The sequence below is a fragment of the Citrobacter freundii complex sp. CFNIH9 genome (assembly GCF_002903305.1).
GTDB classification, from domain to species: domain Bacteria; phylum Pseudomonadota; class Gammaproteobacteria; order Enterobacterales; family Enterobacteriaceae; genus Citrobacter; species Citrobacter portucalensis.
Map to the genome: position 1 here is coordinate 3,668,076 of NZ_CP026238.1, position 57,671 is coordinate 3,725,746.

The window sequence follows — 57,671 nt, forward strand, 5'->3', positions numbered from 1 at the left end:
AACATTAGTTCGTTATCATCGCAAAGCGATTAAGCTCGACGACTTGCCCCGCTTTACGCTGTTTAAGAAGAAACAGTTTCTGCCGTTAATTCAGCTGCTGCGCCTGGGCGTGCTGTTGAATAATCAGCGTCAGGCGACCACCACACCGCCGACTTTGACCCTGATAACCGACGACAGCCACTGGACCTTACGCTTCCCGCATGACTGGTTTAGCCAAAATGCGCTGGTGCTGCTCGATCTGGAGAAAGAGCAGCAATACTGGGAAGCCGTAACCGGCTGGCGACTCAAAATTGAAGAAGAGAGCTCACCCGATATCGCCGCATAAGATCTCAGCAGGTGTCAGTTCATCTGGCACCTGCTTTTCCAGAGTTTCACTCAACGGCAGTGGCTCACCAATCAGATACCCCTGCATGTAATCAATCCCCAGTGAAATCACCGCACTGCGTATTTCTTCGCTTTCGACGTACTCCGCAACCACCAGCATTCTTTTCATCCGCGCCAGATGGCAAATAGAGGCCACGATTTGGTAGTCGAGGCTGTTCGAAACAATATTGCGAATAAAGCTACCGTCAATTTTCAGGATATCGGCATTCACATTTTTCAGCCGCGCATAGCTGGCATACCCAGTACCAAAATCATCAATCGCAATCTGACAGCCCAGTGATTGCAGTTGCAGCAACGTTGCCTGTGCCTGTTCCGCATTGGTCAAGGCATTGCTTTCCGTCACTTCAAAGATAAGTTGCCATGCTTCAACCTTGTACTTATTCAGTAACTGATTGATGTCATTAGGAAGTCGCGCGCGACATACTGAGGTGGGTGATAAGTTGATAGCAAACCGGTGGGCGGGCATTTTTTCCCGATTCTGCGCCATAAATTTCAACGTATTTTCAATCACCCACAGATCGATACGGGATGACAAACCAAACTCATGGGCTACCGGCAAGAAGTTATCAGGGGCAATAGTTTCACCGTCATCCCCCTCAAGCCGCAGGAGGATTTCGTGATAAACGTCGCCACGCACGCCAAAAATCGGCTGCGCCTTCAGGAAAAAGCGATTGTTCTCCAGTGCCTGCTGAATACGGTTCATCATCGCAACTTTATCTTTCAGGTCGCGTTGCAGGTGCATCACACCACGCCGCTGCAAATTCTCTGGTGAATTGGTTGCCAGCGATAATTCGGCAATGGTACTTAACTCTCCCAGCAACAAATAGATATGGTTAACAGGAGAACGGACATAGCAAAAGCTGATCCCTACCTGCGGTTGCAAAGGCATTCCGTCCCAGACAAAACGAAACTGCTTGATATGCCTGTCCAGTGCTTCAATGCGTTCCTGGTGTAGCTCAGTGTTAAAACGCAGGATTAAATCATTACCTGACAATTGATAGACATGCTCATCCTGTTCAAGCAACGGTGTTATCCACTGAGCCAGTTTTTGCTTGTACTGGATACGCAGCATAATGCCGTAATTTTTCACCAGCAGCTCCATGCCCGGAACACCCAAAAAGCAAAGCACTGACCATGGCGCGTTTTTCAAATCCCGGTTCAAAGCGCGCAAATTCGGAATATGCACCATAGGGTCAAAGAAGGCCAGGCGATGGTTGCGCCGGGTAACAAAACGTTGACGCGTTGCCAGGACAGCAATGAAATTCACGATGAAGGAAAAAACCAGATAACTTGATGAGGTAATGGCAAGCTGCGTATCGTAACCCGAATACCAGGGCATATAGCGCTGATAATAATGAATTGCGGTAATAAGTACAACCGCCCATATCACCGAAATAAATCTATAACCGTAACGCATTGCCCCCCACAGCATGACGGGAAGTAACAGTGACAAGGTATAATTCGTGCTAAATATTGAGCTTTGTTCATTGAGCGGCATACACAACATTGCCATTAGCACAGTCAATATAATCAACCAGACCGCAAACTCTGTTTTAGTCACTTTAGTATCAAACTGCTGCTTTAACTGAGAAAAATAGCCTCTCAGATGCAAGGGGTTGCGAATTGTTCGAATGATGAAATAACACAGCGGCACACCTACAAGATTCCCCGCGAGTATGGACTGATAGTTGATCAATGTGCTTGTATTGAAGGGCATAACGCCCACCATGCCGGATTTGCTTTCATAAACACCCACAAATGCAGCAAACTGGAAGAGTATCAGAAACAGCGTTGCCGGGCAGAAGACCTGCCAGAACATACGCTGAAACATCAGGTGAGAATCCCCGTGGGAAACGTTGTTTCGTCGGGGAGAAAATACTTTATATCCTCCCCAGCTAAGCACGATTGTAACTATAAAGTGCGAAATTATTGAAAGTGTTTCAAATAACCCGACCTGCGGATATTTGTACCAGATAATGGAAATGATAATACCTGGCAATGCCGCCCAGCCAAAAAAAAGCATCAGGCTAATCATCAGCGCTAACGGCAGGTAGAAAAGAATTACGGTCCCCGTACTAATATGGGCATAGGTGGTGGCAGTGCTCAATATAGGCAACAACAAAGAAGGTAAGATGAGAGGTAATGCCCACCATCTATCTCTAATACCAATATAATTTTTATTGAGTTTCATAGATGCTCAGTAGAATCCCACACATCCTGTAGGGGGTATTCAGACAGGCATCCCACCTGACCTTAAAACGATAAAGTAAAATACATCACAATGATTCATCGATTTTAGTTGTCAGCAAAGTGTGATGCTTGATACATATCAAAAAACATCCCCCTCATTCATCAATTATTACTCTTTTCATTATTTTTTATCGTTAATACATTATTCATGCAAATAATAATATTAATTTCCATAACATAAGAAGATAAAACAACTGAAGCAATTTTACATAAGGAAGAATTGACCATTCCCTCTCAGTGTGCCTTAATGTGAATATCGCCCTCAGTTGGGTACACTACAAGGAACCTTTTGTGAGCCAGGTTACCAGCCTACGCAAACGACACCGATTTAACAGTCGCATGATCCGGATCGTACTGCTTATCAGCTTTCTCTTCTTCTTCGGACGCTTCGTCTACTCCGCCATTGGTGCGTGGCATCACCACCAGGACAAAAAAGAATCTCAGCAGACCACTCAGCCGCAACAGACAGCTCCTGCACAAACCGACGAACATTGATCGCTCGCGCCTGTGATACCCCCAGCATTAAGATTCCTTACCGGATGGCTAATCGCCTGACATTTAACCATCCGGTAAGGGATTTGAGTGATGAAACTTTACACACATCCCCCCTCTCTCGCTTAATTATCAGATAATCGGCCGTATTTTTCGCACAAATGCACAATCTTTTCATCCCACTTCACCGCACCATTCGCGCTGATTTTTACGTTCCGGTTTAGCGGACATAAAAAGACAAACAGTGCTCAAATAAACGCTAATTAATATCACCAGCAAATATCACTGACGCAAGCATTTATATTTCGCATGAAAATTAAATAGTTATTTGAATTGTTATCATTTTTAAATACTACAGGGTAATACCATGAGTGGTTTTTTATTATTCCCGAAAATAAGAAGCGGCCTTGAGTGGATCGCCGGGCACAGCGATGCTGTCATTCAATTCGGCTGGAATATCGTTGCCGCCGTGATCTTATTGTTTATCGGTAAATTTATCGCTCGTCTGCTCTCTCGTGGGCTGGAAAAGTTACTGCTTAAACGTAAAGTCGACAGAACGATCATTCAGTTCTTCACCGCGCTGGTACGTTACATTACCCTCGCCTTTTCCGTCGTCGCCGCATTAGGTCGCATCGGTATTGAAACATCCTCCATTATTGCCGTCATCGGTGCCGCCGGACTGGCCATTGGCCTCGCGTTACAAAGCTCGCTTTCCAACTTTGCCGCTGGCGTGCTGTTGGTTTCCCTGCGGCCTTTTCGCGCCGGAGAAGTAGTGCAGATTGGTGCAGTCACCGGAACAGTAGAAAAGGTGCACATCTTCTCCACCACCCTGCTAACCGCGGACAGCAAAGAAGTGGTGATTCCAAACGGTAAGATCATCGCTGACAACATCATTAACTATTCCCGTCACCCTTTTCGTCGTATCGATCTGGTGATTGGTGTGGGTTATCAGAGTCGGATTGCAGAGGTTAAGCAAGTTATTAATCACATTATCGAGCAGGACAGCCGCATCGATAAGCAACGTGGGGTAACCGTTCGTCTGGGCGAACTGGGCGCTTCAGCGTTGAATTTTTACGTGCGCGTATGGGTTCCCAATATCGAATACTGGAACACCTATTACGATCTGCTGGAAAACATTAAAGAGGCGCTGGACGCCAACCACATCGACCTACCCTATCCACAGATGGATGTGCGTATTCAGAATGTCACACCTCAGCAGCAGCCCCAGCTGCAACTGGTCGATTAGCGTACTTTCCTGCAGAACATGCGCCTGAAGTATTTGCTGAAGTATTTTCTGAAATGCGTGCAATAAAAAACCCTCTATAAACAGAGGGTTTTTTGCATATTACCGGTTCAAAAAACCGCTAACGGAAAGGGATATCATTCCCACTCAATGGTAGCTGGCGGCTTACCGCTGATGTCGTACACCACGCGGGAAATACCGTTCACTTCGTTGATAATGCGGTTAGAGACGCGGCCTAAGAAGTCATACGGCAGGTGTGCCCAGTGCGCGGTCATAAAGTCGATGGTTTCGACCGCACGCAGGGAAACAACCCAGTCGTACTTGCGGCCATCGCCCATCACACCAACGGAACGAACCGGCAGGAACACAGTGAACGCCTGGCTTACCTTGTTGTACAGGTCAGCTTTGTGCAGCTCTTCAATGAAGATAGCATCCGCGCGACGCAGCAGGTCGCAGTACTCTTTCTTCACTTCGCCAAGCACACGCACGCCCAGACCCGGTCCCGGGAACGGGTGACGGTACAGCATGTCGTACGGCAGGCCCAGCTCCAGACCAATCTTACGCACTTCGTCTTTGAACAGCTCACGCAGCGGTTCAACCAGACCCATCTTCATCTCTTTCGGCAAACCGCCCACGTTGTGGTGAGATTTGATAACGTGCGCTTTGCCGGTGGCAGATGCCGCGGATTCGATCACGTCCGGGTAGATGGTGCCCTGCGCCAGCCACTTAACGTCTTCCAGCTTCAGCGCTTCTTCATCGAATACTTCCACGAATACGCGGCCAATGATTTTACGTTTAGCTTCTGGGTCGTTCTCGCCTTTCAGCGCGTCCAGGAAACGCTTTTCGCCTTCCACGTGAACGATGTTCAGGCCAAAGTGGTCGCCGAACATATCCATCACCTGCTGAGCTTCGTTGAGACGCAGCAGACCGTTGTCGACGAACACGCAGGTCAGGTTTTTACCGATTGCACGGTGCAGCAGCATCGCGGTCACGGAGGAGTCAACGCCGCCGGACAGACCGAGGATAACTTTATCATTGCCAACCTGCTCACGAATGCGGGCAACGGCGTCATCGATAATTTTTGCCGGCGTCCACAGCGCTTCACACTGGCAGATGTCGCGCACAAAACGCTCCAGCATGCGCATGCCCTGACGGGTGTGGGTAACTTCCGGGTGGAACTGCACGCCGTAGAAGCGTTTTTCTTCGTGCGCCATGATAGCGAACGGGCAGCTGTCGGTGCTGGCAACGGTCACGAAACCTTCCGGAATGGCGGTCACTTTGTCGCCGTGGCTCATCCACACGTCCAGCAGCGGTTTGCCGTCTGCGGTCAGGGAGTCTTCAATACCACGGACAAGCGCGCTGTCGGTCTGAACTTCAACCTGCGCATAGCCGAATTCACGTTCGTTAGAACCTTCAACATGACCACCGAGCTGCATTGCCATGGTCTGCATGCCGTAGCACACGCCGAACACCGGCACGCCCGCATTGAAAACGTATTCCGGCGCACGCGGACTGTTTTCTTCGGTGGTACTTTCCGGACCACCGGAAAGAATGATACCGCTTGGGTTGAATTCGCGAATTTGTGCTTCCGTAACATCCCATGCCCACAGTTCACAGTAGACGCCCAGTTCACGTACGCGACGTGCAACCAGCTGAGTGTACTGCGAGCCGAAATCGAGGATGAGAATGCGATGTTTATGAATATTGTCTGTCATTGACGCTAATTCCGAGGCAAGTGAAACAAATTCGCCCGGCATATAGCCGGGCGCGGAAACTTATCAGGAGCCCATGCGGTAGTTAGGGGACTCTTTGGTGATGGTCACATCGTGAACGTGACTTTCCTGAATACCCGCACCGCTGATGCGTACAAACTCTGCTTTCGTTCGCAGCGCGTCGATAGTACCACAGCCGGTCAGACCCATACAGGAGCGCAGGCCGCCCATCTGCTGGTGAATGATCTCTTTCAGGCGACCTTTATAGGCAACGCGACCTTCGATACCTTCCGGGACCAGTTTGTCAGCAGCGTTATCGCTCTGGAAGTAACGGTCAGAAGACCCTTTGGACATCGCGCCCAGAGAACCCATACCGCGGTAAGATTTGTAAGAACGGCCCTGGTACAGTTCGATTTCGCCCGGGGATTCTTCAGTACCCGCCAGCATGGAGCCAACCATCACTGCGGCAGCACCAGCAGCAATCGCTTTAGCGATGTCGCCGGAGAAACGAATACCGCCGTCGGCGATAACCGGAATACCGGTGCCTTCCAGCGCTTCAACGGCATCAGAAACGGCAGTGATCTGCGGAACACCGACGCCGGTCACGATACGGGTAGTACAGATGGAGCCAGGGCCGATACCCACTTTAACTGCGCTGCAGCCAGCTTCAGCAAGCGCGCGAGCACCTGCGCCCGTAGCAACGTTACCGCCGATGATCTGCAGGTCAGGATATTTAGCGCGAGTTTCACGGATACGCTGCAGAACGCCTTCAGAGTGGCCGTGAGAGGAGTCAATCAGCAGAACGTCTACGCCAGCGGCAACCAGCGCGTCTACACGCTCTTCGTTACCTGCGCCAGCACCTACCGCTGCACCAACGCGCAGACGACCATGCTCGTCTTTACAGGCGTTAGGTTTACGTTCTGCTTTCTGGAAATCTTTTACGGTGATCATGCCGAGCAGGTGGAAGCTGTCATCAACAACCAGCGCTTTCTCAACGCGTTTTTCGTGCATTTTGGCAAAAACGACATCGCGCGCTTCGCCTTCACGAACGGTCACCAGACGCTCTTTTGGCGTCATATATACGCTAACCGGCTGGTTCAGGTCAGTCACAAAACGCACGTCACGGCCGGTGATGATGCCGACCAGTTCGTTATCTTCAGTCACTACCGGGTAGCCAGCAAAGCCGTTACGCTCGGTCAGTTCTTTCACTTCGCGCAGAGTAGTGGTTGGCAGTACGGTCTGTGGGTCAGTTACCACGCCAGATTCGTGTTTCTTCACGCGGCGAACTTCTTCAGCCTGGCGCTCGATGGACATGTTTTTGTGGATAAAACCGATGCCGCCTTCCTGGGCCAGGGCAATTGCCAGGCGCGCTTCCGTCACGGTGTCCATTGCTGCGGAGAGCATAGGAATGTTCAGGCGAATGGTTTTCGTCAACTGGGTGCTGAGGTCAGCAGTATTCGGCAGAACGGTAGAATGAGCGGGAACGAGGAGGACGTCGTCAAACGTCAGGGCTTCTTTTGCGATACGTAGCATGGGCAATATCTCACCTGGGAGGTTATTAAATATTGCCGCGGCATTATACAGAGCGTAACCGATTGCATCCACACTTTTTTGCAAAAAAACCTTGCGCTCCTCTGTGAGCATGTTACTTTCGACTGAATAACTTGCTGATTTAGAATTTGATCCCGCTCACATGTTATCCTCTCAGACCACCTCAATTTTTACCGTAAGCCGCCTAAATCAGACGGTTCGTTTGCTGCTTGAGCAGGAAATGGGACAAGTTTGGATCAGCGGTGAAATCTCGAATTTCACTCAGCCGTCCTCCGGTCACTGGTATTTCACGCTCAAAGATGACACCGCCCAGGTACGCTGCGCGATGTTTCGCAACAGCAATCGACGGGTAACGTTCCGCCCGCAGCACGGTCAGCAGGTCCTGGTACGCGCCAACATTACGTTGTACGAACCGCGTGGCGACTATCAGATAATTGTTGAGAGCATGCAGCCAGCTGGTGAAGGCTTGTTGCAGCAAAAATATGAGCAACTCAAAGCCAAACTGCAGGCTGAAGGGCTATTCGATCAGCAGTTCAAAAAATCACTACCCTCTCCGGCTCACTGCGTTGGGGTCATTACCTCGAAAACCGGGGCTGCGCTGCACGACATTCTCCACGTGCTGAAGCGCCGTGACCCATCCCTGCCCGTTATTATCTACCCGACCGCTGTCCAGGGCGACGATGCGCCAGGACAGATCGTTCGCGCCATTGAGCTGGCGAACGCGCGGGGCGAGTGCGATGTGCTTATCGTCGGGCGCGGCGGCGGTTCTCTGGAAGATTTGTGGAGTTTTAACGACGAACGCGTAGCACGGGCAATCTTTGCCAGCCGCATTCCGGTAGTAAGCGCCGTCGGCCACGAAACAGATGTCACTATTGCCGATTTTATTGCAGATTTACGGGCGCCTACGCCATCAGCAGCGGCGGAAATTGTTAGCCGCAATCAACTGGAACTGCTGCGTCAAATTCAGCATGGCCAGCAGCGTCTGGAGATGGCGATGGACTACTACATCGCCAACCGTACTCGTCGCTTTACCCAGCTTCATCACCGTTTGCAACAGCAACATCCGCAACTGCGTCTGGCCCGTCAGCAGACCGTGCTGGAGCGGCTGCGTCAGAGGATGAATTTCGCCCTTGAGAATAAGATTAAGCAGGCCAATCAGCGCCAACAGCGCGTAAGTCAACGCCTGAGCCAGCAAAACCCACAGCCGCGAATTTATCGGGCGCAAACCCGTATTCAGCAACTGGAGTACCGTCTGGCAGAGAATATCCGCGCGCGTTTAAGTGCACAGCGAGAACGCTTCGGTAATGTGGTGACGCATCTTGAAGCGGTGAGTCCTCTCTCGACGCTCGCTCGCGGCTATAGCGTCACTACCGCGACCGACGGCAAAGTGCTGAAGCAGACCAAACAGGTAAAAACCGGTGATGTGCTCACTACCCGCCTGTCAGACGGCTGGGTAGAGAGCGAAGTGAAAGGCGTAACGACGGCAAAGAAAACGCGTAAGAAAAAGCCAGATTAGACCGGCACAAACTCCACACGTTTCTTCGAGATCAGACCATGGCCATTCTGACAGAAGTAGTCCACCGCCCCGCAGGCTTTTAACACCTGGAGTGGCTGATGGCACTCCGGGCAGCGCGCTTCTAACGGAATATCTTTTTTACAGTTTTCACAGTGTGCCACACCGTTTTGTGGTTCCAGTTCTGCATGACAATCCGGGCAGGTCATCGACATGGTGACTCCTTTAAATGGCGTTCAATTCTGCGCTAATTTTACCATGATACGCTTAGTGTGAACCACGCAACTGTTGCTGTAGGATCAGTAATCGTTCTACCTCATCCAGCCTGCGCTGCGTCGTGCGGCTCACCTCCTGCGGGCTGCGTTCAAACAGACTTTGCGTCCCCAGAATATGTTCCGCCAGACAATGGGCATAAATCGTACCAGGCAGACACCAGCGTTGCACAACATCACCGTCAATCAATTCGAGCACATCGTCGGCACCCCGTCGGTCGTAGCTGATGATACGCCCATCACGCAGATAAAGGCGCAGACCTTTTTGTCCGCCAGCAGGCCCCGCGTATTTATTCAGCCAGATATCCAACGGTACACCGCTAATCAGTCCTTGCAGATGCGCCTCTCCTTCAGCCGTGGTCAGGTCACCCTGGATGATGTTACGTCCCAGACGGTCTTTAGCGCTCTTCACCTGCAGGGTCATGCTGTCATTACCGCCCAGGTAACGCACTGTTTCACGCAGCATGGCCAGTACGTGTGTGCCAATGTCCAGAATCACACCGTCCGGGTGGCGAAGCTCACGCGTATCTGGCTCACCAGTGGCAAAGTTGAGCGCGATCGGCTCTCCTGTAGCGTTATATCCGCTCGGCTCCTGCAAAAAACCGTCGATTTTAACAACGTCTGAAAAGTGAGAGACAAGTGCCTGTTGTGGGTTATCGCCCTGCCACTGCGCACCGAGTTTTCCCAATGCCAGCTGCATTGCGCCATTGCGCGCCATCCAGTGGTCGAGCGCCAGCACACGGTCGGCAGCGTCGGGTTGCTCCAGCAGCTTTTTCAGTTTTTCAATTTGGGAAAGCGTGGCAACAATCGGTTTTTCAACCACGATTCGTGCGATGGGAGCGGCCAGCGCCTGTTCAAGCACATCGAGATGATGCAGGGATGCGGTGGTGATAAACAGGGTATCAAGCGGTGTTGCAAGAAGTTTAGCGAGCGATGCACAGCGTGTCACACCAGCGGGCTGTTTTGCGGGTTGCACGTCAAATCCCACACAGCACAGGGAATCACCGTAAAGTTTACGCAATGCGGGCAAGTATGCCGTTTCAACGACTGCGCCAAGCCCAACAAACCCTAACAGCATGTTCTCACCTCGTAAATGAATTGGCCGGGACATCACGTCTGCCCCGGCACAATCGAGGTGTTATCAGGCGCTAGTAGCCGGTTTAGTTTGCGTATTCTCCAGCATGCGACGGATCGGCACAATGAGGACGATCAGTACCGCGGCGCAGATAAGCAACGCAATCGAGCAGCGAGCGAAGAGATCCGGCAGCATATCCAGTTGGTCGGCCTTCACATGACCACCAATCAGACCTGCGGCCAGGTTACCCAGCGCACTGGCGCAGAACCACAGGCCCATCATCTGCCCGCGCATTCTTTCCGGAGCCAGCAGCGTCATGGTCGCCAGACCGATCGGGCTCAGGCACAACTCACCAAGCGTCAGCATCAGGATACTGCCCACCAGCCAGAATGGGGAGACGCCTGCGCCACCGTTACTGAGAACGTTTTGCGCTGCCAGCATCATCAGACCAAAGCCTGCAGCGGCACAGAGAATACCGATAACGAACTTGGTGATGCTGCTCGGGCGAATATTCATGCTCGCCAGTTTCGGCCACGCCCAGCTGAATACCGGTGCCAACAGAATGATAAACAGTGCGTTTATCGATTGGAACCAGACCGCCGGGATTTCAAAATCGCCGATCATACGGTTAGTGTAGTCGTTAGCGAACAGGTTGAACGAGGTTGGCTTCTGCTCAAATGCAGACCAGAAGAACGCGGCGGAAACCAGCAGGATAAAGCAGACCAGCAGTCTGGCGCGCTCTTTGCGGTTCAGACCAGCAAAGACAAACAGGTAGATAAAATAAAGCGCGACGGAGGCGGCAATCACATACACCAGCATACTGGCAACCGCGACCGGATTTATCACAATCACGCCCTGCGCAATCAGCGTAACGATAACAGCTACGCCGACGGCCAGCGCCAGCAGCCATGCGCCCACACCGTTACGTTTCACTACCGGGCTGTTCCAGGTTGAGTCCAGACCCACTTCGCTGTCATAACGTTTCATCGATGGAACGGCAAACACGCGGAAGATGATCAACGCCACCAGCATCCCGATACCACCGATGCCAAAGCCCCAGTGCCAACCGTGGGATTTAATCAGCCAGCCGGAGATCAGCGGCGCGATAAACGATCCCATATTGATGCCCATATAGAACAGCGAGAAACCGCCGTCGCGACGCGCATCGCCTTTTTTATACAGCGTGCCAACCATCACTGAGATACAGGTTTTAAACAGACCGGAACCGAGCACGATAAACATCAGGCCGATAAAGAACAGGTTGTTCCCCATAATGGCCGAGAGCGCGATCGACAAGTGACCGAGCGCAATCAAAATGGAACCGTACCACACCGCTTTCTGTTGGCCGAGCCAGTTATCCGCCAGCCAGCCACCTGGCAGCGCGGCGAGATACATCGTACCGGCAAAGATACCCACAATCGCCGAGGCATTTTCACGCGCCAGCCCCATGCCGCCGTCATAAACGGTAGCAGCCATAAACAGGATCAGTAACGGGCGAATGCCGTAAAACGAGAAGCGCTCCCACATCTCTGTGAAGAACAGCGAGCCGAGCGGGTAAGGATGACCGAAGAAAGTTCGGCTTTCTTTTTGATTAACAGAGGATTGCATAATTCTCCCGAAAGTTATGTCGTCGTGCGTGTAAACACCGCGATGTACGCCAGCCAGTTACGTATCTGACCGATTTTTTACATGCGGCGAAAAGTTATTTAACCATTTGATAACCTAAGGCTAGTTTTGTCTAGTACCAGCCCCCGGACTTTAAGATGAAAACTCGACAAATGTCTACTTTCTTAGATTTAAACTTGGCAAAAAACGAATAGTGATTGACTTTACACAGGGGGAGATCAGCAATGGGCAGACGAAAAAAAACCCGCGACAAGCGCGGGTTTTTATCTGCATCAGCAACAGTTACTTGCTTTTTTTAATGTGAATAGCAAATACATGGGTAACACTATTGATATATATAGGTTTATTCCAGAGGAAAATATATATGTGTACACTCTTGAGTACACACAAATCAACAGTGCTACTCATTTCTCGCTCGCAGCCTCTCCCAATCAGGCCGGGGAGATTTCTATATGATGCCACTTTTCATAAATCATTTTTACTTCATGTGTACTTAGAAAGCGTTAGTTCAGTTGGTTCAGTTGGTTCAATTTGTAAGGACGCTTGTTTTTAAACGTGTTATTTCAAAAAAGTGAACCAACACACCCCATTTTTGAACCAACAAAAAGAGGCCGTGAACCAACACGCCGCTCAAAATCTTCTATTTAGTGGGAAACCCACCAGCACAGGGCTTGTCTGATGCTGGTTTAGTGCTGATCACCTCGCGCGCCGTGGCGCTGGTTTGCTCCACCTATATGCAGGGCCGGTCATCATTTCTCGGTACCGCCTGGCTAATACAGGCCCCTCTGCCAGTTGGCGCTTTAATTCCCGCAGTTCTGCCGGGCTGAGCTGGTGGCCGTCATGCTCCAGCTTGGCAATGGTCAGCAACTCGATTTCGCGTGGTGTCATGGGGTCTCCCTATGGTGGTGATCGGCATTATATTGCCAGCCAGGGTGATACTTCACTGGCCTGAGCCGTTATGCGTTAACTCCAGGTGCTATGCCTTAAGTTACCGCTTAACATGCCTGTTCCGGTGGTAACTTTTTTGGTAACCACCCTTTCGCTGGAAACCTGTCTGGAAACCTCGCGCTTGGAAACCTCTTAACCTGACTGCAGATCCGGCGACCAACGTCGGGTATTCATCTCAATGCTGCCGTTCTGGTGGATACCGGAGTGGATACCTCGCGCTTGGATACCAGCTCGCCTTCACCATTTGCGAGCCAATGCCAATGGCTCACAAACGATAGCGCCACAGCAGGCCAAACCCTGCGAACCTGAGTGCGAACCTGCAGCTGCGAACCATTGAGGCGGCTTCCAATGGCTGGTGGACGTACTGGATATTTATCAGGCCCGCCGCAACCATAACAATCCATAACAGGCGCAGCGCACTAACAATTACTAATAGGTCCGCTCGCAACACTAAGTTTGACTAAGCCCTGACTGCAAAATGCCCATTTTGAATGTTAGGTTTTATAAGGTTTCTTTATGGACTCCGAAAACTCGCATACTGCTCGCGTAGTGATGTCGGAAAAATCTTCGCTGTATAGTGACGTCAGATAAATCTTTCCCACGTTCCGCTCGCGTGGTGACCGTAAGAAAACCTTTGGGGGTCTGCCTCGTACTGGTCACGAAACTCCATGCGATGGGCCTCTCCGCTATTCTGCGCCTTCAGTGATGTCCAGTTAATCTTCAATCGGCGGACTTTTCCGCCGGTCGACTTCGCGCGCGCGTACTGTTGCATAAAGTCGCCTTCCTCGCGTAGTGACCCCCATTTAATCTTCGCGCCTCATGTGGTGACCCCACAAAAATCTTCCCAGCTCGCATAGTGAGGTAATTAAAACCTTCGCGCGCGTATTGCTCGTGAAACTACCCCGCTTCGCGTAGTGATCACCGATAAATCTTCGCGTGTGCGTAATGGGCACAAAACCTCTTGTGCTCGTGTAGTGACCCCAGATAAACCTTCACACGGGCGCGTACTTGTCGCGAAATCCCATTCGGCAAGGTTTGAGCGGGCAATCACATTAGTGTGCGTTTGGAGCGTCACTGCTCACTGGTAGGGTTAGGGTAATCTTAGGGTGGTAGGGATGTAGCTCTCAGGTCCCGGGTAAAAAAAAGCCCGGCGAACCGGGCGTGTTAGTTAGTTGGGCGCTTTGGGGTCAACATTGAACCGTTTATCCCCTTCAGTATTTTGCCCCGCGTAGCTGGCAGCTATTCGCGCAAGTCCTTTGTAATCAGCGATCCCGTCAGACTGCTGCGAAACAACAGAACTGCCAACTTTCCAAAGCATGTTTGCCTGTTTGTTGTTGAGATACGCCTTTACATCAAATGACTGAAGCATCACTCCCGCACCATAAAACGTGTCTGTCACAGTCGTATTGTACGCGCCAGTGATTCCATAGGTGGGGGTATAAACCGTAGTGGCAGAGCCAGTGGTATTAGCAGTGCCGTATCCACCGCCATAGCTGTTAAATGTTGTATTGGCGCTTCCGTATGTTGTAGCTGAGCTAACACCGGTTTGCCCATACACCGGAACAGTGACATTGCGAGTATTGGATACAGCACCGCTTCTCATAAAGTTTAAGAGAATTGCCTGATCAGCCAATTTCTCATCTTTTACCTGAGTATATCCCTGGCTCGATAAGGTAGCCGCTACCACCGCTGCTATTTGAGTGTATTCAATCTGTTTAGTATTCCAGAGCTCTTGGCTTGCTGGGATGATCACGAACTTCTTACCTACCGATTGCCCGGAAGATAAAGCATTAACAGTTACCAATGGTTTCTGTGCGCACCCAGCCAATAATGACAGAGCAAATAGCACTATGAGCTTTTTAAGCATGACGATCTCACCCAAGAATTGTGTGGTTGTAAATTTATCATCACTGTAAGCAAATGTAAGCAGCGTATTTATGATGTAGCAGTTAATTATGAGAGTTAGTTCAATATCACCATCGCGCATCACAGGCCCTCCTTGGCCTTTATGATGCCGATAGCCAGCCAGGATGATTACTCGTCCTCACCAACATCTTTCATGCCGCTGAGCGTAGCGACAATCCCGGCCCTTGTCAGTTGCGTAAATCCCTCAATCCCGACAGCATCCCGGATCGCTTTCATGGCAATCTTATTGGCTGCAAATCGTTTCTCAGCTGCGGCTATCGCTGCCGGTGAGGCTCCCGCGTTTACTGCCTTTGTGGCCTCCTGAACCGCCTTCTCGATGGCATACCGGCCACTCCTCGTTGCGCCAATCTTCGCTACTGTATTCCTCAGCGCACCACCAGCAACCATGCCACTAAGCGAGCCCAGTACGCCACCGCCGAATCCGCCCGCGATTGCTCCAGACTGCTGAATGCCATTCATAATCACGCCGACAATTTTCGGAAGCCCTGTATCAAGATTTTTGAGGGCCTCGGTCGTTCTTCCTGTCTGCTCTATGTATCGCTGCGGTCTGGTGCCGGCTTTAGCGAGAACACCGAACTCCTTCATGATTTTCCCCAGATCTGGCGCATGGCCGCTGATGGCTTTTACATTCTGCGGAGTCATGATTTTGGCAAAAGACAGGAGGCCAGCACTCTCACCAACACCACCCTTTTCTCCTTGCGCCGCAGCGTGTTGAAGAATGGAGGCTATTGCTGGCTGGCGTTCTGCTTTCGGCAATGCGGCGATAAGACGGTGAAACGCCCCGGGCCCACTATCTGCAGATGCCTTAAGCGTATCCACGCCTTTTTTAACCAGGGTGTCTAATGCCAGATCCCGGCCAAAAACAGACTCAGCATTTTTTTTGGCTGTAATGTACCCCTTCGAGAGATCATTAGCTTTTTGCCACTCAGGGAGGAAATTGCCTTTTTCGGCCATGACGCGCATATCATCAGTGATAGCCCTGCGCATCTCCCCGGCAACTCGAGCGGCATTGGCCTTACCGGCACGGATGTTTGCCTGCTCAGCATCTGCAAACTTAGCGCGCCATGCCTTCATGCCGTCAAAGGTTATGCCGCCACTCTGGCCGTTGGCTGCCTGAAACTGTTTCATCTCAGGGCTCAGGGGTACATCAGCCGCTTTTTCTGACTGAACGACCGCCATTCCGTTGCTCATTTTCATTCTGTCGCGTGGCATCGTGCTGCGCAAATCATCCCATGCCGTATTCTCGGCGTTTTTCATATCGCTGAGAGTGGCGCTGATACGATCTTTAATCGCTGCGCTTTTTTCTGATGCGCTACCAGATTCAGCACCGAAATCAGACAGCTGCTTATTAAGCTTTGAGGAGATTTCATTGAAGGCCGCCAGGTGAGCATCCTGTACGCTCCCGGGCGTTGAGGCGAGAATGCCCTCAGACTGAGCAATCCCGCGACTACCTGAACGCATGCCCGGTGTCAGGGTATCTATATCAACCCCTGTGCTTTCCGCAGCTCTCGCAACATCATCACTGACGCTTGATGCCTGGGATGCGATATTTTCACGACCGGCAGCAGAACGCGCCGCTTTTGATACATCATTGGCGGTTTCCAGACCATTCACTGCTCCGCCAGCAGACCCTGCAGGGTTCACATTTCCGCGCATTACATCACGCACTGCGCCGGTGGCCGCCTGGCCGCCCTTTATCAAAGCACGGGCTCCCAACGAGCCAGCCAGACCAATACCAGTCTCTTTTGCTAAGTCCTCGGGGCTGATCTGTCCGTTCTTTTGGGCGCTCACCAGTGTGCCCGGCAGGTTTTCCGCCAGCATGCCAGCCACCTGAGTGGCCGCACGCTCAGCGCGCGGAGCATTGGCAACAGAAGCGGCGGCTGCGGCTGTCCTTTCCGCGCCCACCCCTGGAATGAGGTAAGGGGCCAGTTGTTCACCGGCCTGCGCGTACGGGTCTGTAGGGCGATCTACTGGGCGTGATACAGGTGACATTGGGTTATATGTGCCATCCCCCATGCCAAGCTGCTGGCCTGCCCATGCCCCTGCTGACTGAGCTGCGTTGACTACACCAACCCCGGCGTCCATTACATCAAACGGGATATTGGCAATCCCTCTTGCTGCCTGTTCTGGCGCGGCTTTCAGGCCAGGAGAAAGATACTCCATCTCCGGGTTAAGGTTTGACTGGGCTACCTGCTGTTGCGGTTCCCCGGCACCCTCATTGGCAAGAAACTGGGCTCGCTTCTGTTCCCACGAGCTGGCGGTTGGCTGCCCTGCCTCCTGATTCTTAAACTGCTGGCGTTTTGCATCCCATGCAGAGGTATCACCTACCTGTGAGATTGCCTTATCGAGGTCTGCGTAGTCAGGCTGCTGAGGGGTGCGACGCTGCCCAGCCTGGGCATACTGCAGGATTTCGCTGTCACCAGGGATAATTCCAGCATCGGCAAATTTACTGACGTAATCCGCTGTTTCAGCTGGCAGTGTAGCTTTGCCGTTCCTGACCGCATTAACACGCGCGTTGCCGGAATTGTACCCGGCCAGAGCCATACCGATATCACCAAAGCGCTCCACCCCTTTGTTGAGGTGGTTTGCTGCGATGTCCATTTGCTTTTCAAACGGCAGTGAGCGCGGATCCGTCCCGCGATAACCCGCATCAGTCATTGCTGACGGCATCAACTGGGCATACCCTCTGGCACCTTTCGGTGATTCTGCGCCACCGTTGCCACTGGATTCATTGCCCACTAACGTTTCCATCGTGCCGGGTGGAAAGCCGTATTTATCATCAAGGTGCCGGGAATAGGTTGCCTGTCTTTCAGTCATCTGCGCCATTATTGCCCTCCCTTAAGTTTTGCCTGGTAGTAACTTTCTGGCAGGTAGCCATGTGCGGTCACATAATCCTTAACTAGGGATGGATCCTGCAGCAGCATTTTGGTGTCTGTGTCCTCATCCTGGGATTTGGTTACAGGAATGCCGAGCCCGGCAATTTGACGTTTTTGCATCCGAACAATGGTATTTTGGGCTTTGTTCAACTCACGTAAAAACGCATCGTTGCTGGTGGCGGACTTGATACCGTTTTGAGACTGCATAAGCGCCGCCCTCTCCCCCTCAGTTGGGTTGCCGCCAAATGTGCCTTTAAGGCTCGGCAGAATAACTTTGAGGTTGTATTCTTCGGCTTTAGCATTAAGGGATCGAGTGTCATCTGCCCAGTTAGGGAGCCAGCCGACGGTACCGCCCTGATTTCGGCTCACAGCGGTAGGGTGCTGGCCGACAATACCCGCCAGCTCATGTCCTACTCCAAGCGCAGAGTTCAGGGAGTCGATATTGCCGGCGACGGTATTAATTTTGTCGTTCTGCTTCTCCATTTTCGCCTGCTGTACTGTGCCAAGTTCAGCGGTGAGTTTTTCGCGCTCGATATCATTTCGAGCCCGCCCAAGCCTCGCTTGCAGAGCCATTTCTCGGGTACGTAATTGGTTATCGGTCTGAGCCTTGTACTGATCGAGGTCAAGACGCCGATCCCCTTGGCTGGCATTAACCCGAGCGTTATAGGCTGAGGTGTTTGCGTTCTGCTGCGCGATGCCCTGCCCCTGCTGTTTATCCTGTACCGCAAAGTAACTATTCGGATCAGCATGAAGGTGAATCAGGTCCGTGGTTCTGTTGAATCCCTGCGGGTCCCGCTGCCATGACTGATAAACCTCTTCAGCGGGCAGACCAAAGCGCTGTAATACAGGATTGGCCTGCATGATGGCTTTCTGCATGACCATCGGATCCCCTGTCTGCGAGGCAAGTCGGAGGTTCATTGCGGCGTCAGCGGTCTGCCGATTTTGCTCAGCATCGATAAACCCCATCTGCTTTTGTGAGTCAGCCATAAACTGTGGGTATTGGGCCATTAACTGCTGGACGCCAGCCCGATCATTATTGGCTACCGCGCTACCCAGCTGTGCCTGGTAATCTTTAAGTTGCTGGGCGGAGTTATATTGTTTATTAGCATCAATAACACCACCTATACCTTGGAGCGCCATCAGCCCCACATTCGGCTGCTGCTGATATTGCATAGGTTGAGGAACCCCGGAATTCGGGGCATTTGTATTTTGAGGGGCTAAACTCTGTAGCCCGCCAGGTTGCCATGTAGCCATTAGAAGAGACTCCCGAGCAGGCCAACCCCGGCACCAATTGCTGTACCCCAACCAGGCATGATAGCGGTACCCATCGCCGCGCCTGACGCAGCCCCTCCAAGGCCTCTTGCAAAAGCGGATGGCTGTTGTGCCTGTCCTGCACGAATGGAACCAAGCCCCTGCAAAAGCTGCCCGGTATTGTTCGCAAAGTTCTGCCCTGATGTGGCCTGCCCCGAAGTTGCGTTCATCCCGATATTGAGCATATTTCCATAATTTTGCATCTGCCCACTAAGCCAGTCGTTATAAAGCTGCGGGCCAATTGCGCTCAGTTGGTTTGCTGTAGCAGTGGAACCTAAACCGCCCGTTGCTTCTGCCGAACGCAGGATTTGATTTCGGGCCTGATCAGCCATTCGCTTGTATACACCAGAGCCGAAGAAGTCATTTGCCGCTTTGTCCTGCCCTTCCAGGGTCATTAACCCCTGCAATCCCTGTAATGCAGGAAGACCAACCTCAGCATACGGTTTGAGGTTGTTCATCACCGTATCCCACTGCGTACGCTGCAAATCAATTGCCTGTTGCTGGGTCTTGGCCTGAGCCTTAGCGGCTCCTCCATCTCCACCACCTTTGGCATATACCGCGCGGGAAAGATGTTTGTTTGCGATCTGGAAGATTAACATTCGATGAATTCCTTATATTGCTGGCGCGTAAGCTGGTACAGAGTCACGCCGACTGGTTTTTCATTGCAGATATACGCATCATCCAGGTGACCAACACGCGTAGCGCCAAGCAGACGTATAATCGCGCGGCCGTACTTCGTTGTGTCTGGAACCATGGTGATGCTGTTCAGGAAGGGAGAATTCTGGAGAAGCCATTTGCAGAATAAGCGGTGACCGTTCAGCGCATACTCACCACGGAAGCCGGGATCGTAAATTGCGTGCGCCTCCACTATGCAGTGCCAGAAATTGCGCACCTCATGCACACCAACCAGCATTAATCCTTCGTAGATGCCGAGATAGAGGGCGTCGGCTTTGATGTGATAGCTATCGCCTGAATCAACAATATTCCCTGTATTCTGGGGATCGTTAAGAAAGGCCTGTAATCGCAGTGGGTCATCAATGATTTTCAGTTCCATGCGTTACCGTCCGTTGCTACATGCAACCCGCCAGCGCCTTTTCCATTAGGCCTCGCGCGATTTCGTGAAGAGATGGGGCAACGCCAATCCCTGAGTTTTTCCGCTGTTCGTCCTGAATCTTTTTGATGGCCTGCATCTGCTTCTCGCTGAGCAGGACCGGTTTAACTGAAACAGCCATACGACCTCCGTCACTGTATAACGATACAGCTATTATAGTTTCATAAAACGCAATGATCATTACTTATATTGCAAAATACGAAATGAAATCGGCGTAAAAAAGCCACCCTTTCAGGTGGCCTGCTATCAGGTGTTATTGCTGGCTGGCGAGCCCTTTTTTATGGACTCCGAAAACCCCGGGCGCAGTTCTTTTTTATGGACTCTAAAAACTCCGTAACGAGCTTTTATGGTGTCGCATTACTCTTCCTCCCGGTCCAGCGCTTCACTCAACTGCCCCCTGCCCGCTGACGAGGTTAATAAGGATTTCATCCAGCTCGTTCCTGCTGTCGTGCCGCTCGCTCTGTAGCAGCCATTTCAACACGTCCACCGCCTCGCGCTGGTGGCGTGGGCGAATAGTTGCCAACCTGCCATCGAGCCAATCCTCCCGATCGCTAACCTCCTGCCGTTGGTCTGCGCCATAGTAATCACCAAGCTCTTTGCTGGCAGTGTTACGCATGCGATAGAGCCAGTCCCAGTATTCAAACTCTCGCACCACGTCAGAAAGGGTATGCGGATTTGGCAGAACGTCGCTAAATCCATCCTGCGCTACCATACGGGCACTTTCGACTTCAAGATGACGATCAATGCCATAGGTAGCACCTTCGGCTGATTCCTCTTCCGTCATACCAAAGTCATCTCCCACCAGCAGCGCCGACTGGTCAATCAGCAGCTCGGCGGCCACCGGCTCCATCGCGGCATCATAGCTGCCATAATGCGCCCTCACCTGGCGGGCACTGGCAATGCCCTCCTTTGCCCGGCGGATGAAGTGTTGAGGGTCGTCCATAAACATCGTGCCAAACGCTACGTTGAGTAGATCAGTACCGTTGAGCACCAGCCAGTCACGGTAACGCTTCTCTGCGTCTTTCGGCTTGATGGTCAGCTTCTGCAGGGCTTCCTCTGCGGCTGCCAGGTGCGCCGGTTCGTTCAGCTGAATCACCTCCAGTACCCAGAGATAAGCGTCGGTCTGTTTATGCCCGGTCACCACTTTTTGAGGCGGTAGCGGCTTCACTGTCGCCAGTTCGCAGCTGTGTACTGGCTCCGGGATGGTAAACAGCGCAGCGTGAGCCGGGTTGTCATCAAACAGGCCGGTGCGCTTACAGACGGCGCGCACCGTAGTGGTTTTGATGCCCAGTTCCCCGGCAATGCGGCCATATCCAAGTCCTCGACGTTTCAGGCGGATGATCTCCGCTTTCTGTTCAGGCGTCAGGCGCATATCCACCCCTTGTTGTAATCTTGCTGTTCATGGCAGAGAGGTTTTCTCTCGCCATCTGCTGCTGCTCCGGCGTCACCTCTCCAACTGGTTCGCCCGCGAGGTTATAACGCGCTCCGCCTGCGATAAGTGCTTTCAGGTAGATTGCGCGTCGGGTGTACATCGCAACAGCGGCCCGGATCTTGCCCGCTCCGGTAATGCCCCGGGCGCATATATCGGCTGCTATCAGTTCGGCGGTGCCAATTGCCAGTGGGCGCGGTGCGTCCAGGCTGAAAGCAGCAGGCCAGTGGGTAATTAGCAGCTCAAGCTTTTTGCGGTTGTGCCGACTGCTCTTTGTGCCTGTGGCTGCGCCAGCGCCTGCGTGAGCCGTTTTCTCTGCTGTTGCCGTGCTAGCGGATGGCTTTTCCGCTGCGCCTGTTGTGGCGCGTTTCAGGCTTAATATGGGGCGTTTATGTTCTGTCATTTTTGGCATCCTTAGAAAGGCTGGTGATCGTCAGTAAGGCGGAGTCTGGTCGTAGTCTCCATAACCCTGTGCGCCAAGTGAGGCGGGACCACCAGCCCCCATAAACGGAGGGGCACCGGCTGCCTGTCCTCGCTGGGTTTTCTTCCCGCCCGGGCGCGCCGTTCTGGCGCTGATCACGCTGTCGGCAATCACCTGATACCCGGTCTGTGTGCCACCGTCGTTACCCGTCCACTGGTTCACCTGCATATTGCCCGCCACGCTCACCATATCGCCCTTCTGATGCTTCGTCAGCGCTTCGGCCTGTTTGCCGAAAGCAGTAATCGCCAGCCAGAAGGTGGCCTCTCCGTTCTCTGCTTTCTGGCATGGCAGCGTCACCGCCATGCGGGTGAATGCCATCGGTTTATCGTTGCTGGTCGTGCGGCTCTGCACATCCGCCACCAGCCGCCCGTATGCTGAAATTTGTGCTGTCATCGTCTTTTACCTGTCTTTGATGCTGAAATCCGGGGTTTGTGTTGGTTCAAAAAGGCCATTTGTTGGTTCAGTGTTGGTTCAATTTTTGAGCGCGAACCCTTAAATAACAGCAACATAAAAACACTGAACCAACTGAACCAACTGAACCAACACCTAAATTACGCACATGAGAGAGTTACTTACTCTGGCTGGCTCCCCTCCGGTTGATACTGGATCACGTAAACATTGATTTGCCTTCCATCAATGCGCGGTGACTTGCGCTGATACCCTCGCCCGGTATTAGGCGGGGTCAGCATCCCGGCGTTTTTCAGTACCTCAGCAAACATCTTCGCGTTGAATCCCTGCGCTATCTCTTTTTCGAAAGCTGCGGGGAAGGTGTAGAACACCACCGGGTCAGCTTCATGCCCTCCCTTCTGGCGATATCCTGCCAGGTTGGCAATTGGCAGGCTGCCCGGGTCATACGGGAACGGCGCAAACCGGCTGAGACCGTGAGCGTTGAGGAATGCTTCGGTCTGCTCGATGATTTGCTGATGCTCTTTGTTGCCGGTACCGAACTCCCGGATCCACGCGTTGAAGCTGTACTGAATCGCATCACGACAGGTTTGCTCATCCCACCCGGTGATCACCCGTCCGGCCATGAGCGCAGCCTCCAGAATGGCGAAACGCGCACCCACTCGATGTACCTGCTCCCCGTAGTCGGCCGGAATAATTCCACGCCAGCGCGCCTCAGCTTCACGCACCGCTTTAACAGCTTCCTGCTGATGGTCAGCCAGCCACTGAACCCATGCGCGGCCAGCAGCGCCATGGTGGCTCTGATACGCATCTTTCAGCGCATCGGCATGGTGCTTACCGCTTTCGTGTCCGTGGAAGCGAACAGCCTTACTCAGCGGAATATTGAGCAGGCGCACCAGCTGCCCGGCCTTTGCCTTACGCCCGGCACCGGCAATGAAAGTTTCCAGATCCACCTCTCCGGTGCTGATGGCAACAGTACGCCAGCGTTTAAGCTCGCGGTTACCGCCCTCTTTGGCTCCCTGCAGTTTCCCGGTGCCGTTGAACAGCGCATAAGCCGATTTATAGACCTCTACCGGATCCGCGCCCTGGCCGATTTCATCCAGGGGCATCAGTGCGTCATTGTGTGCGGCCGCTTCGTTCGCCAGCCCAAGCGCTGTGCCGTACCATGTCAGACGCAGCACATCAGGATTGCCGTACAGACTGGCCGCGACATTGGCCGTGGTGGTTTTGCCGGCGCTCGACTGTTCGTAGAAATGGATCCCGAACCCGTCAGCGCTAGCCAGTCCAATCAGCGGGGCCGCCAGCGCCGCCGCAACACCCGTCATCATGGAGTAATTGCCATTTGCCAGATGCGCCACACTGTCACGCCAGTCCTCAGCTGTGCCGCTGGTGGTGTAGCCTGATGCGGCAGAGCTGCGGCCATTGAACAGCACCGGTATTTCAGGGGTGCCGATAATGTCACCGTCAGGCATCAGGTATGCGCCGCATTGCCAGCCTGTAGCCTGAGCTATGCGCCAGACCTCACCTTTGTGGGCCTGACTCTGTAGCCAGTCCGCCAGGGTCGCACGCAGGCCGCTTTTGGTGGTGACATACAGCCCCCCGGCTTTGAGTGTGCGCCATCCCTCCCTTTCGCCAATGTCGGCCAGGGGGATCGCATGCGTCGTTTCTTCCTTTGCGCCCAACGCTCGCCAGCGCAGTACCAGATACCGCGTTCTGTTGTCATCAATGCCCACACCAACCACTTCCAGCGCGGAACAAAGCAGGCTCTCTACTTCGGTGATCTCCCCGCTCTTTTCTTTAGGTTCAACCCAGTAAAGGCCATTGCGACGGCTGTCTACATAGGGCTTCTGTGCGTTACGTTTCTGGCTGGACTGAGAGCCGATCTCGATTACTTCTGCTGACGCAGTCACTTCTTCTCCTTGCGGCAGGTACAACGAATCGTTAAAAGCGGCGGTGGCGTTCTCCAGCCCGTGCTGCTGGTGGTAGTCGTTCCAGTCGGCTTTGTGGTCGCCAGGCGGCTGCGCCACGCTTCCATTAACGGCAATGGCGGCTTTCTCTGCGGACTCCCTGCCGATGTTGGTGGCTCCGGTTTCGGAGACGCCTCCAGGGTGATCGTTGTCGCCAGCAATGACGATCTGCGCCTGCGGGTACTTCCGGCGCATCACCTGCGCTACGGGCCGCAGGTTTCCCGCATCAATGGCAACTACTGCCAGCGCATTAGGGCGCATCATGTGAACTGAAAGGACCGTTGCCAACCCTTCACCAATAATCACCATCTCCGGCGAATGAGCAGGGTTAATGACGTGATAAGAGCCTTTCTTCGCTGAACCGGTCAGCAGGCGTTTTTCTCCTTTTGCCGTAATAGTCTGTGCGGCCGCATCCTCTCCATACTCATTCACCAGCACCAATAGCAGGGTGCCATCGGGCAGGATCGGATACGTAAAACCGGGCAACCCTTTACCTGCCAGGTAGGCAGGCTCACCAGGCAGCGCCTTAATCGCCAGCGCTTCCAGTTTCGAGGTAAAGCGGGCAGCTCGCGCCGTCTGTTCCTGCGCCTGCTGTTGGGCCAGCTCCGCCCGGCGTTCAACCTGTTCCTGCTGACGCTGGACATTATCCTTACCAGGGATTGTATGCAGGGTGTGTACATTCATCCCCAGCGCGTCGGCCACCAGCTGCGCGGCCCGGGTGGCATCACAGCTGTTGACCTTCTTCACCAGCTCCAGTCCGTCACCGGCACCACAGGCGTTACAGAAGTGCGCCCCGCGCCCGTCGTCATCGAAGCGAAAGCGATCCTTGCCGCCACATGCCGGACAGGCTACCTGCGCGCGTGGTGAAGCGGGGACATCAATCCCCATCAGCGAAAGTACGTCCGGCCAGCGATCACGGGCTGCCTCTGATACCTGGCGGATCACATCAATGTTTCGCATCGCCATACCCCACGTTGTCGATATGCGTAGCGATGTAATTCACCAGCATGTTCCATTTGGCAATGCCGTAATCAGAGAGCGTCCAGTCCTCGTTCTGCCATAGTTCGAGTTCGGCCAGAGTTGTCAGCTTCCACGACTCTTTGTGTACCAATTTCATAACCGGCAACAGATAGGCATCAATCAGATCGCCGACATCTGATGGTTTAAGCGGCGTATCCACTGTGCGCCCCTCTGGCGTAGTGATTGTCATCGACTCGGTACCAGATAAAGCCATATTGTGGACCCACACAGCACCGCAAAGCCTTGCGATGCGTTCTGCCAGCTGTGAGCTGATCGCATAATCTGCGTGGCTTGATAGCGCTTCGTTTTGCTCTTTCATTTTCGGTACCTCAGTGCGCCGTTGGAGCTGGTGGAATGCCTTCTTCCATCAGTGTTTCGATAAACCCATCGTGAAGCATTGCCAGCCCTTCACGCCCCATTTGTGACAGTCGCAGCGCCCCGCTGTGGGGATCCACCTCGGCCATGCCCTGATACATCCTCACGGCCAGCGGCAGTCCTGTTTCCACGCCATATTTTTCAATTGCCAGCCCCTCGATGTGGTTCGCCAGTGAGAAACGTTCCGTTGCCGGGTAAACGCTTAAGCCGCCATGCTCTCCGGCATAGATCACCGCCCGGTCAACTCCGCCCTCCTCGTTCATCACATCCACGGTGCCGTTTTCCTGCCGTTGCTCACAGATAAACAGGCAGGACACAATCCAGCGCCAGGTAAGCGCCATTTGTTCATCTGTAGGTCTGAACCAGCCACGGTTATGACCAAGCTGAATCTCTGCTGATACGCGCAGGCCATCGCTCAGCGAGGCATCAAAGCGACCGGTATCAAGCTGGCGTATCGCAGTTGTGTAGCCCACCAGCCGGTTATCAAGCCGGATACCATCCGGCGTTGCCTCTATGCTGGTAAAGCCGGGATTCCCCGACTTTTCAGGAAATGACAGAACGTTGCTCATGCCTTGCCCTCCTGGTGTTCACGCATCACGCAATCAGCCAGCTGGCTCTCTGCCTCTTCCATTTCCTGCGGCACGCCATGCAACAGCGTGAGAACGGAACCGATAAGACGAGGCAAATCGGGATGAGAGTTCTTTGTGGTACTTTCCAGCCACATAGATAAAACGGCCTGCGCCTGCTCTACCTGGCAGGTGGCATCGATCAGTTGAAGCTTGCTCATACGCCGCTCTCCGCATCAGTTTTGGTGACATCGACAATCGTTAAGACGGCGCTCAGCCAGTGATAAATCTCTTCTTTCTGCTCACCTTCAACAGCGGGCAGTAAGTTGCTCATGACGTGGGCCAGACCATTGCGCGCGCGAGCCATACGTTCCGCTGTGCGATCGGCAACAGTGAAACCTTCCGGGTAAGCCTGTGGGCGGCTCAGCATGGCCTCTGCTTCGCATGCCGCTGGGTGTTGGTAGTCAATGTCGTAAATCATTGCGACACCTCCGGCAGGGCGTGACCTTCCAGCAGGCTATGTAAGTCGCGGGCGTACACTTCGAAGAGAGAAATGAGGGCAGACAGGTATTCATCCCGGTTGTCAGCGTTGCCTTTCAGCACTTCATCCATCAGCAATGCCAGTGAAATGAGGTTGGCCGAACGCTCTTTAGGGTCAATGGGCAGATCGTAAATCTTAATCATGGCGCACCCCTTGCACGGAGATGCGGCCAGCAAAGAAACAGACGTGATCACGCACCAGAGAGCGACGAGCATCACGCTCAGTCTCAGCAGCAACATGGTGGAGAACAGGTTTGATTGTCGGACAATCGCGGCGAACAGCAGCGATAATCCAGATAAATTGCGGATTTTGGGTAGGGGTAGTAGCCAACATTTGGCAGCCTCCATTCGATAGCGGGTAACGCTACCACCGGAAACGCCAATTTCACTGGTGGTAGCCCAGGCAGGGTTGGCGTAACCGGCTCGAATGGATACCGGCGCTTCCGAAGAAGCCCCTGCCTGAGCCACCATTGCTCTTGAAAGGCGCTGGATTATACACCAACGCCCAAAAAAAGGGTGAGTCAGACCAACGACATAAAAAAAGACGCTAGGCGCGTCACATGTCGCCATTCGATTTACCGGGACGCCAATCCCGGCACCAGATTTTGCTGGTGCTCTATAACCATAAACCTGGTCAGGGACAAACGGCAAGCCCTTTTTGTGCAGAGGGTGCAAAATTTGATTCATGTCATTAGTCATTTACGTTGCCCTCTACCTCCGGCAATTGCGGCTGGTGCTCGCGCCAGAGCTGGGCTTCTTCACGGCTCAGCTGCTCCTTTTCTTTACGGCATGCCTGCAGGGCGTGGCCGCGCTTACTGGCCTTGCGGATGTGTTGGGTTTTGCGGCGGGTGAAATCGTTCAGGAACGCGAACGGCACACCGTAGGAGCCCGTTTTACGGATGGATGGGATCACCTGGCGGAATACCCAATTAGTGAACCGGTGAGCGAGCGTGCCCGGCGCGGTGGCCTTGCGGCTGCGGGCGATCAGTTTGTAGAAACCGGACTCTGCAACCATGTTCCAGCTGCGCGCACCACCACGTTTACCAGAATGACCCTCGGTTAAAGTGAGGGTCATTACTTCATCGCTATCCAGAGCGGACACCGCTTCGGTGGTGTTACTGATTTCAAGCGCGCGGCATACATCGGAAGCAACAAACCATGGTTCACCTGCCACCTTCACGATCCGCACCTTCGCGCCTTCAAATTTGATGACGGAAATATCGCTTTCGCTGGCTTGGTAAATTACCTTCTGGCTGGCTGCAGGGTGAGCGAGGCCCTGACCGGCTAAGGTCATATTATTTTTCATCATGATTTTCCTTATTCGGTGGCGTTGTCCGGGTACAGTTTCAAAATGCCTTCAACGTCCATCTGGTTGAGGGGCTGGTGGCCTTTAGATACTGCGATGGTATTAACGAGGGCGATCACCTTCTGCACGTCTGAGCGCTTAATGAAGCGGTAACGGTAATGGCTACCGATGCCATCAGGGTTAGGCTCGTCGATACGTTCAAACTGGATATCGAGGCAGCGCTCCAGCTCAGTGAGGTAGTTCCGGCCAGAGGATAGGCGGCAGTAACGCAGGATCTCGTTCTCAGTGATGCCGGTTGTGCCAGAACGCAGGATAAGAACGCGCGCTTTATGCTTCTTGGGCGCTGGCTTTGCGGCGGTCTGGTGAGTATCATGACTATCAGGAATAACTGATCGCGCTTGTGTTTGTTCCAGTTCGATATGACGCTCGGTGGCACGGGCGTTTTTTATTTCCATCAGGCCACCTTCCCGCGGCGTTCTGCCAGCCAGTTATTAATTTCCACAGCGTCAAATGCGGTAATCTTTTCACCCAACTTTACTGGGCGAGGCAATGAGCCGTTACGTACTTTACGGTCAATGGTTGATACGCTAACGCCCAGCAATTCAGCCAGGCGAAAGCGGCGGATGTAACCTGTGTGAGGGATAGTGTCTACGTTCATGCTTCCCGTAACTCCTTTGTGAAGGTTGTTGCGCCGTTACGGGTATTGAACATTTTTAGTCGGCATTAGTGGGGGAGAAAATAAAAACTCCCGGAGGTTACTGGAAAACTACCTCGCCCCCTCCCTTGAAAGCCACTCCCTCCACGTCTTAGGGTCAATATCAGGGAAGTCGATCCCGTTCTTTGCGGCTATATTCTGGAGTTTTGCCAATAGTCTTGGGGTGCTGCCTTTCAACTCTTCATCTGTTACTCCGACAGCCTTCAGCAGTGAGACAATCACGGTGGTTTGCTTTGCTGTCACCCGGGCAAGATTAATATCTATCACTGCGCCATCTGAGTTGTGCTCGGGAAATATCTTCGACTGCATAATTTCACCACTAATTTTGGAAGCATATAAATTCTCGATATCTTCCCTGTCGATCCACAGCTCATCAGCTAAAACTTGGCTTCGATTCTTAAGGTCCACTTGAAGATAACTAAGCTTCGGGTGGGTAGTGAACTTAATTAAGACGGATGGATCTGCTTCGATAGTTAGCTTAGAAATCATATAGCCGAGAGGCTTTAAGATGTACTCGCCAGAAGCTTTAACCTCAAACTCCAAAAGGGAATGATGGGTGCGGGGATAATCTTCAACTTTTTTGGGCTCTGAAAGGATATGAATGTTAATCCCTTCATACCCAAGAGATAGGCTACTGAAAGGTGGCGTACTCAGTAATTCTATAGCCCTTTCCTCAAATGCCTTATCACATAAAATCCTTGCCCTTGCTGGCTCCTCGCTGATCTTCCTTTTAATCCAAATCATGCCATAGGAGCATAACGTGAGCAGATCCTGCATTTCACACCCGATTAAGTCACAAACACGCGGAACAGGTGCTTTAGGTAAGACAGGTATTCCCTTTTCTTGCCAAACATTCTTCTTCATAAACTCGCCGCCTTCACACGATTGGCCTTAAAAGAATTGAGCCAGGCGGTAAGGCTTCCCGCTTTTCGCCCCGTCGGGCTAGGCTCAATCTGTTCGGTTAATTCGCTTTTTTTATCGGTGTGACGTTGTAGTCTTCACCGCTTTCCAGTGCCACCAGCAGATCAGCCCATTGCGCCAATGCCGCCTTGCGTTCATCGAAATACTCATGTCGGTTATAGATGCCCTGTACGCCAGGTATTCTGTGATTCAGGCAGCGCTCTGCTATCACCGGGTCAATACCTATTGCCGCCATCTGAGTGCGCATCGTTCGCCGCAGATCGTGAATGCTGAACGGTTCAACGTCAGCCATCTCTTTCAGTACGGACGGCATTACCATATTCAGGGTGGCCCGGCTAACGTGGGATGTGGTTCTGGCGCGACGGGCCGGAATAAGCCAGCGGCTATCTCCAGCAAACAGGCGGATCTCTTTAATCCACTCAATTACCGGCTGCGCTAACGGGATATCAATATCATCACCGTTCTTTGCGCGCTCTCCAGGCAATTGCCACACACCTTTATCAAGGTCGAATTCGGCCCATTCGGCAGCACACAATTCCATTTTGCGAACGCCCAGCGCGAGGATTATTTTAAACGTAAGCTCATTCTCGCGGCTGATTCCCCGTCCGCGCCGCAGAGCCTTGAAGAACATAATCAACTCTTCCCGGCTAAGCGCCCGCTTACGCCCACTCTCCTTGCCGCCAGCATCCTTTGAACCAAAAGAAATGGCTGGGTTAACCTCAATCATCCCTCTCACTACGGCGTAATCAAACAGGCGCTTGAGCATTCGGAGAACATCATTGGCAACGGTTGGGGATCCGCGCTCCAGGACATCCTGCAGGATGGTGTCTATATGACGAGGGCGCACATCCTCCACCTTCATCTTCCCGATCAGTGCCACGATATTCTTTTGCAGGCTGCTGCGGAAAAGCTCAGGGTGTTTGTAAGTGGTCTCTATTTGACGGGTGTAATACTCTGCGGCTAATTCTGAAACGTGGATGGCGTTCTTCTCTGCTTCTATCTTCGCCAGCGCCTCAGCCTTCCTTTCCTGCTTTTCACCGGCTACGTCATACCCAAGGGATACGCGAGCAGATAACTCCTTTGCAATCTCGCGGGCACGCGCAAGCGGTAAATCTGCATATGAGCCAATCAGCATAGCCCGGGCCTTGCCGGCGAACCGGTAACGAAAGCGCCAGTTAGGGCTTTTATCCGCAGCCCGATATCTGAGGTAAAGGCCATTCCCATCTGCCCTCCCCTCAAACCGCTCGTCGGACTTTATCCATGCCCGGATCTGGATGTCAGTTAATTTTGGCATAACGCGCACCTGAATTTGTCCCAAGGATGTACCCAAAGCCACCCAAGGTTGTAACCATTCAAAGTCATTACAATGCAGGGTACACCTTTGGGTACACATGGATTATGCGTTCTGTTGCGTCGTTATGATAGCCCCTGATAACAAAAAAGCCCGGCATATGCGGGCTTTGAGAATTCGGTGCTTTCTGGTGAATCTTGCTGATTCTTTATTTGCTTTTCTTGATGTGCTTAATCAAACGCTTACGCTTACGCATCTGAGTCGGCGTCAATGTATTACGTTTGTTCGCAAACGGGTTCTCCCCTTCTTTGAACTGAATACGGATCGGCGTCCCCATTACGTCCAAAGACTTGCGGAAATAGTTCATCAGATAGCGCTTGTAGGAATCCGGCAGGTCTTTGACCTGGTTGCCGTGAATCACCACGATTGGCGGGTTATAACCACCGGCATGGGCATATTTCAGCTTCACACGACGACCACGCACCAGAGGCGGCTGATGATCTTCTACTGCCATGGTCATGATGCGCGTCAGCATCGCGGTGCTCACGCGACGTGTAGAGCTATCGTATGCTTCACGGACCGATTCAAACAGGTTACCCACGCCGCTACCGTGCAGAGCTGAGATAAAGTGTACGCGCGCAAAATCAATAAAGCCCAGACGGAAGTCCAGCGTCTCTTTGACCTGCTCTTTTACTTCCTGCGTCAGGCCATCCCACTTGTTCACAACGATAACAAGTGAGCGCCCACTATTGAGGATAAAGCCCAGCAGCGACAGGTCCTGATCGGAAATCCCTTCACGCGCGTCAATCACCAGCATCACCACGTTGGCATCTTCAATTGCCTGCAGCGTTTTGATTACTGAGAATTTTTCTACCGCTTCGGTAATTTTGCCGCGCTTACGCACGCCCGCGGTATCGATGAGCACATATTCGCGTTCATCGCGCTGCATCGGAATATAAATACTGTCACGCGTGGTTCCCGGCATGTCGTAAACCACCACGCGGTCTTCGCCGAGAATACGGTTAGTAAGCGTGGACTTACCTACGTTCGGACGGCCGACGATTGCCAGTTTAATCGGCAAATCCTGCGGGTTGAAATCGTCTTCAGGCTCTTCTTCGCCGTTTTCTTTGGCTTCAAGCTGCGCCCAGTATTCTGCGTCTTCATCCACTTCTTCCTGAGGAGCAACGTCATCCATCCACGGCAGCAGAACATGCTCCAGCAGGCTGAGAACACCACGACCATGGGACGCCGCGATCGGATAAATTTCACCCAGACCCAATGAGTAGAAATCAACAACCGCCTGGTCAGGATCGAGTCCGTCAGTTTTGTTGGCGACCAGGAAAGTCGGTTTCTGGCGCGAACGCAGATGTTTAGCAATAGCTTCATCCGCAGGCATCAGGCCAGCACGCGCATCCACCATGAACAGCACAACGTCTGCTTCTTCGATAGCCAACAGCGACTGTTCCGCCATACGGGTTTCAACACCGTCTTCGGTGCCATCAATACCGCCGGTATCAATACAGATAAACTCACGGCCTTCAATTTCCGCACGACCGTACTTACGGTCACGAGTCAGACCCGGGAAATCCGCAACCAGCGCATCTCGGGTGCGAGTTAGACGGTTAAATAACGTGGATTTGCCAACGTTAGGGCGCCCGACAAGCGCGACCACAGGTACCATGTTTAAAGCCTCATTTAAAAAATCATCAGACAACGGGCACATTTTTTGCCCCGTTGTTAAAAACAGTAAAACGGCCCCTGCACCAGGAGCCGTTTTTCAAAGCGAGCGGCCGGGACGATTAACGCGTAATGGAGTACAGCGTACCGTCTTTCGCCTGGATCAGCAGTTTACCATCAGCAGAGACCGGCTCGGTCAGGAAACCTGAGCTGTCGACTTTCTGCTGGGCAACAAAACGACCATCGTCAACGTTAATCCAGTGCAGGTAGCCTTCGCTATCACCGACGACCAGATTGCCATTATACAATACCGGGGACGTCAGCAGACGGTGCAGCAGATCGCTTTGCGTCCACAGCGTCACGCCGCCATCGGTGGTCAGCGCCAGTACGCGGTCGTTCTGGTCAACCAGGTAGATACGGTTACCATCGACGATGAAATCATTCACCGAGCCCAGTTCGCGTTTCCACATAATCTGACCGCTGCGCAGATCCAGCGCCGTCAGGTTACCATTATAAGCCAGCGCGTAAACAACGCCATTGACGATAACCGGCGTGGTATCAACGTCGCTCAGACGATCGATTTCCGTTGGGCCTGTCGCCTGAGAGATACGCTGCTGCCAAATCATCTGGCCTTGCTGCATCAGCACGGCGCTCACGCGACCGTTATCACCGCCGACAATAGCTGCGCCAAAGGCGGTTGCCGGAGCGGATTCACCACGCAGAGACAGGGAAGGCATGTCAAGGTTAACGGTCCATTTGATGGCGCCATCAGCTTCGTTTAATGCCTGCAACTGGCCGTTGCTGGTGTGGATCAAAACTACGCCATCGCTCACAACAGGACGAGACAGCGCTTCACCGGCGACTTTCGTCTGCCATGCGGTGGTACCGTCGCTGGTATTCAACGCATAAACCTGTGCTTTTTCGCTGCCAATGTAAACATGTCCGCCGGACACGGTTACACCGCCAGAAAGCTGTGCAGATGCACGGGAGAACCAGCCGTCTTTCTCACCCAGATTCACAGACCAGACTTCTTTACCGTCGCCTGCGTTCAATGCTTTCACTACACCAGCGCGATCGGCTGCATAGACAACGTTATCCGCCAGCGCAGGGTGAAGATTGGAATAGAAATCACCAATACCGTTACCTACGGAGGTGCTCCATTCCGTAGACGGAGTAAACTGGTTTTCAACCACCGGTAATGGGGACATCTTAACGACATCTTCTTCGCCACTAAACAGTGAACAGCCGCTCAATAGGGTAACGGAAAGCAGCCCTGGCAGAAGTAATTTACGCAATTGCATCGGGTCCCTCTCAGATGGACAAATTATTGATTTTCATCTGCATCATTTCGCTCAGAGCAGGAGAGGCATCGCTTTTCACACCCGCTTCCCATGCGCTACGCGCACCTTGTTTGTCGCCTTTGCTCAGCAACGCTTCACCGCGCAGATCGGCAACAATGGCCGTCCACCCTTCACCTTTAATGGTGTCGAGTGTTTTCAGCGCGGTATCAGCCTGTTTAAGCTGAACCTGAACACGAGCCAGACGCAGGTTAATCACCGCTTTGAGATTTTCATCGCTGGTCGCAGCCAAGCCCTGTTGCAGCTGACTTGCGGCTTTCTCAAGTTCATTTTGGTCAACAAACTGCTGCGCAAGTTCCAATGAAGCTAGCGCGCCGTAGGTATTTTTATTCTCTGCAGCAAATTTCTCAGCGGCAGGAATGCTGTCCGGTTTACCCGCGCTAACCGCAGTCACCGTATTTTGATATGCCAAAGAAGCAGAGCGTGCGGACTCCGTCTGATGGCTGGTCCAGTAACGCCAACCAACCAGCGCGCCAACCCCTAAAATGATCCCAACAGCCAGCGCCTTGCCGTTTTCAGCAAAGAAGCGTTTTACCGCATCAACCTGGTCGTGTTCGTTCTCGTAAATTTCCACGCTGTCCTTCTCCTTAGCCCAGTAAAGTGCGCAAATGCGCGGCAACGCTATCCTGCGCTACTGCCGTTTGCTCACCAGAGCGCAAATCCTTCACTACAACAGTACCGTCAGCCACTTCGGACTCGCCCAGTACCAGTGCAACGCGGGCGCCCCACTTATCGGCACGGGCAAACTGTTTCTTAAAGTTGCCGCCACCGTGGTTTGTCATCAGTTTCACACCAGGAACTTCATCGCGCAGACGTTCTGCAAGCGTCATTGCCGCCGACTGCGTGTTCGCCCCTGAAGCAACCAGGTATATATCGACAACAGGATCTGCGTTAAATTCCGGATTAACTGCCTGAACTAACAAAACAAGTCGTTCCAGCCCCATAGCAAAGCCCACGGCTGGCGTTGCACGACCGCCAAGTTGCTCTACCAGACCGTCGTAACGACCACCGGCACACACGGTGCCCTGAGAACCAAGGCTGCTGGTGACCCACTCAAATACGGTGCGGTTGTAGTAATCAAGACCACGAACCAGACGCTGATTGACGGTGTAGGCAATGCCTGCGGATTCCAGCAGTTTGCACAAGCCCGCGAAGTGCTCGCGAGAGTCGTCATCAAGATAGTCGCCCAGTGCAGGCGCGTCGTTGAGCAGCGCCTGTACTTCCGGGTTTTTGGAGTCGAGAACGCGCAGCGGATTGGTGTACATACGACGCTTGCAGTCTTCGTCCAGTTTCTCTTTATGCAGTTCCAGGTAGGCGACCAACGCATCACGGTAGTTAGCGCGGGCTTCAAGCGAACCGATTGAGTTCAGCTCAAGACTAACATGCTGAGAAATACCCAGCGCGCGCCACCAGCGAGCGGTCAGCATAATCAGCTCCGCATCGATGTCCGGGCCTTGCAGGCCAAATACTTCGACACCCAGCTGATGGAATTGACGATAGCGTCCTTTCTGCGGACGTTCGTGGCGGAACATCGGCCCGATATACCACAGACGCTGTTCCTGATTGTACAGGAGACCATGTTCGATGCCGGCGCGTACGCAGCCCGCAGTCCCTTCAGGACGCAACGTCAGGCTGTCGCCATTACGGTCCTCAAAGGTATACATCTCTTTTTCAACCACGTCGGTAACTTCACCGATCGCGCGTTTGAATAACGGGGTCTGCTCTACAATCGGCAAGCGGATTTCACTGTAACCGTAGCTACCGAGCACGTTTTTGAGAGTGCCTTCAATGCGCTGCCAGATGGCGGTTTCGCCAGGCAGATAATCGTTCATGCCGCGAATGGCTTGAATGTTTTTTGCCACGTTTATTCTCTTTATGAATATAAAAATGAACCCTCAGCGCTAACCCGAACAATGCGGGCGCCATGCGGGTTCAATCATACACGGGAAGCACGCCGCTTCCCATCACGTTGTTATTTTTCAAGCTGCTGCACGTCGATACGACGCGCTTCGTCCAGAATACTCGCTTTAGCACGGATGCGGGCTTCAAGCTGCGTAATCATATCGTCGTTATCGAGTCTGTCCTTACGCACGCCGTCTTCATACAGGCCGCTTTTCTTGTTACCGCCCGTCACGCCCAGCGTAGAAACCAGCGCTTCACCAGGACCGTTTACCACGCAACCGATGATCGAAACGTCCATTGGCGTAATGATATCTTCCAGGCGTTGCTCCAGCGCGTTAACCGTACCAATAACGTCAAACTCCTGACGCGAACAGGTTGGGCAAGCGATGAAGTTGATCCCGCGCGCGCGAATGCGCAGCGATTTCAGGATATCGAAACCCACTTTGATCTCTTCCACCGGATCGGCTGCCAGAGAAACACGCAGCGTATCGCCGATCCCTTCAGATAACAGCAGGCCAAGGCCGATCGCGGACTTCACCGAACCACTACGCAGGCCACCGGCTTCGGTGATCCCCAGATGCAGCGGTTGATCGATCTGTTTCGCCAGCAGGCGATAGGATTCTACGGCGAGGAAAACGTCAGACGCTTTAACACTGACTTTGAATTGATCGAAGTTCAGACGATCGAGGTGATCCACATGGCGCATAGCGGATTCCAGCAGCGCCTGCGGCGTCGGTTCGCCGTATTTTTCCTGCAGATCTTTTTCCAACGATCCGGCGTTGACGCCGATACGGATAGGAATATTTTTATCACGAGCGCAATCCACCACCATGCGAATACGCTCTTCACTGCCGATATTACCTGGGTTAATACGCAGGCAATCAACACCGTATTCCGCTACCTTCAGCGCGATACGATAGTCGAAGTGAATATCGGCAACCAGCGGGACGTTAACCTGCTGTTTGATAAGCTTGAACGCTTCTGCGGCATCCATTGTCGGTACAGAGACACGAACAATGTCTGCGCCTACGCGTTCCAGCGCTTTAATCTGATTAACCGTCGCTTCCACATCCGTGGTACGCGTGTTAGTCATAGACTGTACGGCGATGGGCGCACCATCGCCGATCGGCACGTTCCCAACGTAAATGCGTGTCGATTTTCTACGTTGAATTGGAGCCTGGTTATGCATTAAAAAATCTCCCGCATTGCCGTCTGTTACTGAGCCGGTGATTGTTCGGCATTAACGGTCAGACGCGCAACCTGGTTAGTTCTGATAAAACGACTCAGATCGACAGGTTTACCCTGGAACTGAATCTGCACTGCCGCCGGGGCGCCAATTTTCAGTTTGTACGGCGCTTGACCGGTCAGGTTTAGATTGCCGTCTTTACGCTGCATCCCGCTGAACAGTTTTTTACCGGTCGCATCGGTTACTTCCAGCCAGCAATCGGCGGTAAAGTTCATCACTAGCGCGTTAGGATCGGCTGCAGGTGTAGTCACACCTGCCTGATCGGTCGGCAGAGGAGCCGCTGTAGCTGGCGCTGTTGGCGCTGCAGTTGCGGTATCGACGTTAGCCTGAGATGGGGCAACAACGGCGTTCTGTTGCGCATCAGCGGCGGGTGCCGGGGTCGCAGCAACGTCTGGCGTTGGCGCTGCGTCCGCTACCGCACCATCGTCAGGAGCCGGAGGGGTATCCTGCCCTGCTGCTGCGCTGGTATCTAACGGTACGTTCTGCGCCCCCTCTTTACCGGCATTCAGCTCAGCAGAGGATTGATCGGCCATAGTGGTGATCTCTTCCTGCTGCGCTTTATGGTTCTGCCACCACCAGGCACCAGTCAGTCCGACAACGACAAACAGTACCAGCCAGGTAAAGGTCATTAACCAGCCGTCACGTTTCTTACGACGTTTGCCGAGCGAGAAGCTCTGCATCGGTGCGACTTTAGCTGGTCGAATCGGAGCCTGTTTTTCCAGCCCTGGCAACAGTTCTTCTTCAGGAATATGCACCAGACGCGCATAAGAACGGATATACCCGCGCAGGAATGTTGAAGCAAGATCGGCTGGCGCCTTATCCTCTTCAATATCGCGTACCGTGGAGACCTTCAGGCAAAGTCGCTCCGCGACTGCCTGCTGGCTGAATCCGAGTTGTTCACGGGCATTGCGCAGACGAACGCCGGTGGATAGTGTTTCATTTTTGTCGTGCGTGGCTTCAGTATTCATTCGCTACAGCTGCGTAAATTTGGGTTCTGATGCCGGCGAGCCACAATGCTCACCCACACCGCGAAACATCTGGTCAGTTAACCTTCGTCAGACAGTATAAAACGGTCAGACTATCAATGACAAAACGGCGTAAACCTGAGGGCTAAACACTTGTTACGCCGTTACATACTGCCTTAAAGTCGACAAAAACGCACCGTTATTATTGACCTGACGACGACAACAAAAAACCTCATATGGCTTACCTTGCACTACGGTACAGGAATTATACCGTAGTGCGCCAACATCAAACGGTCTTAATCTCGATAGCGTCGCCCTGCATACGCTTACGCAGAGTACGCTTGGTACGGTCGATAACGTCGCCCGCCAGCTGACCGCAGGCTGCATCGATGTCATCACCACGTGTTTTACGCACGATGGTAGTGAAACCATAGCTCATCAACACTTTGGAGAAACGATCGATACGGCTGTTAGAACTACGGCCATAAGGCGCGCCCGGGAACGGGTTCCACGGGATCAGGTTGATCTTACACGGCGTATCTTTCAGCAGTTCTGCCAGCTGATGCGCGTGCTCAGTGCCATCATTGATGTGATCTAACATCACATACTCAATGGTTACACGACCCTGGTTAGCGTTGGACTTCTCCAGATAACGACGAACCGCGCCAAGGAATGTTTCGATATTGTACTTTTTGTTGATAGGTACAATTTCGTCACGAATTTCATCGTTCGGCGCATGCAGAGAAATCGCCAGCGCGACGTCAATCATATCACCCAGCTTATCCAGCGCAGGGACAACGCCTGAGGTGGAGAGCGTGACGCGGCGCTTGGACAGCCCAAAACCGAAGTCATCGAGCATGATTTCCATCGCCGGAACCACGTTGGTCAGGTTGAGCAGCGGCTCACCCATCCCCATCATCACCACGTTGGTAATAGGACGCACGCCCGTAGCCTTTACCGCACCGACGATCTTCGCCGCGCGCCAGACCTGACCAATGATCTCCGATACCCGCAGGTTACGGTTAAAGCCCTGTTGCGCCGTAGAGCAGAATTTACACTCTAATGCGCACCCGACCTGTGAAGAAACACACAGGGTCGCACGATCGTCTTCCGGGATATACACCGTTTCAACGCGCTGATCGCCAACTGCGATAGCCCATTTGATCGTACCGTCAGAAGAACGCTGCTCTTCCACCACTTCCGGGGCGCGAATTTCAGCCACTTCTTTCAGCTTGTTACGCAGCACCTTGTTGATGTCAGTCATGTCATCAAAGTTGTCGCTGCAATAGTGGTACATCCACTTCATGACCTGATCGGCACGAAACGGTTTTTCGCCCATCTCTTTGAAGAATTCGCGCATTTGCTGACGGTTCAGATCCAGCAGGTTAATTTTTCCATTTTTATTTGGAACCGCAGGAATGACGACTTCAGAGGTGTTAACTAATTCAGACATAATTTTTTCCGGCCTCGTTGTTACACGTTGTGGCCCGTGGAGGGTTAAAAAGAAACGCCCCGGCAAGCGATCTGCTCTTCCGGGGCGTTGCATTGTACAAAGTCTGGCGCAGGGATGCCACGTTTGCACGAAGCATTAGCGAAAATAATATGTAAAGAAAGAACGTAGGTCTGATAAGACGCATCAGCGTCGCCATCAGGCAAAACAGTGCCGGATGCGCAAATGCTTATCCGGCCTACCCCACGAGCTTATTAGCGAGTGCGCGGGCAAACCTCACCTTCACCAAAGAAATAGGCGATTTCGCGCGCCGCTGACTCAACGGAGTCGGAACCGTGAGTACCGTTCTCGGTGAAGCTGTCAGCATAGTCTGCACGCAGAGTACCGGCCAGCGCATTCGCCGGGTTGGTTGCGCCCAGCAGATCGCGATGACGCTGTACGGCATTTTCGCTTTCCAGAACAGAAACAACGATCGGACCGGAGGTCATGAATTCAACCAGACCGTCAAAGAACGGTTTGCCATCGTGCTCAGCATAGAAGCCACGTGCCTGCTCAACGGTCAGGTGCAGCATTTTAGTGCCGACAATTTTGAACCCTGCTGCTTCAAAGCGCGCAAAGATGCTCCCAATAACGTTTTTTGCCACCGCGTTTGGTTTGATGATGGAAAAAGTACGTTCAATAGCCATGATAACCTCTGTAATGTGTTCTGTTGTTGTCTATATAGATGTACGACCTGGCGCGGATTATAAAGAGCATCCCGGCAATTGACTATTGATGAAGGTAACATTTCTTTAAAATAAGATGAATTTTAGCAACAAACAGTCACCAACTGGTCTACTGCATCGAAAATCTCACCGTCGCTACCTGACCAGCGTCATCCATCACCAGCAGTTGATAATCCCCTTTAGTCGCCAGCCGTAGCGTAAGACGACGTCCTCGTTCTTCCAGCCTTTCACCGTTAAGAAACCACCAGCGTTCACCGCTCCCACCACTGGTTTGCACCGGCAATGAGGCTTGAGCAGAACCGGGTAAACGCTTCACAATCGCGCCATCACGAATGCCTGTCAACTGCAATGGCTGCGAAGCGTCTTGTCCCAGCGGCGGACACGTGGCAGAAACTGGCGGTAATCTCGCCCCACGGCGTTCTGATTCAGGTAGCCATGGCTCCAGCGGCAACGGCCAGACGATTAACGTTTGCTCGTGCGCCTGCGGGCAATCCGCCGCCACACGTTTGCCTTCATCATCCAGCCAGACAGGAAAACGAATGCCATTAACCCCTTCCTGCTCGGGCAATAATAACGTTGGCGGCTGACTGCCATCCAGTAACCAGGTTGCCAGACGGCGACGGCAGTTGCTGTCTCCTGGGGCAAGGGATTGCCCGCCCGGCCAGCACACCACGCCGCGACTCACGGAATCAGGACGTGGATCTTCCGGCTGATTTGTCCCGCGAGAGAGCAAAAGATTGTTGACCTGAGTGAGCAGCGGCACGGCGCTGGCAAATCCAAACTGGCCCACCACCGGCGTTCCGTCTGGTCTGCCAGTCCAGATACCGATCACATAACGGGCGTTAACGCCAATCGCCCAGGCATCGCGATAGCCATAGCTGGTGCCCGTTTTCCACGCCAGCGGAACCACTCTGCTCAGTGCGTTATCCGGCAGCGGTTGCGCTTCGTCGGCCATAATACGGCGAATAATCCACGCCGCGCCCGCCGACATCAACGGACGTTCAAGCAGTGGGTCACCCGGCTGCAGACGCAGTTTTCCCGCTTTTCCCTTACGGGCAAAGGCGCTGTACGCTGCGGCCATATCTTCCAGCCTTGCCCCCGCGCCACCTAAAATCAGCGACAGATTCGGCGCAGCCCCTGCAGGCAGATACAGCGGTAAGCCGACGTTACGTAACGATGCGGCAAAGCGCTTCGGACCATAGGCTTCGAGCACCTGCACGGCGGGTAAATTCAACGACCTTACCAGCGCTTCGCTCATACTCACCGGGCCATGAAAACCGCTGTCAAAATTCCCCGGTCGATAATCTCCGGTTCGCCGCGGGACATCCTGCAACAACGAAGCGGGATGAATGAGTCCGTCATCCAGCGCCAGACCGTAAACAAACGGCTTCAATACCGAGCCAGGCGAACGGATCGCATTCACCATATCCACATGACCAAAGCGGGAGTCGTCATTCATATCTACCGACCCCACCCAACCACGCACGCTCATATCGGTGTGATCGACCACAATCATTGCCAGCGAACTGCGTGCAGGTAAGCGCCCCTTCCAGTTCTGCGCCAGCTCTTCCAGTTGACGTTGCAATCCGGCATCAAGGGTAGTCACGATTTTATCGCTCCGGCTTTTTCCCAGCATCATGCGCGAGAATAACGGCGCTAACTGCGGCATTTGCCGGGGTGACAGCCAGACAGGCTCTTCACGCGACTCCTGTACCTGTTTGGCAGGCCAAATACCCTGGCTCGCCATACGTTCGAGTACTTTATTACGCGCCGCTTCAGCACGGTCCGGCCAGCGATCCGGACGCAGGCGACTCGGTGCCTGTGGCAAAACAGCCAGTAGCGCGGCATCGGAGTAACTCAAATGCGCGGGTGATTTACCAAGATAGGCCCAGCTTGCCGCCCCGACGCCCTGCAGCGTACCGCCAAACGGCGCACGGTTGAGATACAGTGTCAGGATGTCGCGTTTGGAGAGATGCCATTCCAGCTGCAATGCGCGCCAGAGCTGGCGAAACTTGCCGCCGAAGGTTCGCGGATGGGGATCGAGTAATCGTGCGACCTGCATGGTGAGCGTACTGCCGCCCGAAACCACACGCCCAGAGGAGAGGTCCTGCCATGCTGCGCGCAGTACTGAAAACGGATTGACGCCGGGATGCTTCCAGAACCAGCGGTCTTCATAGTTAATTAACGCCTCAAGGTAGCGGGGCGACACCTCATCAATCGTTACCGGATACCGCCAGATACCTTCGGCATCGGCAAAGCGCCAGAGTGGCGTACCATCATGTGCCACCACGACCCGTGCCGGATCGACTTCGTGCAAGGGCAGCGGCCAGATTTTATCTGCCGCCCAAACTGCCGCCACAATCAATAGCGCAACAGCTGCCAGCCAGAGCCAGCAGCTGCGTTTACCCAACCCGCGCATCATTTACGGTCTGACAATCAAAAGTCCCTCTGTCGCACCGGTCGCGCGCCACTGCGGAACATACATTGATTCCACCTGTGGGACGGGAACCTGGTAGGTCCCCGGCGTTACCGCTCGCGCCAGATAGACCAGCGTAACCGGTTGTCCTTCATTGACCGCCACCGCAGCGACAAAGCGATCGTCACGGAACTCAACGTGCTGGATATCTGCCTGCTGCATCTGATTAAGCAGATTCGCCACTTCGCTACCGCTATCCTGCAGGCTGGCGCTGCCGTTGGCCAGATTCTGGTTTTCCAGTTCCAGTCCTGCTGGCAGTAAGTCAACCACCAGCGCATCCGGTACGTTCTGGCTGGCTTTCACCTCCAGCCAGACTAGTACCAGCTCGCCGCTGCGCAGAGAATCCAGCGATTTGCTGTTTCCGTCGAGCCCCAGAATTTGACGCTCAATATGCAGAACGTTGCTGGCAGGCGTCGGTGAGGTTTGCGGATAACCGCTCACATCCAGACGCAGCCACAGCGGTTGATTACCGCTATTGGTGACGCTCAGCGTAGACAGCGCATCGGCATCCAGATTCCGGATTTGCGATTTCTCCCCGGCTAACGGTTGCTCCGAGAGTGACGTTTGCGCCTGCCATGTGCCTGGCAAGTCCTGTAACGTACGCGCGGCAAGGAACAACGCATTATTTTCCTGAGTAGAAAGCCAGCGCTGACCAAAGGCCTGTTCTGACAGGGTATTCAGCAACGTGTTCTGCTCTTCAGGTTTGAGCTTGTTCTCTTCGAGCAAGGCCAGCATCAACGCGTTATCCCGTAACGCACTGCCGTAATCCGCCATCCACTGTTGCGTATCGCGGCGCGGCGTATTCAGCGCCAGCGTCAACGCCTGTTCACTGCGGTTAGCATCGCCCATATTTTTCAGCGCAATTCCCAGTTGTAACAGCGGTAAACCAGAGGCCGCCTGAGCGCGTCGCTCCCAGATTTCACGCAGTGCGCCAAGCGGGGCTTTTTGCTGACGAGCCAGAACCAACGCGGCGTAGGCTTGTACGGCAAACCGGCTTGCTGAAGAGTCGTCGGTATAGCGAATCGACAACACTCCTGGATCCTGCAAATAGCGCAGCAGCCGCTCGTTGCCACGGTTAATGACCTCTACCGGGACGCTGTAGCCCTGTTCATTTGCCCTAACGAGGAAATCCATGACATACGCAGTCAGCCAGTACTCTTCTGATCCGTTTTTATCCCACAGCGCGAAACCACCGTTATCACGCTGCATCTGCACTAAACGAGAAATCCCAATATCGACTGCCGCGCGGCGTTTTTCATCGCTGTCGCCCACAATACCTAACGCCTTCAATTGCGCAGCATTGGTGTATAAGGATGGGAACAACCCGCTCGCCGTTTGCTCCAGGCAGCCGTAAGGGTAAGCCTTCAGTTCGCGGATATAACGCGCCAGATTCAGCGGCGGCTTACCGCTGAACAGCAGTTGTCCCTGCATCGTTGCAGGGGAGAAATTGGTCAGTTCTTCGCCCGGAAGCTGCCAGGTTGCGCCCGGTTGAAGTGCGACACCGTTATTAACGGTTTGCGCCGGGAACGCCGGACGCACGCCAATCTTCCACTGTTTATGCTGAACTGGCAGCGTTTCACCCGGTAAAGTCAGACCGCTAATTTCTGCCTGAATTTCGCCATCGCCAAACCCCTCCCGCGCACGCACCGGAACAAACAACGTAGTCCGTACGCCTGGTGCCAGATTCAATGGAGCAGGATCTTGTCCCATCAGCTCCAGTAAACCGCTGGCCGCGAGCTTAATATTCAGTGTTTGCGGTTTGTCAGTCAGGTTAGTCACGTCCAGCGTCAGTCGCGAGGTATCTCCTCCCGCCAGAAAACGCGGCATATTCAGTTCAGCAATTACCGGCGCGGCAACAATCACCTTGCTTTCACTGCTGCCAAAGTCATCCGCCGTCCAGGCCTGTGCCATTACCCGTAGCTCGCCGTTGAAATCACCAATCGGTAGCGTCACCGTACCTTCGCCCTGCTCGTTGAGCGTGACCGGCAACGCCTGTTGCGCCACGATATTGACGTGATTGACCGGTGGCTTACCGCCGCGCTTTAATTCATCGCCATCACCACCAAAGCGCAGTGCCGCCAGCCGCCCTTGCCCTTCGATCACCTGGCCGTAAATATCATAAATATCCGCGCCATAGCGTTTTTGTCCGAAAAATGCCTGCCACGGATCTGGCGTGGCGTAATCGGTAATGTTCAACACCCCGCTATCAACGGCAGAGACCAGCACGTTAACCTGTTTTGGTACGTCGCCATTTTTGACGCTGGCTTTAATCTTGACGGTCAACGACTGGTTTGGACGTATTTTCGCCGGGTTTTCCAGCGCCAGCGCCAGACGACGGTTTTCATCACCTAACGGCAAATGCAGTAAACCAACCGCCCGTTTTGGCGTGGCCGAACGGGACTTGTCGCCAGGACGAACCACCAGTGCACTGAGATACAAATCGTGGCGATTCCAGGTTTTATCAATCGGGATGGAGATATCGAGACCATCCGCCGGTACGTCTATTTCTTTCCACCACAGCGGGCCTTCGCTGGATTCCACCATCGCATAACCTTTGCCAGCAGCAGGAGCGGCAACGTGCAGCTTCATGGTATCGCCAGGACGATAGCTGGGTTTGTCCAGTTTCAGAGTCACGCGATCGGGACGCACAACCCCACTGCCGTCGCTGTTATCCTGCCAGCTATAACCTGCCCAGAAGCGTACGCTGCTCACCGCATCATTCGGGGCTTTCACTTCCAGACGATAGGCACCCCACTCAACCGGGAAGCTGACTTTACCGGTTTCATCGGCCTTAAGATCCAGAGTCTGCTCACCTTCAACCAGATCCTTTTGATCGAACTGTGATTGCCAGCCCTCGCCTTCAGACCAGTTCCAGTAATAATCCCGGCGCTCGCGGATCAAACGCACCTGCAAACCGGACACCGCTTTTTTCTCGCCCTGCGCATCGGCATAAACAATGTCGAAAGCGGCGTTGCTGTTTTCATCAACGATAGGCTGATTCACAGTGGTATCAGTGCGATAGTCATAGACGGCTTTTGCCGCAAACTGCGGACGAATACCCGGCAGCGTGTCCGCAGGCCAGATGGCTTGTTCAGCCCGACGCGTCACCGGGCGGCCACCTGACTCCAGCAGGCTGGCTTGCAGGATCACCTGTAACGGGGAGTGCGTCTCCTGCCATTGGCTGTTGGTGGTCACTTCGCCGCGACCGTGTTCATCCAGCGTAAGCTGAACTTCATCGAGGCTACGGGACAGGTTTTCTTCGGCAATATTACCAAACTGGAACCCCGGCAATGCCTGCACCGCTTCGCGCAGCGGGCGCAGGAAAAGCTGCCCTTGCAGAGCATTGCCGTTAGCAGGCGCGCCGTACAGGTAGTAGCCCACTACCGAGAACTTCACTTCATCAGCCGGAGCCACCGGAATCTTATTGGCGGAGAGATTGAGCGCCATCCGCTCAGGCATAAAATCTTCGACGTGGAAATCCCACATCCGTGACTGGTTGTCGCCCGTATTAGCACGAATATGCCACATACCGGTTGGCGCGTTGGTGTCCAGCGGCCAGCTAAAACGGTACAGACCGTTCTCCGGCTGGCTAACCACCGAACGTAACACTTGCCCGTCAGGCTTCACGACCTCCAGCTTCACCGGCTGGTCGGGCAACGTTTTGCCGTCGCTGTCACGCAGTAATCCGTTGAGGATCACCGTTTCGCCAGGACGATAGAGGTCACGGGGACCAAACATAAAGAACTGTTTGCTGTATCCCGGTGCACCGGCAATATCAAATTCAGCCAGATCCAACGCCGGGAGTTTCAGATCCAGCAGCGTGGTTTGCCCGTCTTTGCGGGCCAGCAATAAAGCCGCGTCTTTATCAGTCTCCAGTTTGACATGACCCTGCGCGTCGCTGGTAGCCTGCGCCAGCGTCTGTCCTTTTTCGTTGAGTAACGTGACCTCAATACCCTGCTGCGCAGCGCCGTTTTCCAGACTCTGCGTAAAGACATCAAGTTGATTATGGTAACGGTGCGCAGACACACCAATATCGCTGAGCGTGAACAGCGTAGCGGCATTACTGTAGTTGTATTGTCCAGCCTGATTCATCACCGCGATGTAAACTCCTGCTTGCTGCAACGGCTTGATATCGCTCAGCGGCAGCAGCAGCTTCTCACGGGTGTTACGCGCAGGATTGAGGTCAAAGCGTCCGGTATACACCAGTTCCGCCATTTTCAATAGATTGTCAGATTCCCAGTTCGTCAACGAATTGCGGTATTCCCACTGGCTGACAAATGCGCCGAGCGATTCAGGCTTCACACGAAAGAAGTTCACATCCACGCTGTTAACGTTGAGGGCCATTACCGGCAGGCCTTCAATTACTTTTCCCGGCAACAGCGAGCCGCGACTGGCAAACCCAACGCTTGGCTGTACATCGCGGGTGGTAATGTTTTTTTCATAATCAATAGCGAACGTCGCTTTATTCAGCGCCAGCAAATCACGCTCAATGGTCACCACCAGTTCCCGGTTAGGTTCCAGATGGCGTAAGCGCAGCTCTTTCAGATTTGGCGCCAGCTCCCAGGCACCATCCACTTTGCCGCTTTTTTTATCAACAACGTGCACGACGCGGGAAAAATCTTGTTCTGGATCGAGGGGAATGGAGAAGGTCAAAACGAGTGTTGCCGCACCGTCGAGCTGGACCTCTGAGGCATCCAGCAGCGTCAGCGACTTGCCCTGGCTTTGTTGCACCAGCTTTTGTAATTGGGCCTTGTCTTTTACTGGCGCAGTCTGGGGAGCTGGCGAGTCAGGTTTCGCAGCCGTCGGTGATTTTTCGTTATTATTATCGCACCCGACCAGTGCCAGCATCAGCATGCAGGCCGCTACGCGTAAATGTTTCATTTTTCATCCCTGGCCGTAGTGGCCCGTTAGCTACGTAGAACAACTATTATGCGTCAGATTTCCGGCTGTGGAAGTCAGTAACTGAACAACGTTGTCTTAATTTAAGTGATTAATGTGGATTCACCTGACAAATCAGCCTGTTTTACTTGTCGCTTTACGGTAAACATCCGACAATTTGCCAAAACCTGGTAAAAATGGAGATGCCTATGACCACCGCCTTCTTTGTCGCTGCCGACTGGCTTGCCGAACACATTGACGACCCGGAAATACAAATTCTTGATGCCCGGATGGCACCTCCAGGACAGGAAGATCGCGATGTTGGCGAGGAGTATCGTGCGGGCCATATTCCTGGCGCAGTATTTTTTGATATTGAAGCGCTTTCCGATCATACCTCACCGCTACCGCATATGATGCCACGCCCCGAAGCCTTTGCCGTTGCGATGCGCGAGCTGGGCGTTGATCAGGATAAGCATCTGGTTATCTACGATGACGGTAATCTGTTTTCCGCGCCACGCGCATGGTGGATGCTGCGGACATTTGGCGTCGAAAATGTCTCCATTCTGGCAGGCGGTCTGGCAGGCTGGAAGCGCGATGAGTTAATGCTCAAGGAAGGCGATGAGGATTTACCTGAAGGTGAATTTAACGTGGCCTTTACGCCTGACGCAGTTGTGCGCGTTACCGATGTACTGCTGGCCAGTCATGAAAAAACGGCGCAGATCGTCGATGCCCGTCCGGCTGCGCGTTTTAATGGCGAAGTTGACGAGCCGCGTCCTGGTCTGAAACGTGGTCATGTGCCGGGTGCGCTTAATGTACCGTGGACAGAACTGGTTCGTGACGGCGAACTGAAAACCACCGATGAGCTGGATGCTATTTTCTTCAGCCACGGCGTGAGCTTTGACCGCCCTATTATCGCCAGCTGCGGCTCCGGCGTAACGGCTGCCGTCATCGTGCTGGCACTTGCCACGCTGGGCGTTTCTGACGTCGCATTGTATGACGGCGCATGGAGCGAATGGGGAGCGCGCAACGATTTACCGGTAGAACCGCAATTATAAAGCTGGAAAAGCCGGATAGCGCTTCGCTTATCCGGCCTACAATTTAGATAATCCGGTTCTGTTTAAAGTCGCGCAGGAAACCGCCCCAGCGGCGTTCGTAGAACGGTGCGATATGCTCAGTGATAAAGTGGCTCACGCCCTTCTCACCCTTCTTCACCTGGCAGATATCAATAGGTTCATCGCCCGGCAGCGTATCGGTCGCGACGCTGCCAGCAGCGTGGATGATCTCTTCAATATCCCCTTCCGCTTCAATACCAATCAGCAGATTCGGCTGGGCTTCCGCGCTTTCTTTGATTGAGCAGAGAAACGCGCGTTTTACCGGCTTAATGGTTTTAAACAGCGTGGTCAGCGAGTCAATCATCTGCGCCGGAGGTTCAGCGACTTCAGAGAGGATCAGCGATTCACCGCCTTCCAGTACTTCCTGGGTGCTGAGCGGATTCCCCTCTTCCCCCATCAGCAGGCTGATTTCACGCGGCATAAATTCTTTGCCGGTCGGCAGTTTCGCGTTGAGAAAGAGCGTTTCGCCGAGCGTCATTTCAAACAACGTACGCACCGGCATAACGACAAATGCTTGCTCATCTTCCACCGCCTGCTGCAGGGCTTCCAGAGAAGTGAAGAACGGGATCACGGTCGTGCCGTCTTCTTTTTCCCAGTGCTGCAGGTCGAGAGCGCTGTCTTCAACCACCGCCTCGCCTTCTGCGGCAGTACCCGGCACCCAGACTGTGGATTCCAGTAAAGTACGGAAAAATGCCGGACGATGCGCAGGCTCTGTTGCCGCTTGTTCCAGCAATGTTTCTAATTCGTTTTTTGTTTCGGACATAAGTATCACAAATTGGATGAATACATGTAGGCCGGATAAGCGTAGCGCCATCCGGCAATACAGTAATAAATTATGCGGTCAGCAGATTCGCAATCGTGCGCACACCCAGACCGGTTGCGCCCGCAGACCACTGCTCAACCGGCGCTTTGCGATAGGTTGCGGAGCAGTCGATATGCAGCCAGCCCTGCTGGTAGTTTTCCACGAAATGGGACAGGAAGCCCGCCGCGGTGCTTGCGCCAGCCGGGTAAGCCGCGCTGCCGGTGTTATTCAGTTCGGCAAAGTTCGACGGCAACTGGCTACGGTGAAACTCTGCCAGCGGCAGACGCCAGAACGGTTCGTTTTCTTGCGCCGCACTTGCCAGCAGGCGAGCAGCCAGCTGATCATCAAAGCTAAACAGCGCGTGGTAATCGTTGCCCAGCGCGGTTTTCGCCGCGCCGGTCAGCGTGGCAGCATCAATGATCAGTTCCGGTTTCTGCGCGCTGGCATCGATCAGGCCATCGGCCAGCACCAGACGTCCTTCGGCATCGGTATTCATCACTTCAACTTTTTTACCGTTGCGATAGTGAATAATGTCGCCGAGCTTAAAGGCGTTGCCGCTAATCAGGTTATCCGCGCAGCACAGATACAGCTTCACGCGCTTGTTCAGACCACGGGTGATGGCAAATGCCAACGCGCCGGTGACCGTTGCCGCACCGCCCATGTCGGACTTCATTGAGTCCATAAATGCGCTTTGCTTGATGCTGTAACCACCGGAATCAAAAGTAATTCCCTTACCAACCAGGCAGGCATAAACCGGGGCTTCTTTGTCGCCTGTTGGGTTGTAGTCCAGCGCCAGCAGCACTGGAGGACGTTCAGATCCGCGACCCACGGTATGCAGGCCCATGTAGTTCTGCTCGCGCAGATCTTCACCTTTGGTGATGCGGTAAGAGACGTTATCGCACGCGACGGAGCACAGCAGATCAACAGCGCGCTGCGCCAGCTGTTCCGGGCCCAGCTCTTCTGCCGGGGCGTTAATAGTATCGCGCACCCAGTCAATAATCTTCAGACGGCTATCCAGCTCTTTGCGCTGCGCTTCGTCCAGAGCAGCCCACTCAACTTTGCGGGTGCCTTTTGGTCCCTTGTAGCCCTGCCAGAACGCCCAGCTACGTTCGGTATCCCAGCCTTCACCGTCCAGTTGAACGTGTTTAATACCCAGGCCGTCGATTTTACGCGCAGCACGCTGGATAAGGCCGAGGTCATCTTTTCCGTTCAGGTGCAGGGTAATGCCGTCATTATTAATGCTGTATGTCGCCTTTTCACCCCAGCGGGCATCGGCGGGTTGCGTGGAAAGCGTAATTTTCATGGCTTCTGTCATTTTATTTATCCTTATTTTCGCGCATACAGGAAAACGGGCCACCCGTGGGCAGCCCGTTGACTTATTCGGCTTCGTCCAGCCAGACCAGCAAAATGGCCTCAAGGATTTTTTCGTTCGATGCCTGAGGATCATCATCGAACTCTTCCAGGTCACAGATCCACTGGTGCAGATCGGTGAAACGAACGGTCTTGGGATCGAGATCGGGGAAAGCGTCATACAGCGCCTCGCCGATTTCGCGGCTATCGGTCCACTTCAGTCCCATACTACCCTCTGTTAATGCTCACGCGCATGATTGATTGTGTAACGTGGGATTTCGACCACTAAATCGTCCTCGGTTACCCGCGCCTGACAGCTTAAACGGCTCTCCGGCTCCAGTCCCCAGGCTTTATCCAGCATGTCGTCTTCTTCTTCTGTGCTTTCCGGCAAAGAATCAAAACCTTCACGCACGATGCAGTGGCAGGTAGTGCAGGCACAGGATTTTTCACAGGCGTGTTCAATCTCGATCCCGTTACGCAGGGCAACGTCGAGAATGGTTTCGCCGGTCTCAGCTTCCAGAACTGCGCCATCGGGACAGAGATCCTGATGAGGCAAAATAACAATCTTTGGCATATTAAACCTCGTCCACGGAATGGCCTTTCAGCGCGCTACGGACGGATTTGTCCATGCGGCGAGCGGCGAATTCCTGGGTTTGTTTGTCTACGTTTTTAATGGCTTGTTCTATCGCGTCAACATCGTCACCCTGTGCAACCTCGCTCAAGTGCGCGGCGGCGGTGTCGATAGCCTGACGTTCTGCGGCGCTTAACAGCGCGGCATCAGCGTTCAGCGCACCGGATAAACTCTCCAGTACGCGTGCCGCTTCGACTTTCTGTTCTGCCAGCATACGGGCTTTAACGTCCTGCTCGGCAAAACTCATCGAATCCTGAATCATGGAGGCGATTTCACTGTCGGTCAGACCGTAGGACGGTTTAACCTGGATTGAGGACTCAACGCCTGTGGATTTCTCCATGGCGGTGACGCTCAGCAGCCCATCGGCATCCACCTGGAAGGTCACGCGGATATGTGCGCCGCCTGCTGGCAATGCCGGGATGCCGCGCAGCGCAAAACGCGCCAGTGAACGACAGTCCTGCACCAGCTCACGCTCGCCCTGCATCACGTGAATGGACATCGCGGTTTGGCCATCTTTAAAGGTGGTAAAGTCCTGCGCGCGCGCCACTGGGATAGTGGTGTTACGTGGGATCACTTTCTCCACCAGACCGCCCATGGTTTCCAGTCCCAGAGACAGCGGGATAACGTCCAGCAGCAGCATTTCGCTGTCCGGTTTATTTCCGACCAGAATATCCGCCTGGATTGCCGCACCGATAGCGACCACTTTGTCCGGGTCAATAGAAGTCAGCGGCGTGCGGCCAAAAAATTCACCGACGCGCTCACGTACCAGAGGCACGCGAGTTGAACCGCCAACCATCACCACTTCCAGCACATCTTGCGGCTCCACGCCCGCATCTTTCAGCGCGCGACGGCAGGCCAGCAGCGTACGCTTGACCAGTGCGGAAATGAGTTCATTAAAGGTTTCACGGGTGATTTCACCCTGCCATCCTGCCACGTTAACCGTTACAGAACCAGCGTCGCTAAGTGCGATTTTCGCTGCAATCGCGGCATCCAGCAGTTCACGCTGTACGCGGTTATCGCTGCGATCGGCCACGCCCGCCTGCTCGCGAATATAATCGGCCAGCAGATGGTCAAAATCGTCGCCGCCGAGCGCGGAATCACCGCCGGTCGCCAGCACTTCAAACACGCCGCGGCTCAGGCGCAGAATAGAAATATCAAAAGTACCGCCGCCAAGATCGTAGACTGCGATCACGCCTTCCTGACCGGAGTCCAGACCATACGCGATCGCCGCTGCGGTCGGTTCGTTCAGCAGACGCAATACGTGCAGGCCCGCCAGACGCGCGGCGTCTTTGGTCCCCTGACGCTGTGCGTCGTCAAAGTAAGCCGGAACGGTGATTACCACGCCGTCCAGTTCGCCGGACAGCGATTCGGTAGCCCGCGCGGCCAGCGCTTTCAGAATATCAGCAGAGACGCGCACCGGATTAAGCAAACCGGCAGCGGTTTCAATCATCGGCAGACCGTTTTCGCTCGCCTGGAACGTATATGGCAGATGCGGGTAACGCGCCTGGATATCCGCCAGAGAGCGGCCCATCATGCGTTTTACCGAGCTAACGGTGTTTGCCGTATCCAACGCTGCATTGGCGCGGGCATCGTAACCGACAGAGTAGCCCTGCTGCTGATAGTGAACCACTGACGGCAACAGGTGGCGACCTTCATGGTCTGCCAGCGTTTCGGCCTGGCCGCTGCGTACGGTAGCAACCAGGGAGTTGGTGGTGCCTAAATCGATACCTACCGCCAGACGACGCTGGTGCGGCGCGGCGCTCAGACCAGGCTCACTAATTTGTAATAAGGCCATTTTCGCTTCCGGAAATTAAAAATCGAGCAGTTTTTCTTCGAGTTGTTCTGCACTGCTTCGCAGTTTATCGAGAAAACGCAGCTTACGCACGGTATCTGCCGCTGCGTCCCACGTCTCGCTATCCAGCTGTTCCACCATCAGTTGATGGCGAACGTTATACATTTCGCTGACGCGTTTCATAAACGCATCTAAACGTTGACTGTCTTTTGCCTGTTCAATCTCGTCCAGCTCTTCACGCAGCTCAAGTTGCTCCATCAGGAACGCGGTATCGCGCACCGTGTGCTGCTCGCTGCGGATATCAAAACCGTGTAAAGACAATAAGTATTCGGCGCGCATCAAAGGATGACGCAGCGTTTGCCAGGCCTGGTTGATAGTGGCGGACTGCGAAACCGCAGCAAGTTGTTCCGCCTGGGAACCGCTGGCGAATTTATCAGGATGATACTGACGTTGTAGATCCTGAAAACGTAGGCTCAGCGCCTGAGTATCGAGCTGATAACGGGCCGGTAAGCCAAAGAGGGTGAAGTAGTCCATAACATTCTCAGGGCATCGATTCTCTGTTGTTCGATGAGGCAAAACCAGAGAGTCAGGTAAAACAAACCCCACGCGCAGGCGACCACGGTGGGGTTATCAGTAAGCGCGTTACACGTGGAAGCTTTCGCCGCATCCACATTCGTCTTTCACGTTCGGGTTAGTGAACTTAAACCCTTCGTTCAGACCTTCTTTGACGAAGTCTAACTGCGTACCGTCGAGGAATTGCAGGCTCTTACCGTCGATCACGACTTTTACGCCTTTGTCTTCAAACACGGTATCTTCAGCCGCCGGCTCGTCAACAAATTCCAGTACATAGGCCATACCTGAGCAGCCGGAGGTTCTCACGCCCAGACGCAGACCAAACCCTTTACCGCGGTTTGCCAGGAAGGTATTTACACGCGCTGCTGCACTGTCGCTTAAGGTAATCGACATAATAAAACCTCAACTCTTAATTATTTTGCTTCACGTTTGCTTTTGTAATCCGCAATCGCGGCTTTAATCGCGTCTTCAGCCAGAATAGAGCAGTGAATTTTCACCGGTGGCAGTTCAAGCTCGTCGGCGATATCGGTGTTTTTAATCGCCTGTGCTTCGTCCAGAGATTTCCCTTTTACCCATTCGGTAACCAGAGAGCTGGAAGCAATAGCGGAACCGCAGCCGTAAGTCTTGAAACGCGCGTCTTCAATGATACCCTCATTGTTGACTTTGATCTGCAACTTCATCACGTCGCCACAGGCCGGTGCACCCACCATGCCGCTGCCCACGTTCTCGTCGCTGTTGTCAAAAGAGCCCACGTTACGTGGATTCTCGTAATGATCGATTACTTTTTCGCTGTAAGCCATGCTGAATTCTCCTTATCGGTACCGATTAGTGATGTGACCATTCAATGCTGTTCAGATCCACGCCCTGTTTGAACATTTCCCACAGCGGAGAAAGGTCGCGCAGGCGGCCGATGGAGTTGCGAACCAGATTGATGGCGTAGTCAATCTCTTCTTCGGTAGTGAAACGACCTAAAGAGAAACGAATTGAGCTGTGTGCCAGCTCGTCGGTCATCCCCAGCGCGCGCAGCACGTAGGATGGCTCCAGGCTTGCAGAAGTACATGCAGAACCGGAGGATACAGCCAGGTCTTTCAGCGCCATAATCAGCGACTCGCCTTCAACAAAGTTGAAGCTGACGTTGAGAATGTTCGGTGCGCCCTGCTCGAGGTCACCGTTGAGGTACACCTCTTCCATATCTTTCACGCCGTTCCACAGACGGTTACGCAGACTGCGCAGGCGCGCCATCTCGGTTTCCATCTCTTCTTTAGCGATACGGTATGCTTCACCCATGCCGACGATCTGGTGCACAGGCAGCGTACCGGAACGCATACCGCGCTCGTGACCGCCGCCGTGCATCTGCGCTTCAATACGAATACGCGGTTTACGACGAACGTACAGCGCGCCGATACCTTTCGGACCATAGATTTTGTGGCCGGAGAAGGACATCAGGTCAACTTTCAGTTGGCTCAGATCGATAGGCAGTTTGCCCACGCTCTGGGTCGCATCAACGTGATAGATGATGCCGCGAGCACGGCACATTTCGCCGATAGTCGCGATATCCTGCACCACGCCGATTTCGTTGTTCACGTGCATGATGGACACGAGAATGGTGTCGTCACGCATTGCCGCTTCAAGTTCTTTCAGGTCGATAATGCCGTTACGCTGTGGGGCGAGGTAGGTGACTTCGAACCCTTCGCGCTCCAGCTGACGACAGGTATCCAGCACGGCTTTGTGTTCGGTTTTGCTGGTGATGATGTGCTTGCCTTTTTTCTGATAAAAGTTGGCTGCACCTTTAATCGCCAGGTTATCGGATTCAGTCGCACCGGAAGTAAATACGATTTCACGCGGGTCAGCGCCCACGAGGTCGGCAATCTGGTTACGGGCGATATCTACCGCCTCTTCAGCCTGCCAGCCGAAACGGTGTGAACGAGACGCTGGGTTACCAAAGTTTCCGTCCAGGGTCAGACACTGCATCATTTTCTCGGCAACACGCGGGTCCACCGGCGTGGTTGCGGAGTAGTCGAGATAGATCGGTAATTTCATTGCTCTATAAACTCCGTACATCGCTTCAATGCAAGGAATCAGGCAACCGGCTGGATGTACGACCGAGTTAACGGGGTGTGTAGCACCCCGGCCTGATTCTAAAATACTTTTATTATGCGCGTAACTTAACGTCGATCGCGTCTTGAGCACGATTAGTGCGTGGAGCGTCATGGGTATGCTGGCGACCAGACACATCCAGGACTTCCTGATTATTTACCAGTTCGCCCAACGTAATGTTGTTGAGGAAACCGGTCAGACGATCGCTCAGATCGCGCCACAGCGCGTGGGTCAGGCATTTATCGCCGCCCTGACAACCGCCTTTGCCCTGGCAACGGGTCGCATCTACAGACTCGTCAACAGCGCTAATCACTTCACCTACTGCGATGCTGCCGGCATCTTTACCCAGCAGATACCCGCCGCCTGGTCCACGTACGCTGGAAACCAGACCGTTTTTACGCAAACGGGAAAACAGCTGCTCCAGATATGACAGGGAAATTCCCTGACGTTCAGAAATATCAGCCAACGGTACCGGGCCCGTTTCGGAGTTGAGCGCAACGTCCAACATTGCGGTCACGGCGTAACGCCCTTTTGATGTCAGTCTCATGTCTTACTTAGCCTCAAACTCGCCCCTGCCCGGGGTTTTTTATTGTAAAATGGGGGTATTGCATAGCAGGGGCAAGTCTGACATTCCCGACTAAATCAGTCAACTATTTACTTGACTAATTTAGTCAGGTATTTAACCTTCAGTGCCATTTTCACTTGCCGGATGCGCTCCGTTTATCCGGCCTGCAAATCGTGCGGCCTGTAGGCCGGATAAACGAAGCGCATCCGGCATTAGTACAGTTACTTGCTTTTATTCTGCTGCTCGATTGAAGCTAAAATCCCGCGCAGGATGTTCAACTCCTGGCTCTCTGGACGCGCACGGGTAAACAGACGGCGCAGCTTATTCATCACCTGCCCCGGGTGCCCTTCACGGATAAACCCGGTCGACAGCAGCGTTTGCTCCAGATGACCGTAAAAACGCTCTAAATCATCGACCAGCGGATACTCTGCTTCTTCGTAATCTACGGTCTTGTCGCTTTCCTGCGTCGCCAGCCAGGCCATGCGCACTTCATAAGAGATGACCTGCACTGCCATCGCCAGGTTGAGCGAACTGTATTCCGGGTTCGCGGCAATGGCGACGTGATAATGGCACTTCTGTAGCTCTTCGTTGGTCAGACCAACACGTTCACGACCAAAGACCAGCGCCACCGGCGAGTTCGTCGCTTCAGAGACACTTTTTAAACCGCATTCACGCGGATCCAGCATCGGCCACGGCAGCGTGCGGGAACGCGCACTGGTGCCTACCACCAGGCTACAGCCCGCCAGCGCTTCATCGAGCGTATCGA

52 protein-coding genes and 1 pseudogene (2 of these 53 cut by a window edge) are annotated in these 57,671 nt (G+C 53.5%); 5 read left to right on the forward strand and 48 right to left on the reverse strand.

From position 1 onward, the window contains the following. Positions 1–325: the 3' end of an exopolyphosphatase gene (gene ppx / locus C2U43_RS18770; protein WP_032944195.1), read on the forward strand. 1,217 nt of this gene lie to the left of the window's left edge; only the last 325 of its 1,542 coding nucleotides appear in the window; the start codon falls outside the window, past its left edge; its stop codon occupies positions 323–325. On the opposite strand, the gene C2U43_RS18775 is transcribed toward ppx, so the two are convergent. After that, positions 305–2,575, reverse strand: coding sequence for a bifunctional diguanylate cyclase/phosphodiesterase (locus tag C2U43_RS18775; protein WP_103285625.1), 2,271 nt, complete (start codon positions 2,573–2,575; stop codon positions 305–307). The genes ppx and C2U43_RS18775 overlap by 21 nt on opposite strands. Before the next feature lie 350 nt (positions 2,576–2,925). On the opposite strand from C2U43_RS18775, the gene C2U43_RS18780 reads away from it, so the two are divergent. Then, positions 2,926–3,129: a YfgG family protein gene (locus C2U43_RS18780; protein ID WP_008785446.1), complete on the forward strand. Its 204-nt coding sequence runs from the start codon at positions 2,926–2,928 to the stop codon at positions 3,127–3,129. Between the two features lie 364 nt (positions 3,130–3,493). Then, the gene (mscS, locus tag C2U43_RS18785; protein WP_048234740.1) at positions 3,494–4,372 is read left to right on the forward strand and encodes a small-conductance mechanosensitive channel MscS; all 879 of its coding nucleotides are present in this window, start codon (positions 3,494–3,496) and stop codon (positions 4,370–4,372) included. A gap of 134 nt (positions 4,373–4,506) precedes the next feature. Here the strand turns inward: mscS and guaA are convergent, their stop codons facing one another. Further along, on the reverse strand, positions 4,507–6,084 hold the full coding sequence (guaA, locus tag C2U43_RS18790; protein ID WP_008785448.1) for a glutamine-hydrolyzing GMP synthase: 1,578 nt from the start codon (positions 6,082–6,084) through the stop codon (positions 4,507–4,509). Positions 6,085–6,147: 63 nt separating this feature from the next. Continuing rightward, the gene (guaB, locus tag C2U43_RS18795) at positions 6,148–7,614 is read right to left on the reverse strand and encodes an IMP dehydrogenase (RefSeq protein ID WP_003037756.1); all 1,467 of its coding nucleotides are present in this window, start codon (positions 7,612–7,614) and stop codon (positions 6,148–6,150) included. A gap of 160 nt (positions 7,615–7,774) precedes the next feature. Here guaB and xseA point away from each other — a divergent pair, with 160 nt between their 5' ends. Next, a complete protein-coding gene (gene xseA / locus C2U43_RS18800) occupies positions 7,775–9,148 on the forward strand; it encodes an exodeoxyribonuclease VII large subunit (protein WP_032944201.1) in 1,374 nt (457 codons plus the stop codon). Here the strand turns inward: xseA and C2U43_RS18805 are convergent. The 34 genes and pseudogenes from C2U43_RS18805 to C2U43_RS18980 form a co-directional block, all read right to left on the reverse strand. Continuing rightward, complete coding sequence (locus tag C2U43_RS18805) at positions 9,145–9,360, reverse strand: zinc ribbon domain-containing protein (RefSeq protein WP_003835160.1); 216 nt, start codon at positions 9,358–9,360, stop codon at positions 9,145–9,147. The genes xseA and C2U43_RS18805 overlap by 4 nt on opposite strands. Positions 9,361–9,412: 52 nt before the next feature. Beyond that, on the reverse strand, positions 9,413–10,495 hold the full coding sequence (locus C2U43_RS18810) for a Gfo/Idh/MocA family oxidoreductase (protein ID WP_103285626.1): 1,083 nt from the start codon (positions 10,493–10,495) through the stop codon (positions 9,413–9,415). A 63-nt stretch (positions 10,496–10,558) separates the two neighbouring features. Continuing rightward, positions 10,559–12,100 (reverse strand): peptide MFS transporter, encoded by a 1,542-nt coding sequence (locus C2U43_RS18815; RefSeq protein ID WP_003835166.1) that lies wholly within the window; start codon positions 12,098–12,100, stop codon positions 10,559–10,561. A gap of 714 nt (positions 12,101–12,814) precedes the next feature. Beyond that, a complete protein-coding gene (locus C2U43_RS29830; RefSeq protein ID WP_088183683.1) occupies positions 12,815–13,006 on the reverse strand; it encodes a hypothetical protein in 192 nt (63 codons plus the stop codon). Positions 13,007–14,234: 1,228 nt separating this feature from the next. Next, positions 14,235–15,053, reverse strand: a complete 819-nt coding sequence (locus tag C2U43_RS18830; protein ID WP_233899545.1) for a hypothetical protein — start codon at positions 15,051–15,053, stop codon at positions 14,235–14,237. A 47-nt stretch (positions 15,054–15,100) separates the two neighbouring features. Then, positions 15,101–17,821 (reverse strand): lytic transglycosylase domain-containing protein, encoded by a 2,721-nt coding sequence (locus tag C2U43_RS18835; protein ID WP_182315874.1) that lies wholly within the window; start codon positions 17,819–17,821, stop codon positions 15,101–15,103. Beyond that, positions 17,818–19,122 (reverse strand): phage DNA ejection protein, encoded by a 1,305-nt coding sequence (locus C2U43_RS18840; protein ID WP_080090345.1) that lies wholly within the window; start codon positions 19,120–19,122, stop codon positions 17,818–17,820. Before C2U43_RS18840 ends, C2U43_RS18835 begins: the two co-directional genes overlap by 4 nt. After that, a complete protein-coding gene (locus C2U43_RS18845) occupies positions 19,122–19,778 on the reverse strand; it encodes a DNA transfer protein (RefSeq protein ID WP_080090344.1) in 657 nt (218 codons plus the stop codon). Before C2U43_RS18845 ends, C2U43_RS18840 begins: the two co-directional genes overlap by 1 nt. Beyond that, positions 19,772–20,233: a DUF2824 family protein gene (locus C2U43_RS18850; protein WP_080090343.1), complete on the reverse strand. Its 462-nt coding sequence runs from the start codon at positions 20,231–20,233 to the stop codon at positions 19,772–19,774. The genes C2U43_RS18845 and C2U43_RS18850 overlap by 7 nt, the downstream gene beginning before the upstream one ends. Before the next feature lie 16 nt (positions 20,234–20,249). Beyond that, complete coding sequence (locus C2U43_RS29605; protein WP_176203954.1) at positions 20,250–20,411, reverse strand: hypothetical protein; 162 nt, start codon at positions 20,409–20,411, stop codon at positions 20,250–20,252. 261 nt (positions 20,412–20,672) lie between these two features. Continuing rightward, on the reverse strand, positions 20,673–21,662 hold the full coding sequence (locus C2U43_RS18855; protein ID WP_103285629.1) for a helix-turn-helix domain-containing protein: 990 nt from the start codon (positions 21,660–21,662) through the stop codon (positions 20,673–20,675). Continuing rightward, on the reverse strand, positions 21,646–22,122 hold the full coding sequence (locus C2U43_RS18860) for a ProQ/FINO family protein (protein WP_158654551.1): 477 nt from the start codon (positions 22,120–22,122) through the stop codon (positions 21,646–21,648). The genes C2U43_RS18855 and C2U43_RS18860 overlap by 17 nt, the downstream gene beginning before the upstream one ends. A gap of 30 nt (positions 22,123–22,152) precedes the next feature. Further along, on the reverse strand, positions 22,153–22,593 hold the full coding sequence (locus C2U43_RS18865) for a single-stranded DNA-binding protein (RefSeq protein ID WP_233899547.1): 441 nt from the start codon (positions 22,591–22,593) through the stop codon (positions 22,153–22,155). Positions 22,594–22,772: 179 nt separating this feature from the next. Next, positions 22,773–25,532, reverse strand: a complete 2,760-nt coding sequence (locus tag C2U43_RS18870; RefSeq protein ID WP_103285631.1) for a TOPRIM and DUF927 domain-containing protein — start codon at positions 25,530–25,532, stop codon at positions 22,773–22,775. After that, positions 25,519–25,911 (reverse strand): hypothetical protein, encoded by a 393-nt coding sequence (locus C2U43_RS18875; RefSeq protein WP_080090337.1) that lies wholly within the window; start codon positions 25,909–25,911, stop codon positions 25,519–25,521. Before C2U43_RS18875 ends, C2U43_RS18870 begins: the two co-directional genes overlap by 14 nt. Positions 25,912–25,921: 10 nt before the next feature. After that, entirely contained in the window at positions 25,922–26,443 is a 522-nt protein-coding gene (locus C2U43_RS18880; RefSeq protein ID WP_080090352.1) for a hypothetical protein, read from the reverse strand. A gap of 89 nt (positions 26,444–26,532) precedes the next feature. After that, a complete protein-coding gene (locus C2U43_RS18885; RefSeq protein WP_103285632.1) occupies positions 26,533–26,754 on the reverse strand; it encodes a hypothetical protein in 222 nt (73 codons plus the stop codon). Next, positions 26,751–27,014 carry a nicotinic acetylcholine receptor subunit beta gene (locus C2U43_RS18890; RefSeq protein ID WP_080090335.1) on the reverse strand — a complete coding sequence of 88 codons (264 nt, stop codon included), beginning with the start codon at positions 27,012–27,014 and terminating at the stop codon, positions 26,751–26,753. The genes C2U43_RS18885 and C2U43_RS18890 overlap by 4 nt, the downstream gene beginning before the upstream one ends. Beyond that, positions 27,011–27,733: pseudogene (locus C2U43_RS30240) on the reverse strand (ash family protein); the annotation flags it as partial. The gene C2U43_RS18890 and the pseudogene C2U43_RS30240, both read right to left, overlap by 4 nt. A gap of 31 nt (positions 27,734–27,764) precedes the next feature. Next, complete coding sequence (locus C2U43_RS18905; RefSeq protein ID WP_233899548.1) at positions 27,765–28,382, reverse strand: BRO-N domain-containing protein; 618 nt, start codon at positions 28,380–28,382, stop codon at positions 27,765–27,767. A gap of 8 nt (positions 28,383–28,390) precedes the next feature. Next, the gene (locus C2U43_RS18910; protein ID WP_182315686.1) at positions 28,391–28,834 is read right to left on the reverse strand and encodes a hypothetical protein; all 444 of its coding nucleotides are present in this window, start codon (positions 28,832–28,834) and stop codon (positions 28,391–28,393) included. Beyond that, entirely contained in the window at positions 28,834–29,037 is a 204-nt protein-coding gene (locus C2U43_RS18915; protein ID WP_033486974.1) for a helix-turn-helix transcriptional regulator, read from the reverse strand. Before C2U43_RS18915 ends, C2U43_RS18910 begins: the two co-directional genes overlap by 1 nt. Before the next feature lie 108 nt (positions 29,038–29,145). Next, a complete protein-coding gene (locus tag C2U43_RS18920) occupies positions 29,146–29,958 on the reverse strand; it encodes a hypothetical protein (protein WP_103285634.1) in 813 nt (270 codons plus the stop codon). A gap of 97 nt (positions 29,959–30,055) precedes the next feature. Further along, positions 30,056–31,309 carry a tyrosine-type recombinase/integrase gene (locus tag C2U43_RS18925; RefSeq protein WP_103285635.1) on the reverse strand — a complete coding sequence of 418 codons (1,254 nt, stop codon included), beginning with the start codon at positions 31,307–31,309 and terminating at the stop codon, positions 30,056–30,058. Positions 31,310–31,514: 205 nt separating this feature from the next. Beyond that, positions 31,515–32,987 carry a ribosome biogenesis GTPase Der gene (gene der, locus C2U43_RS18930; protein WP_003835168.1) on the reverse strand — a complete coding sequence of 491 codons (1,473 nt, stop codon included), beginning with the start codon at positions 32,985–32,987 and terminating at the stop codon, positions 31,515–31,517. A 118-nt stretch (positions 32,988–33,105) separates the two neighbouring features. Beyond that, positions 33,106–34,284, reverse strand: coding sequence for an outer membrane protein assembly factor BamB (gene bamB / locus C2U43_RS18940; protein WP_008785453.1), 1,179 nt, complete (start codon positions 34,282–34,284; stop codon positions 33,106–33,108). Positions 34,285–34,294: 10 nt separating this feature from the next. Next, positions 34,295–34,915, reverse strand: a complete 621-nt coding sequence (locus C2U43_RS18945; RefSeq protein WP_003835172.1) for a YfgM family protein — start codon at positions 34,913–34,915, stop codon at positions 34,295–34,297. 13 nt (positions 34,916–34,928) lie between these two features. Beyond that, a complete protein-coding gene (hisS, locus tag C2U43_RS18950) occupies positions 34,929–36,203 on the reverse strand; it encodes a histidine--tRNA ligase (protein ID WP_103285636.1) in 1,275 nt (424 codons plus the stop codon). 110 nt (positions 36,204–36,313) lie between these two features. Next, positions 36,314–37,432 (reverse strand): flavodoxin-dependent (E)-4-hydroxy-3-methylbut-2-enyl-diphosphate synthase, encoded by a 1,119-nt coding sequence (gene ispG / locus C2U43_RS18955; protein WP_003037720.1) that lies wholly within the window; start codon positions 37,430–37,432, stop codon positions 36,314–36,316. 26 nt (positions 37,433–37,458) lie between these two features. Continuing rightward, on the reverse strand, positions 37,459–38,457 hold the full coding sequence (gene rodZ / locus C2U43_RS18960) for a cytoskeleton protein RodZ (RefSeq protein WP_032944208.1): 999 nt from the start codon (positions 38,455–38,457) through the stop codon (positions 37,459–37,461). 283 nt (positions 38,458–38,740) lie between these two features. Further along, positions 38,741–39,907, reverse strand: a complete 1,167-nt coding sequence (locus C2U43_RS18965; RefSeq protein ID WP_008785455.1) for a bifunctional tRNA (adenosine(37)-C2)-methyltransferase TrmG/ribosomal RNA large subunit methyltransferase RlmN — start codon at positions 39,905–39,907, stop codon at positions 38,741–38,743. Between the two features lie 251 nt (positions 39,908–40,158). Then, positions 40,159–40,590: a nucleoside-diphosphate kinase gene (gene ndk, locus C2U43_RS18970; RefSeq protein ID WP_003037710.1), complete on the reverse strand. Its 432-nt coding sequence runs from the start codon at positions 40,588–40,590 to the stop codon at positions 40,159–40,161. 148 nt (positions 40,591–40,738) lie between these two features. Beyond that, positions 40,739–43,051 (reverse strand): peptidoglycan glycosyltransferase PbpC, encoded by a 2,313-nt coding sequence (pbpC, locus tag C2U43_RS18975; protein ID WP_103285637.1) that lies wholly within the window; start codon positions 43,049–43,051, stop codon positions 40,739–40,741. Further along, complete coding sequence (locus C2U43_RS18980) at positions 43,052–47,986, reverse strand: alpha-2-macroglobulin family protein (protein WP_103285638.1); 4,935 nt, start codon at positions 47,984–47,986, stop codon at positions 43,052–43,054. It lies immediately after the preceding gene. Between the two features lie 206 nt (positions 47,987–48,192). On the opposite strand from C2U43_RS18980, the gene sseA reads away from it, so the two are divergent. Then, on the forward strand, positions 48,193–49,038 hold the full coding sequence (gene sseA, locus C2U43_RS18985; protein ID WP_057068032.1) for a 3-mercaptopyruvate sulfurtransferase: 846 nt from the start codon (positions 48,193–48,195) through the stop codon (positions 49,036–49,038). A 43-nt stretch (positions 49,039–49,081) separates the two neighbouring features. On the opposite strand, the gene sseB is transcribed toward sseA, so the two are convergent. The 11 genes from sseB to trmJ form a co-directional block, all read right to left on the reverse strand. Then, on the reverse strand, positions 49,082–49,858 hold the full coding sequence (sseB, locus tag C2U43_RS18990) for an enhanced serine sensitivity protein SseB (RefSeq protein WP_016157136.1): 777 nt from the start codon (positions 49,856–49,858) through the stop codon (positions 49,082–49,084). Positions 49,859–49,928: 70 nt separating this feature from the next. Continuing rightward, complete coding sequence (gene pepB / locus C2U43_RS18995) at positions 49,929–51,212, reverse strand: aminopeptidase PepB (protein WP_008785461.1); 1,284 nt, start codon at positions 51,210–51,212, stop codon at positions 49,929–49,931. Between the two features lie 61 nt (positions 51,213–51,273). Then, the gene (gene iscX / locus C2U43_RS19000; RefSeq protein WP_003037694.1) at positions 51,274–51,474 is read right to left on the reverse strand and encodes a Fe-S cluster assembly protein IscX; all 201 of its coding nucleotides are present in this window, start codon (positions 51,472–51,474) and stop codon (positions 51,274–51,276) included. Between the two features lie 11 nt (positions 51,475–51,485). Beyond that, complete coding sequence (fdx, locus tag C2U43_RS19005) at positions 51,486–51,821, reverse strand: ISC system 2Fe-2S type ferredoxin (RefSeq protein ID WP_003037690.1); 336 nt, start codon at positions 51,819–51,821, stop codon at positions 51,486–51,488. Between the two features lies 1 nt (position 51,822). Then, on the reverse strand, positions 51,823–53,673 hold the full coding sequence (gene hscA / locus C2U43_RS19010; protein WP_103285639.1) for a Fe-S protein assembly chaperone HscA: 1,851 nt from the start codon (positions 53,671–53,673) through the stop codon (positions 51,823–51,825). Positions 53,674–53,688: 15 nt separating this feature from the next. After that, on the reverse strand, positions 53,689–54,204 hold the full coding sequence (gene hscB / locus C2U43_RS19015) for a co-chaperone HscB (RefSeq protein WP_003835201.1): 516 nt from the start codon (positions 54,202–54,204) through the stop codon (positions 53,689–53,691). 108 nt (positions 54,205–54,312) lie between these two features. Continuing rightward, positions 54,313–54,636 (reverse strand): iron-sulfur cluster assembly protein IscA, encoded by a 324-nt coding sequence (gene iscA, locus C2U43_RS19025; RefSeq protein ID WP_003835203.1) that lies wholly within the window; start codon positions 54,634–54,636, stop codon positions 54,313–54,315. A gap of 20 nt (positions 54,637–54,656) precedes the next feature. Next, positions 54,657–55,043: a Fe-S cluster assembly scaffold IscU gene (gene iscU / locus C2U43_RS19030; protein ID WP_002913991.1), complete on the reverse strand. Its 387-nt coding sequence runs from the start codon at positions 55,041–55,043 to the stop codon at positions 54,657–54,659. A 25-nt stretch (positions 55,044–55,068) separates the two neighbouring features. Continuing rightward, positions 55,069–56,283 carry a cysteine desulfurase gene (gene iscS / locus C2U43_RS19035; RefSeq protein ID WP_003835233.1) on the reverse strand — a complete coding sequence of 405 codons (1,215 nt, stop codon included), beginning with the start codon at positions 56,281–56,283 and terminating at the stop codon, positions 55,069–55,071. A gap of 112 nt (positions 56,284–56,395) precedes the next feature. Next, positions 56,396–56,887 (reverse strand): Fe-S cluster assembly transcriptional regulator IscR, encoded by a 492-nt coding sequence (gene iscR, locus C2U43_RS19040; protein ID WP_003037674.1) that lies wholly within the window; start codon positions 56,885–56,887, stop codon positions 56,396–56,398. Positions 56,888–57,126: 239 nt separating this feature from the next. Further along, a protein-coding gene (gene trmJ, locus C2U43_RS19045; RefSeq protein ID WP_003835235.1) for a tRNA (cytosine(32)/uridine(32)-2'-O)-methyltransferase TrmJ crosses the window boundary here: on the reverse strand, positions 57,127–57,671 show its 3' portion. Its footprint extends 187 nt past the window's final position; 545 of the gene's 732 nt are visible here — the last part of the coding sequence; its start codon lies off the right edge, out of view; its stop codon occupies positions 57,127–57,129.

Excerpts from the sequence above, each read along its gene's own strand:
- C2U43_RS18775 (WP_103285625.1), bottom strand. The coding sequence starts at position 2,575 with ATGAAACTCAATAAAAATTATATTGGTATTAGAGATAGATGGTGGGCA.
- mscS (WP_048234740.1), top strand. The coding sequence starts at position 3,494 with ATGAGTGGTTTTTTATTATTCCCGAAAATAAGAAGCGGCCTTGAGTGG.
- guaA (WP_008785448.1), bottom strand. The coding sequence starts at position 6,084 with ATGACAGACAATATTCATAAACATCGCATTCTCATCCTCGATTTCGGC.
- guaB (WP_003037756.1), bottom strand. The coding sequence starts at position 7,614 with ATGCTACGTATCGCAAAAGAAGCCCTGACGTTTGACGACGTCCTCCTC.
- xseA (WP_032944201.1), top strand. The coding sequence starts at position 7,775 with ATGTTATCCTCTCAGACCACCTCAATTTTTACCGTAAGCCGCCTAAAT.
- C2U43_RS18805 (WP_003835160.1), bottom strand. The coding sequence starts at position 9,360 with ATGTCGATGACCTGCCCGGATTGTCATGCAGAACTGGAACCACAAAAC.
- C2U43_RS18810 (WP_103285626.1), bottom strand. The coding sequence starts at position 10,495 with ATGCTGTTAGGGTTTGTTGGGCTTGGCGCAGTCGTTGAAACGGCATAC.
- C2U43_RS18815 (WP_003835166.1), bottom strand. The coding sequence starts at position 12,100 with ATGCAATCCTCTGTTAATCAAAAAGAAAGCCGAACTTTCTTCGGTCAT.
- C2U43_RS29830 (WP_088183683.1), bottom strand. The coding sequence starts at position 13,006 with ATGACACCACGCGAAATCGAGTTGCTGACCATTGCCAAGCTGGAGCAT.
- C2U43_RS18830 (WP_233899545.1), bottom strand. The coding sequence starts at position 15,053 with ATGCGCGATGGTGATATTGAACTAACTCTCATAATTAACTGCTACATC.
- C2U43_RS18840 (WP_080090345.1), bottom strand. The coding sequence starts at position 19,122 with ATGGCTACATGGCAACCTGGCGGGCTACAGAGTTTAGCCCCTCAAAAT.
- C2U43_RS18845 (WP_080090344.1), bottom strand. The coding sequence starts at position 19,778 with ATGTTAATCTTCCAGATCGCAAACAAACATCTTTCCCGCGCGGTATAT.
- C2U43_RS18850 (WP_080090343.1), bottom strand. The coding sequence starts at position 20,233 with ATGGAACTGAAAATCATTGATGACCCACTGCGATTACAGGCCTTTCTT.
- C2U43_RS29605 (WP_176203954.1), bottom strand. The coding sequence starts at position 20,411 with ATGGCTGTTTCAGTTAAACCGGTCCTGCTCAGCGAGAAGCAGATGCAG.
- C2U43_RS18855 (WP_103285629.1), bottom strand. The coding sequence starts at position 21,662 with ATGCGCCTGACGCCTGAACAGAAAGCGGAGATCATCCGCCTGAAACGT.
- C2U43_RS18860 (WP_158654551.1), bottom strand. The coding sequence starts at position 22,122 with ATGACAGAACATAAACGCCCCATATTAAGCCTGAAACGCGCCACAACA.
- C2U43_RS18865 (WP_233899547.1), bottom strand. The coding sequence starts at position 22,593 with ATGACAGCACAAATTTCAGCATACGGGCGGCTGGTGGCGGATGTGCAG.
- C2U43_RS18870 (WP_103285631.1), bottom strand. The coding sequence starts at position 25,532 with ATGCGAAACATTGATGTGATCCGCCAGGTATCAGAGGCAGCCCGTGAT.
- C2U43_RS18875 (WP_080090337.1), bottom strand. The coding sequence starts at position 25,911 with ATGAAAGAGCAAAACGAAGCGCTATCAAGCCACGCAGATTATGCGATC.
- C2U43_RS18885 (WP_103285632.1), bottom strand. The coding sequence starts at position 26,754 with ATGAGCAAGCTTCAACTGATCGATGCCACCTGCCAGGTAGAGCAGGCG.
- C2U43_RS18890 (WP_080090335.1), bottom strand. The coding sequence starts at position 27,014 with ATGATTTACGACATTGACTACCAACACCCAGCGGCATGCGAAGCAGAG.
- C2U43_RS18905 (WP_233899548.1), bottom strand. The coding sequence starts at position 28,382 with ATGATGAAAAATAATATGACCTTAGCCGGTCAGGGCCTCGCTCACCCT.
- C2U43_RS18910 (WP_182315686.1), bottom strand. The coding sequence starts at position 28,834 with ATGGAAATAAAAAACGCCCGTGCCACCGAGCGTCATATCGAACTGGAA.
- C2U43_RS18915 (WP_033486974.1), bottom strand. The coding sequence starts at position 29,037 with ATGAACGTAGACACTATCCCTCACACAGGTTACATCCGCCGCTTTCGC.
- C2U43_RS18920 (WP_103285634.1), bottom strand. The coding sequence starts at position 29,958 with ATGAAGAAGAATGTTTGGCAAGAAAAGGGAATACCTGTCTTACCTAAA.
- C2U43_RS18925 (WP_103285635.1), bottom strand. The coding sequence starts at position 31,309 with ATGCCAAAATTAACTGACATCCAGATCCGGGCATGGATAAAGTCCGAC.
- der (WP_003835168.1), bottom strand. The coding sequence starts at position 32,987 with ATGGTACCTGTGGTCGCGCTTGTCGGGCGCCCTAACGTTGGCAAATCC.
- bamB (WP_008785453.1), bottom strand. The coding sequence starts at position 34,284 with ATGCAATTGCGTAAATTACTTCTGCCAGGGCTGCTTTCCGTTACCCTA.
- ispG (WP_003037720.1), bottom strand. The coding sequence starts at position 37,432 with ATGCATAACCAGGCTCCAATTCAACGTAGAAAATCGACACGCATTTAC.
- rodZ (WP_032944208.1), bottom strand. The coding sequence starts at position 38,457 with ATGAATACTGAAGCCACGCACGACAAAAATGAAACACTATCCACCGGC.
- C2U43_RS18965 (WP_008785455.1), bottom strand. The coding sequence starts at position 39,907 with ATGTCTGAATTAGTTAACACCTCTGAAGTCGTCATTCCTGCGGTTCCA.
- ndk (WP_003037710.1), bottom strand. The coding sequence starts at position 40,590 with ATGGCTATTGAACGTACTTTTTCCATCATCAAACCAAACGCGGTGGCA.
- pbpC (WP_103285637.1), bottom strand. The coding sequence starts at position 43,051 with ATGATGCGCGGGTTGGGTAAACGCAGCTGCTGGCTCTGGCTGGCAGCT.
- C2U43_RS18980 (WP_103285638.1), bottom strand. The coding sequence starts at position 47,986 with ATGAAACATTTACGCGTAGCGGCCTGCATGCTGATGCTGGCACTGGTC.
- sseA (WP_057068032.1), top strand. The coding sequence starts at position 48,193 with ATGACCACCGCCTTCTTTGTCGCTGCCGACTGGCTTGCCGAACACATT.
- sseB (WP_016157136.1), bottom strand. The coding sequence starts at position 49,858 with ATGTCCGAAACAAAAAACGAATTAGAAACATTGCTGGAACAAGCGGCA.
- pepB (WP_008785461.1), bottom strand. The coding sequence starts at position 51,212 with ATGACAGAAGCCATGAAAATTACGCTTTCCACGCAACCCGCCGATGCC.
- iscX (WP_003037694.1), bottom strand. The coding sequence starts at position 51,474 with ATGGGACTGAAGTGGACCGATAGCCGCGAAATCGGCGAGGCGCTGTAT.
- fdx (WP_003037690.1), bottom strand. The coding sequence starts at position 51,821 with ATGCCAAAGATTGTTATTTTGCCTCATCAGGATCTCTGTCCCGATGGC.
- hscA (WP_103285639.1), bottom strand. The coding sequence starts at position 53,673 with ATGGCCTTATTACAAATTAGTGAGCCTGGTCTGAGCGCCGCGCCGCAC.
- hscB (WP_003835201.1), bottom strand. The coding sequence starts at position 54,204 with ATGGACTACTTCACCCTCTTTGGCTTACCGGCCCGTTATCAGCTCGAT.
- iscA (WP_003835203.1), bottom strand. The coding sequence starts at position 54,636 with ATGTCGATTACCTTAAGCGACAGTGCAGCAGCGCGTGTAAATACCTTC.
- iscU (WP_002913991.1), bottom strand. The coding sequence starts at position 55,043 with ATGGCTTACAGCGAAAAAGTAATCGATCATTACGAGAATCCACGTAAC.
- iscS (WP_003835233.1), bottom strand. The coding sequence starts at position 56,283 with ATGAAATTACCGATCTATCTCGACTACTCCGCAACCACGCCGGTGGAC.
- iscR (WP_003037674.1), bottom strand. The coding sequence starts at position 56,887 with ATGAGACTGACATCAAAAGGGCGTTACGCCGTGACCGCAATGTTGGAC.